The organism is bacterium, from assembly GCA_030019025.1.
GTDB lineage: Bacteria > Hydrothermota > Hydrothermia > UBA1063 > UBA1063 > UBA1063.
This window is the reverse complement of record JASEFR010000002.1, coordinates 62320-110048: the sequence shown is the minus strand read 5'-3', so window position 1 is coordinate 110048 and position 47729 is coordinate 62320. Positions and strand designations below refer to the sequence as shown.

Below are 47729 nucleotides of genomic sequence, written 5' to 3'. Positions count from 1 at the left end.
AGAACTTTTCCAGGATAGGGCTTTAAGTGCTTCAGGAGTATATAAGGGTGAAAATTTGAGGATTCTGCTAAAAAATAGAGCAATGTGAGCTCCCGTTTGGGCCATTTTTAAAGGAAGAATAATGCTCGGGCATTTTACACCTGCTGTTTTGCACCATAGTTGAGAAAGCTCAGCGACTTTCAGGTATTGCCCTGAGATAATATAAGTTCCATTTCCGTTTGTAAGTGCCCTTGAAACCGCCTCCGCTACATCTCTCGAATCAACAAAGTCAAAACCCCCATCAACTAATGCCGGGACTCGTTGCTGGGCTAAGGAAATGAGAAACCTTCCCATTAAAGAAGGTTTGTAATCGTTAGGCCCAATAAGGGCTGTGGGGCATATTATAACTGCATTTAAACCGCTCTTTCTTGCCTCTTGCACTGCTTTTACGCCTTCGGCTTTAGTTATGTCGTAAATTGAGCCATTTTTATCAACAAGAGGGGAATTTTCATCAACAGTATTGTGGTCATCTTGGAAGGCATGGATGGAACCAATGTATATCAGTTTTTCAACATTGCTTGAAAATGCTGCATCTATTACATTTCTCGTCCCTTGAACGTTTGTTTTCCATATAGCGTCTTTTTCAAAACTCGTTATGCTAATGTGGGCTGCAGAATGTATTATGGCATGGGCGTTTTTAAAGGCATTTAGAAGTTCTTCTTTGCTTAGAATATCGGCTTTTATGACTTCGCAAGGGAGACCTAAAACAGCCCTTTTATCGGTTTTAACAATGGCCCTTACTTTATATCCCTTTTCCAATAAATTCCTTACGATATTTACTCCAAGATGCCCAGAGGCACCAGTTACAACTATTAGCTTACTAATAAGACGCCTCCCTTGAAAGAAATTTTAAGGGAGTGTGTAAATTTAAACAAGTGAAAAGCTTGTTCTGTACTTGTATAGCATAGATGCTTTTTGTTGATTTTTCGATTGGCAATGTTTAAAACAATTTCAATGTTGTTATCAATTTAAGAGGAGGTAAAATATGAAGATTGAATTCACAGATGAAATCCTGACCCATGTTCCAGAGATGGATAACCAGCATAAGAAGCTCGTGGAGCTATTGAACAGAATATCTGAACTTTTAAAACTGGGTGACGTAAATACCGCCATGGAGGTTCTTTCTAAAGAGTTAAAAGAATACGTTGATACCCCACTTTGAAGCTGAGGAGAAATTTATGGAAAGTATAGGATTTCCTAAGTTAGAGTCACACAGAAAAATTCACGAAGCCTTTAAAAGGCAGGTTTATGATTATGTGCGGTCACTTAAAGAAGGTGATATAGATGCTTTCAGAGAAGCCCTTTCAGTTACTTGGTCTTGGCTTTTCAATCACATTGGTACTGTAGACAAAGATTACGGAATCTATGCCAAGAAAAAAGGTTTGATATAAAGGATATGATCTTAAACTAAAATTGTTCGGTCACTTCTTTAATATTTATGGGCTGGGGCTTAATCCCCCAGCCCAATTTTTGTTAATGGAGTATTATCTAACCCTAACTCGTAGAAGTACCCCGTGGTGAACATAAGGGTAATTGTCGGGTCTGAAGGAAGGAGCTGAAATTATACTTAATGCAAAACTGCCCCTTACAACATTTGAAGGAACCTGCACAGTAGTATAGAAATGGGAAGGATTTTGTGGATCTCTTGTCATCCTCATCCTCCTCGGGGTTCCCCATGCAGCACCTCTGTAGAAGAAAGCGAAATTTGTAGAGTCATTTGCGTAAAGGTCAAAAGTTAAATCTGTTCCACTCTTGATCGTGGGAATTTCTTCCAGTTCCATTAGATCCAGGTAGTTTGTAAATACCCTTGTAACTGTATTGTCCAGAGTATCCACATAGGTGATTTTGATAGAGTCAATATGGTTTTGCGTTACTTGAACAAAGGAATCACCGATGAGGATTGAGTCGGGAACGTCTTTTGATGTTACTTCTCCGAAAGAAACTTGTTTTAACACCCATCCACGGTGAGGGTCATTTATATCACCTTCCCTCACGAACAAGGCTTTTCTTGTGGCAAGATCGTGAAAGTTTTTGTTATGGGAGAAAACGGAATCACCGGTTTGATCATAATAAACGATGTTGAATAGGCCATATATGTGGTGATTTATGTTTACCCATGCAGTGTCATTTTCGATAAGGATCTCTTTGTTGGAGCTAACGGAGATAATTCTTCTCCACCAACCAATTACACGATGGAGTGCTTTTGCTTGGCTGATGTCGAAAGTATCTGATATAAGTCCACTATCCGCGTATTCATTTTCGAAATCCAATTCAGTCCTGTAGGTGGAATTGATAAGCTCTTCAATGGCTTCTTCGTCTTTTAACTCTTCCGTTTTTGTGCACGAAGAAGCAAACATTGCTATGACTGTAACTATTGGTATTAAGTACCTCAAGCTTTTCATGGCTCACCTCCTAAGATATTGGACGAAAAAAGGTTACTATTTTGTTCTAATCAATTTTTAAAGGCTGATTCCAGTTCGCTCCTAACACTTCTCAAGTATTCAAGAAGATTTTGGAAGTCCTCGGGGATGTCAACCTCGAACTCAACGTTCATCCCTTTGCCGGGGTGGTAGAAGGATAGCTTTTTAGCATGGAGAGCCTGTCTGTCCATGATTTCGAGGACTTTTGCTACATACTGGTTTAATTCCGAAGGCACTACGCGAAAGATTTTTCTTACATCTCGTCCGGAATATACCTCATCTCCCACAACGGGATGCCCAATATATTCCATATGAACCCTGATCTGATGAGTTCTTCCTGTCTCTAAGGAAATTTCAAGAAGGGTGGCTAAGTTTCCAAAATTTTCTAAAACTTTATAATGCGTTATTGCGCTTCTTGATTTGAAAAAGGTTACTGCCATTCTTGTCCTGTCAACGGTATGTCTCCCAATAGGTGCATCTATGGTCCCTTCTGGGCCTACAATCCTACCCCAGACGATAGCCCAATAAATTCTTTTTGCAGTTTTTTCTTCCATTTGCCTTGCCAGGCTTCTTAGGGCTTTTTCACTCTTAGCCACCACTAAAAGCCCTGTGGTATCTTTGTCAAGTCTATGGACAATTCCTGGGCGGGTTTTATCATCGATTTTAGGAAGTTCTTTATATTTTGCAACGAGCGCATTAACAAGGGTACCCGTGACATTCCCCCTCGCGGGATGAACTACCATTCCCTTTGGCTTATTAATAACTATTATGTCTTCGTCTTCGTAAATAACAGGAATTGGTAGGTCTTCAGCAATCACTGGCAACTTTTCCTGTACGGTAAATTTTGCAAAAATGTGGTCATTTGCCTTTACCTTGTAGCTGGGTTTTTGAGGTTTGTCGTTAACAAGAACTTTACCTTCTTTTATCAATTTTAATACCTGTGAGCGCGATAGCCCGATACCACTGACAACAAGATATACATCAAGACGAGTACCGTCCATCTTCTCGGAGACCACCCTTTCGAAAATTTTTTCCATTGTGAGAATTTTAAAACACCGAATGCGTTTATTCTATGAAAAAACTAATATTCCCCCCTTTCTGCTATGGCTTCAGTTTGTCCTTTAACCAATTTTGCGAGTGAGTCGTTAGGTTATTTTGATTTTTGCGCCCAATGTGCGAAGCTTTTCGCTGAAATTCTCGTATCCTCTCTCTAAGTGTTCTAACCCGAAAACCGTTGTTTCTCCCTCAGCTATCAGACCCGCGAGGGCGAGTGCGGCAGCCCCTCGGAGGTCATTTCCTGTAACTTCAGCTCCAGTTAGTTTACTTACACCTTCTATAAAGGCCATTGGTTCGACTACTTTTATACGGGCTCCGAGTCTTTGTAATTCAAAGGCGTGGGCGAATCGATTGGGGTAGATATTTTCCTTTATCATGCTGGTTCCTTTTGCCATTGTAAGCATACTCATGAACTGGGGTTGCATATCAGTAGGAAATCCCGGAAAAGGTTGAGTTTCAATTTGAAGACTTTTGATATCTTTGTTTGGCCTTTTTACTTCTATAAAGTTTTTCCCTTTGTGTATTTTTGCACCTGCTTCTCTTAGTTTCAAGATAACAGACTCAAGGTGTTCAGGTATACAACCCGAGACCCTTACATTTCCACCTGTCATGAAACCGGCCACAAGATAGGTACCCGCTTCGATGCGGTCAGGGATGATTTCAAACTCTGAAACCGGTTTCAATTTTTTAACACCTTTGATTTTTATAACATCAGTACCTGCTCCTTCTATTTTGACGCCAGACTTTGAAAGGAATTCCGCGGTTGCCACTACTTCAGGTTCTTGGGCGCAGTTGAGAATTGTTGTCTCACCCTCTATCATTGATGCAGTTGTCATTAAATGGATCGTAGTTCCTACAGATTTAAAGTTCAATGGAATTTCGCAAGGGTTTGGTTTCTTCATCATAGCTTTAATGTACCCACGTTCAATGGTGAGATCTGCACCGAGGAGTGATAACCCCTTGATATGGAAGTCCACAGGCCTTGGACCAAAAGCACATCCCCCCGGAAAAGAGACTTCCGCTCTTCCGAATTTTGCAAGAAGGGGGCCGAGAACGTAAATAGAAGCCCTCATTTTACTGACAATTTCGTATGGGGCAGTGTAATTACTAATAGTAGATGGATCAATAATAAGCTCATTATGTCCTTTCCATTCAACACTGGCTCCCAGGAGTTTTAGAAGTTCTATCATTGTAAAGACGTCCTGAACCCGTGGAACATTTTTCAATAGAACAGGCTCATCATGAAGTATGATGGCCGACATTACAGGAAGAACAGCATTTTTCGCTCCCTGAACTTTTACTTCACCTTCAAGACTAACAGGTCCATACACTTTAATGTACTTCATCACAGGATAAAGTTTAAGGCTTTAAACGTGAAATTCGACGATGTCTTTATCTTCGAGCCTATAGTCCCTTTCTACCCGCTGACCTTCAAATTTTGTTGACCCCCAAACTTTTGCGTATTTAAGCTTTTTTTCAAAGTCTTTATGAATTTCCCTTGCTGCATCGAGTACGGTACTCCCCCTTTTGAGAATCAGTGGATCTTCAAGAACTGGCTGTTTTCCAGGCTCTTTTGTGTAAACTCTTATAATGTCCAGTTCTTTAAAGATCTCTTTCTTTACTTCTTCTGTACCCGTCCCATAAAGTGCAGAGAGGGGAAAGGTAATAATTCCATACGTATCTTTGAAATGACTTTCCAAATCTTCCAGGTATTTTGTATCCTTGGTGAGGTCAAGTTTGTTCAAAATTACTATTGCTCTTTTTGTGACAGGTCCAAAGAGTTCATACTCTCCTGTACCTGTTCCCTTTAGGGTGATGTTTTTCTCCGAAAGTTTTTCTTGAATAAAAGTAAAATCGAGGATAGGGTTACTTTCAAGGCCAAGGACAATGGTCAAAAGGTCTGCGTTTCTTATCAGCTCAAAAATCCTGTAATCATTTTCCTCTTTCAGGGGAGGGGTATCAATCAGCTGTATTTTAATATCTTCAAAATCCATCATGGCAGCTTGAGGTTGCTGAGTTGTGAATGGATAGTTTGCAGTTACAAAGTTTGTATTACAAAGGGCGTTGACAAGGGTCGTCTTTCCTGAATTGGGCAGACCCAAAAGAATTACCTGACCTGCCCCTTCCTTTTTAATATACCAGTGAGGGCCTGTCCTTTTCCCTTTCTTCTGGTTTTCAAGCTCTTCTTGAAGTTTTGAAATCTTTGCTCTGATCTCTGCCTGCAGTTTGTCAGTGCCTTTATGCTTTGGCATTATTGATAGCATTTTCCTGAGTGCCTGAATTTTTTCTTCAATAGTTTTAGCGTTCCTGTATTCTTTTTCTGCTTCGAAGTATTGAGGGGGTAAATTTGCCGGCATGTAAAAATTATAATAGGGAAATAGGTATTTTTCAAGTTTTCAGTATTCCTTAAAATATCTACTTGAAAAGCTCAGGTTTCGTTGATTTTGAGGCTATGAAGGGAAGTAGGGGAGAAAGAATTCTAAATAAGTGGTCGTTTCTCAACGTTTGCTTCGGCCAGCCTTAGTCAGTCTCCCTTGAATTTTGTTACTGGTTTAGCTTGTTTTTGTTTTCCCTGATTTTACTTTTTTTCTCCTTTAAAATATTTACAGGAAAAAGGAGGTAAGATGTTTAGAACTTTTGAGGATATAATTACACTTGCTAAAAGTAAGGGAAGAAAAAGGATTGCTGTTGTGGAGGGTGTGTCGGAGGAGATCGTTGAAGGTCTTAAACTTGCAAAAGAACTGGCCTTTCCCGTTCTTATTGGTGACTCTGAGAAAATAAAGAAGTTTGCAGAATCCCATGGAATAGAGGAATATGAAGTAGTGCATTCTCATAGTCCCGTGGAGTCCGCCTTTAAGGCCTGTGAACTTGTAAAAGATGGGAGAGCAGATTTTCTTATGAAGGGTAAGATTGATACCCCGACATTTTTGAGGAGCCTTTTAGATAAAGAAAGGGGGATCAGAACCGATAAGATTTTTTCCCATATAACCCTCATGGAGGTTCCTAACTACCACAAGCTGGTATTTTTGACCGATGCTGGGATGAATATAAGGCCCGATTTAAAAATGAAGATCAGTATCCTACAAAATGCTGTTGAGATCATGAAAACTCTTGGATATGAGGAAATTAAGGTAGCCTTTCTTGCTTCCCTTGAAACTCTTCACGAGGATATGCCCGAAACCATTGAATTTGCAGCCATTTCAAAACTTCAAGATAGGAGTTTCTTTAAAGGGATTAAGGTGTATCTCGATGGACCAATGGGATTTGATATAGCAATTTCAAAAAGAGCAGCAGAGCTCAAAGGCGTTACTTCTCTCGTTAGTGGTGATGCAGATCTGTGGATGGTTCCCGATGTGGCATCAGGTAATATTCTTGCAAAGGCTTTGATATATATTGCTAAGGCAAAAGCCGGTGGACTAATTTACGGTGCAAAAGTTCCCGTTGTCTTGCTTTCCCGTGCTGATGAACCTGAATTAAAGTATTATTCAATTGCCTTTGCAGTAGCAGCCTGTGGATAGGTATTACATAAAAATTTGCAAATCTACAAATGATACCGCTAAATTTTTTCTTGAGAGTGGCGTAGAAATCCCTTTTGTGGTTATTTCTGAAGAACAGACAAAAGGCAGGGGTCAGCAGGGAAGGAAGTGGATTTCCCAAAAGGGAGGCCTTTATTCTTCCTTTGTGTTAAATAAAATTGATTCAAAAAAAGCTTTAACCCTTGGGGCTCTTGCCTCTTACAGAACACTTTTAGTTTTTTTACCAGTAAAAATCAGGTTTCCCAACGATATCTTCGCAGATAAAAAGAAAATTGGGGGTGTTCTTGTAGAACAAATCAGTGAAGCAACGATAATAGGTATTGGTATTAACGTAAATCAGGAAGAGTTTCCTGAGGAAATAAAAGGAATTGCAACCAGTTTGTTCCTCGAAACGGGCGTTAAAAGGCCTGTCCCTGAAATTGCAGACAGTCTGATTAATGAGATTGAGGATCTTGAGGGACAGGATTATGAAAAAATATTTCAGGAGTACTACAAGGTTGTGTCTCTTCATGGAAAATGCTTTTTGCATTTAAGAGGCGGTCGAGAGGTGGCGTGTGAGATAAGGGACATAGATGAGGAACTAAATTTAGATACCACTGTGGGGTGTTTTAAATTTAATGATATTGTGTGGATAGAATGGATTTATTAATTTGTGTTGATGTTGGTAATGTTAATATTCATACAGGGCTTTTTATTGGCGGGAAACTAATTAAAGCTTTTGATGGTCTGCCGGGACTGGAGGACCTGCGCCATGCCAGGGCGGTTGTTTATAGTTCGGTTTCGCAGAGGAATTTTAGGAAATTAAGCGAAAGACTGGTGGAGGCTCAATATAAGGGTGAAATTTTACGTTTATCTTCAAAAACTCAGAAATTCTTAAGGATTCACTATGAGGATCCCTTACAATTAGGTGATGACAGGCTGGCGCTGGCTTATTATATCTGGAAACGGCACGGAAAGGGTCTTGGAATAGATGCAGGTACTTTTATCAATATTGAATGGGTAAATAACGAGATTCACCATCCAATAGCAATATTTCCGGGTTTAAAAATCCTCGTGGATAGCTTTAAAAGGGGAACGAGGTTAAAAAATTATTCCTCTTTGATTGTAAACGAACTTGCTAAAAGTAGGCGGTTTTTGGATAAGAAGATTATTGAGGATTATTCCCATTTTTTTCCAGTATCTTCGGTAGATTGTATTATAAAAGGTCTTGTTGATGCAATTAAAGGTCTTGTTGAAGGTGCAGTTAAATTAACGGGTGAAGATAGGGTCATTGTAACTGGTGGAGACGGTGAAATTTTGAGGAATATAATAAATATGGGTGAATATGAAAAACATGCGGTTTTATGGGGGCTTTACTACTTTTTCGAGCTTTTTGAGAGTTCTTCAAATCTTTGAAATCTTCTTATAATCTCATTTTTCAGCTCTTCAATCCCGATTTTCATTTTGACTGAGATAAATAGGGCGTCAGGATAATTGGAACGCAGTCTTTCTATAACATTTTTCTCTATTACAAGGTCGGTTTTGTTAAAAACTTTTATAATCGGTTTGTCACCACATCCAATATCGCTTAAGACAGACTCTACCGTTTGAATTTTTTTATCTATGGGCTCATTGGTGATATCAATTACATGGATCAGGACATCTGCTTCCCTTGCAACTCCAAGCGTAGCCTTAAAGGAGGCAATAAGGTGGTGCGGAATGTCTTCAATGAATCCTACGGTGTCTGAAACTACAACGGGTTTGGAGAGAACTTCTTGATGCATAATTCTTGTCGTGGCATCAAGGGTGGAAAAGGGTTTATCTTCAACGAGAAGGTTGGATTTTGTAAGGAGGTTCATTATAGAAGATTTTCCTGAATTGGTGTATCCTACAAGGGTTACTTTGTAAATCTCCCGTCTTCTGCGGTAGTGAAGCTCTCTTGTTTTTTCAATCTCTTCCAGCTCTCTTTTCAGATGATTTATCCTATCTTTAATTTTTCTCCTGTCTACTTCCAGTTTCTTCTCACCAGGGCCTCTTGTTCCTATGCCACCACCGAGTCTTGAAAGGTCTATACCCTTACCTGCAAGTCTCGGTAATCGGTAAAGAAGTTGAGCCAGCTCAACCTGGATCTTTGCTTCTACCGTTTCTGCGTGTTGGGCGAAGATATCCAGAATCAATTCCGTTCTATCTATAATTTTGCACTTTATTATTTGCTCCAGATTTCTTACCTGTGAGGGTGATAGATCCTGGTCAAAGATTACAACGTCAATGCCAAATTGCTCGCAAATGTTTTGAATTTCAAAGGCTTTCCCCTTTCCTATAAGATACGCAGGGTCATAGGAGGGTCTAATTTGGAGGACTTTTTCAAAAACGGTTGCACCAGCTGCTTCTGCGAGCTTTTGAAGCTCTTCAAGACGATCCAGTTCATGCCAGCGTTCTTGAGAAGAAGTGCAGACTCCTACAAGAAGGGCTTTTTCAGGCTTTTTTTCAGAGGTTGAATACATCCTTTATAAGTTCGCTAACGTGTGAAATGTACCTTATTTCAAGCTTCTCGGTTATATCCTTTTTCATTTCTTCAACGTCTCTTTTGTTTTCAAGGGGAAGATAAACGGTGGTGATACCATATCTTTTAGCTGCCAGAAGTTTTTCTTCCAGACCCCCTACGGCAAGCACCTGACCTGTGATAGTTATTTCTCCCGTCATCGCGATATTACTCGGGACCTTTTTACCGGTCAGGGTGGAAACCATTGCGGTTAATATTGTAACACCAGCAGAAGGCCCGTCCTTAGGAATAGCACCTTCTGGAACATGTAAGTGAAGGTCCAACTTGTTGTAAAAATCCCTCTCCAGTCCAAATTCTTGGTAATTTGCCCTTATGTATGTAAGAGCAGCTTTTGCAGATTCTTTCATCACATCTCCCAGTTGTCCTGTTAATTCGAGTCTCCCGTTTCCTTCCATCTTGGCAACTTCAATCCTTAAAATGTCTCCACCATACTCTGTCCAGGCAAGGCCGTAAGCAACACCTTCCGGAAGAGTTTCATTCAGTTCTCTAAATCTGTAGCGAGGTGGACCTAAAAATTTTTCCAAATTCTTGGCAGTAACCGTTGTCTTTTTTCCTCTATCGGCGTAATTCTTTGCCGCTTTTCTCGTTATTTTAGCAATTTGCCTTTCCAGTTCCCTCAAACCAGCCTCTCTTGAGTATTCATTTATTATTTTGTATATTGCTGGACGCGTTATTTTTAAGGCATCTTCAGGAAGGCCAGCAGACTTTATTTGCTTGGGAATCAAAAACTTCTTTGCAATGTGATATTTTTCATTTTCCAGATATCCCCGTATGGGGATGACCTCCATCCTGTCCAAGAGTGGTTTGGGAATGGTATAGGTTGTGTTGGCGGTGGTAATAAAGAGAACGTGAGAGAGGTCAAATTCAACCTCTAAGTAGTGATCCTGAAATGATTTATTTACCTCGGGGTCGAGAACTTCCATGAGAGCTGCTTGGGGATCCCCACGCCAATCCTGACCCACTTTATCGATTTCATCTAAAAGGAATACGGGATTTGAACTTCCGGCTCTTCTTATTTGCTGAATTATTTTACCAGGCATTGCACCAACGTAAGTTCTTCTGTGTCCTTTAATTTCTGCTTCGTCCCTCAAACCTCCAAGGGAAATTCTCACAAATTTCCTATTTAGGGCCCTTGCAATGGATTTTGCGAGAGAAGTCTTTCCAACACCAGGAGGTCCAACGAAACAAATTACCTGACCCCTGATTTCGCCCTTTAACTTAAGCACTGCTAAATATTCCAGAATTCTTTCTTTCTGCTCTTCAAGACCATAGTGGTCCTCGTCAAGAATTTTTCTTGCGTTGGAAATATCCAGATTGTCCTCAGTGTAAATACCCCATGGGAGGTTGATAAGCCAGTCAAGGTAATTTCTGATTACTGCTGCATCAGGTGAGTTTGTAGGCATTCTCCTCAATTTCGCTACTTCACCCAGGGCTTTTTTCTTAACCTCTTCTGGCATTAGGGATTGCTGGATCGTCTTTTCGAGGTTTTCATATTCATCTTCTTCTGTGACGCCGAGTTCTTTTTGGATTTCTTTCATTTCCTGCTGGAGAAAGAATTGCTTCTGATATTTTTTGATTTCCTCGGAAACCCTTGTTTCTATATTAATTTTCAGGTTAATGAATTCGATTTCGCGTATTAGGATTTCTACCAGTTTCTTCAGTAGCTCTTCCAGGTTATTTATTTTAAATAATTCGATCTGCTCGCTGAACTTTAGTCTAAGTGCGGTCAGCACTCTGTATGCAATACTCCAGGGGTCTTGTGATTCGTCGAAGACGTTGAAAGCGGTTTCGGGTACGGTTTTAACGTATTCAATGTATTTTGCAAAATACTCCCTCAAAAGCCTTAAATATTTTTCTATATCTGGAGATTCAGGAACAACGGGTTCTATCTCCTCATAGTAGACATAAAATGTGTCATCTTGATAAACTAAATCGGTGATTTTAACTTTTTTCAGACCTTCAACAACAGCCCTAATTGTCCCATCAGGTGGTGCCAGATGCTGGAGAAATAGGCCAATAGTTCCATATTCGAGTATGTCGGAAATGCTTGAGGGGATTTCCTGTTCAGGGTTTAATTGGGCGACGAAAATAGCCTGCTTGTTCAAAGTAAGTGCTTCTCTTGCTGCTTTGAGGGAGAAGGGCCTTCCGATGATTACTGGAGAAACAACGGAAGGGTAAATTATCAGTTCTCTTGTTATTACTGCGGGAAGTCTATTTTCCATGACTATCAAAAACTCTCTTTTCTCTTTTTGAATTCTGAAAAGATAATTACTGGTTCTTTACCAGAGGTTATGACTTCCTTATCCACTATTACCTCTTCAATGGGTCTTTTTTGCTTAAGAGTAGGTAATTTAAACATGGTTTCAAGAAGCGCCTTTTCGATAATATTTCTTAATCCCCTTGCTCCGGTTTTTGTTTGTAACGCTATATCAGCAATGGATTCGAGGGCATCTTCTGTGAATGTCAATTTCACATTTTCCATTTCAAAAAACCTCTGATACTGCTTTATTACCGCATCTCGTGGTTCCGTTAGAATCCTCATCAGATCTTCCTTTCCAAGGGAGTGAAGTGGAACGATAACAGGTATTCTTCCAACAAATTCTGGTAGGAAGCCGTATTTTATAACATCTTCGGGCTCTACCTTTGATATTATTTCGTTGTAAGTTAATTTGTTTACGTCTCTTTGATTTGATTTAAAGCCCATCTCTGTAGACCCGAGTCTTGACCTTATTATATCTTCAATTCCAACAAAAGCGCCGCCGAGGATAAAAAGAATATTTGAAGTGTCAATCTGGTAAGCAGGCTGTTCAGACATTTTTTTGCTTGATTTCATAGGAACGTTTACTACATGCCCTTCAAGGAGTTTAAGGAGTTCTTCCTGAACGCCTTCACCCGAAACATCTCTGCCAGTTGTATGTTTGTACGCTATTTTATCGATTTCGTCCAGATAAACAATTCCGTATGAGGCCTTTTCAATATCCCCGCCAGCGTTTTGAATAAGCCTGAGAAGGATCATCTCTACATCTTCACCCACATACCCTGATTCAGTTAAAGAAGTTACATCAAAGATCGCAAAGGGAACGTCCAGGAGTTTTGCGAGAGTCTTGGCAAGAAGCGTTTTACCAGAACCGGTTGGTCCGATAAGTAATACGTTTGTCTTTTGCAATTCAATGTCTTTTTTAGGATTTAAAATCCTTTTATAGTGATTGTAAACTGCAACGGAAAGAACCTTTTTGGCAAGGTCCTGCCCTATAACGTAGTCATCAAGGTAGGCCTTGATTTCTTCAGGTGTTGGGAGTGTGAAAGTTTTAAATTCTCTCTTCGTCTTTTCTTCATCACGAATGATGTCGTAAGCAATTTTCACGCAATCTTCGCAGATATATGCATCAATACCTGCAATTAATCTCAAGTTTTCCGATTTTGGCCTTCCACAAAAGGAGCAGTGAATGTGTCTATCTTTCGTTAGTTTTTTTCTGGGCATTTTACTTCTTTTCCTCCTTACGGCTAAAGATTACCTCGTCTATAATGCCGTATTCCTTTGCTTCAAGAGCTGACATGAAGAATTCTCTATCGGTATCCCTCTCAATTTTTTCAATGGGTTGCCCCGTGTGCTTCGAAAGAATATTGTTTAATATATCTCTCATTTTCATGATCTCTTCCGCGTGAATTTTTATGTCAATAGCCTGACCTTCAACACCGCCCCATGGTTGATGGATCATTATTCTGGAGTGTGGAAGGGCATACCTCTTGCCCTTTTTACCTGCAGCAAGGAGTACAGCTCCCATAGATGCGGCCATTCCGACACAAATTGTGGCTACGTCAGGTTTTATGTATTGCATTGTGTCGTAAATTGCGAGACCTGCAGTTACTTCGCCCCCCGGCGAGTTTATATAAAGGTTGATATCCCTTTCAGGGTTTTCTGCTTCAAGGAAGAGCATTTGAGCAACTACGAGGTTGGCTACATGTCCGTTTATCGGCGAACCGAGAAAAATTATTCTGTCTTTTAAAAGCCTTGAATAAATGTCATAAACCCTTTCGCCCCTTCCAGTTACCTCAATAACGTAAGGAACGTATTGATTAATAACCTTCTTGATGTCTATACTCATTCTATAATTACCTCCACTTTAACGGCATTTTTCAAATTTTCCATGGCCTTGTTTCTTAGTATCTCGTCTACTATATCCTCCATCAAACCCCGTTTCTCCAGTTCTTTCCTATAGGTTTGAGGGTCCATACGATAGATTTTTGCCTTTTCTTCAACGGCTTTAGTTATTTCTTCCTCCGTGGCCTCCAGGCCTTCCTGTTCAATGTAGTTCTTTAAAATTATCTCTTTTTTGACGAGGTCTTCTGCAATTCGTCTAAAAGAATTCCTGACTTCCTCGTTTTTGTGGTCATATCTAAAGCTCTGAGCAATTCGTGTAATTTTCTCTTCAACTAACGAACGGGGTAGTTCGAACTGAACCCTATTATATATTTCATCTATGATTTGCCATTCCAGTTCATCTTCTGATGCTTTTTCGTTTTGTTTGATCAGGTATTCTCGTATTTCTTCCTTCATCTTTTCAAGGTTTTCGTAGCCAAGACTTTTAGCGAATTCGTCGTTCAATTCTGGGAGCTGAAGCTCTGCTACTTCTTTAATTACATAAACGAGCTTTATCGGTTTGTTTTTATCCTCGTCAACGAAATCAATTTCCACGGTATCACCATTTTTCTTGTTTAAGAATTTATCAAGCACATCCGAATTTATAGTTTCATGAGAAATCTGAAGAGTTAGATTGGGTCTGGTTTTGGTGATTTTTCCGTTTTCTATCTCTTTGTAGTCTACGATAAGGTAATCGCCTTCCTTGCTCTCTCTATTGACTGGAACCAGCTTGCCAAGTTTTTTCTGATATTTCTCAATTTCGTCCTCCACGTCAATTTCTGAGACTCGTTTAATTTTTTTCTGTACTTTTATAGAGCCGAGATTTGGGAAGAGGAAGGTTGGGATTGCCTCATATTCTACCGTCACCGTTATACCATTTTCATCATCCTTACGGTCTTTGATGTAGATTTCAGAAACCACTTCTTCTTTCCTTGTCTTAATTTCGTCGTAAATTTTGGTTTTGATGGCTTCATCCTGAGCGTCTTGTAGAATTTCCTTTTCGTACACTGTTTTTACAAGTTCCAGAGGGGCTTTTCCGGGTCGGAATCCCTGAATTTTGGCCTTCCTTTGATAGATCTGAGAAATCTTGTCAATATTGGCTTTGACCTCTTCTTCGGTAACTATAATGGTCAATTCTCTTAAAGCTTTTGGATTGACGTTTCCAATTAATTTTGCCATCCATACCTCCAAAATGTGTTCTTTGTTCGTTTTTATTATAATTTGAAAGCCTCGGAAAGTAAAGGAATATAATGGTGCTTTAATGGAGCATTAGGGTTGCTAAGGCTAAGTACACGCCTGTTCCGAGAATGTCTGCTAAGGTCGTAATTAGAGGAGTGCTCGCAGATGCAGGATCCTGCTTAAGTTTGAGGAATATGAAAGGTAGAATAAGTCCTATTAGGGATCCGAGAACTACGTTAACAAACATTGCAGTAATTACGACCTTCGCTATTTCTGTCCCGCCTCTTATGAAACCCATGAGAGAGATTCCAAGTGCCATGGTAAGGCCAAGAAGGCTTGCTACGAGAAATTCCCTCCCGAAGAGTAATAGCCAGTCCTTTGGTCTCACTGTGCCAAGGGCAAGGGCCCTTATAAGCAGTGTGGCTGCCTGAGAACCTGCGTTTCCCGCTGTATCAATGAGTACGGGGAGGAAAGAGACTAAAATCGCATATTTTGCTATGAGTTCTTGAAAACCTGCAATTATTCCACCAGTTGCTAAGTCCATTATTAAGAGAAATACCAGCCATTTAATTCTGCTTCGGTATATCTCTGAAATAGGTACGTCTTTAAGGTGGGTGAGAAATTCCGCACCAACTACTTCTGGGCTAACACCTGATATTTTTGCAAGGTCTTCTGTCTGCTCTTCGTCAAGAACGTCGATCATATCGTCAATTGTAACGATTCCGAGGAGAATGTCATCTTTATCAACCACGGGTAGAACGTTAAGGTTATACTTTTTCATTATTTTTACCGCTTCTTCTTGGTCAGTATAAGCATCCACATAGACAACTTGCCCGTCCATTAATTCTTCAATCTTTTCCGTTGGTTCGGCCAGTATTATGTCTCTTAATTTTATATCGTCTATAAGGTGCCCAATTTGATCTACTACGTAAATAACATCGATTGTCTCTGCTTCTTTCCCATATTTTCTGACGTGTTCTATTGCCTCTTGACAGGTCCAGTGAGACCACACGGCAACATAGTAAGGTGTCATCAATCTTCCAACGGTATTTTCCGGATATCCCAAAAGTTTTAAGGTAACTTTTCTTTCTTCCGGAGAAAGGAATTGAAGAAGTTTCTGAACTATTTGCCCAGGTAATTCTTCAAAGAGTCCAGCCCTATCATCTGGTTCAAGTTCTTCAATGATTGCCCTGACTTCTTCGTCGGCAAGTTTGTGAATCAATTGTTCCTGAACTTCAAAATCCAGTTCACTAAAAACTTCTACCTGTAAGTCTTTTGGGAGCAGTCTAAAAATAATTATTTTGTATTCATCTTTGAGGGATTGGATTAGATATGCAAGATCTTGGGGAGGCCACTCAGAAAGTGCGATTTTTAACTCGTGCCAATTTTTCTGTTCGATAAAATCTTCTACATCTGGAAGTATAAATTCTATAAACTCGTTCCTTTCGAGCATCCTCCATCGTCCCTTAGTGCATTCAAAATTATACTTCATTAGGTCCAAAACTTCAAATCCTACCAATTTTATAGGGCTTGAACGCATTTTCACAAAGTTGTATAATTAAAATAGTTCTATGAAGATACGAGAGATTATCGAAAAGATAGATGGTAAAATTATTTCGGGCCAAGATAAGTTGGATGTTGAAATAGAAAGGGGTTTTGCTGCTGACCTTCTTTCCGACGTTCTCGCTTTAACGGAAGAGAAAGCCTGTCTCATTACTGGAATAACAGGTCCACAAGTTATAAGGGTTGCAGAGATTTTAGACATCCCTTTAGTTATAATCGCGAGGGGTAAAAAACCCTCAAAAGCCCTTGTAGAAGCAGCGAGGGAAATAGGCATTCCGGTAGTTTTAACTAAAAAAATTGTATTTGAGGTTTGCGGTATCCTCTATACACATGGAGTAAAACCCTGTAAAATTAAAATACTGGAAAGTGATGACAATTCGGATGCATGATTAAATACAGCTTAAATGCAAAGGAGTCAATGGAAGGAGAAAAGGTGAGATTAGTTTATAGGGTGAAACCGATGGACCTTGCGAACGCAGGTTTTGTATCTTCACAAATAAAGAGTGAGCTTAAAAAATGTGGGGTCGAGGAAGATGCGGTGAAAAGGGTTGGGGTAGTTTGCTTTGAAGCGGAAATGAACATGATCCTTTATTCTGTCGGAGGAAAAATCATTGTCGAAGCTCACGAAGACGCTATTGAGATATTTGCCGAGGATAATGGACCTGGGATAGAGGATCTTGAGAAGGCCATGCAGCCAGGCTATTCCACAGCACCTCTCTGGGCGCAGGATTACGGCTTCGGTGCAGGGATGGGGTTTCCCAACATGAAGCAGAACTCCGATGTCTTCGAGGTGGAGTCCACGCCCGGTGTGGGGACAAAGATTCATGCCACAGTATACAGGAGAAAGAAAAATGAAGCTGAGTGAGGTCGTTAAGGCACTGAACTTGAAGGTATTTAATTCTGAAGTTAATGGCTGGGAGATGAGAGAAGTATCCTGGGGATATGCCTCCGATCTTCTCTCGGATGTGATTGCCGGGCTTTCCAAAGACGAACTATGGGTTACCATACAAAGACACCTCAACGTGATAGCTGTTGCAAAACTAAAGGATGCAGCTGGAATTGTTATTGCGAAAGGTATAGTTCCCGACGATACTACACTGAAAAAGGCGACGGAAGAGGGTGTAATCTTACTAAGCACAGAACTAAATACCTTCGAATTTTGCGGTAAACTTTACAATTTATTAAGATACGGTGAAGCTAAGTAGATTTATGGCGGATTTTCACATTCATTCGGCACTTTCCCCCTGCGGGAGTTTGGAGATGTCGCCAAAAAAAATAGTTGAAACCGCTTTGCAAAAGGGTATTAATTTTATAGCTATCACAGACCATAATGCTTACGAAAATTCAGCACAGCTTTCGAAATTTGTGGAAAAAAAGTTAATTTCTGCACTTTATGGTATGGAAGTCCAGACCTCTGAAGAGGTGCACCTTCTTGCCCTCTTTGATTCTGTTGAGAAATTGAAGGAATTCGGAAAAATTGTTTATGAGCATCTGCCTAATATTCCTAATAACCCTGATTATTTTGGAGATCAGGTGGTTGTTGACGAAAATGATGAAATAATAAAGTTTGAAGAGAAGCTCCTTCTAAACTCAATTACATTAAGCATGGACGAAGTGCTGAGTCTGGTTAAGGACTATGGAGGTATTTCTGTTCTTTCGCATGTCAATGCAACACATTTTAGCATTATTTCGCAACTGGGATTTATTCCCGAAAATCTCAATGTTGACGCTTTAGAAGTTATGTACAACACTGAGGTGTCGAAGATAAATGATAAGGAAATTCCAGGTGTTTCAAATTATCCAATAGTAATGTTTTCCGACGCCCACTATCCTGAGGAGATAGGTAGGGGGTATGTGGTGTTCAATGTTGAGAAACCCACTGTAGAAGAGATTAAGAAGGCATTAAAGGGATTAGAGGGAAGAAGTTATGAAGTTTATGGTGAAAAAGGGAGGATTTTATGAAACTTCACATACCTGAAGATAATCCACAATACAAGATGTTAAAAAGAGATATCGCGAGATATAAGAGAAAGCCCGGCCCACTAATTCAGGTTTTGCACAGGGCCCAGGAAATTTTTGGTTATCTTCCACCAGAAGTTCAATACTTTGTCGCAAAAGAGCTTGGCGTTCCTCTTTCACAGGTTTATGGCGTTGTTACATTCTATAATTTCTTCCGTACAGAACCTGTCGCTAAACACGTTATCAATGTATGTATGGGGACTGCCTGTCATGTAAAAGGTGCTGATGCAATTCTGAAAGCCATATCGGAAGAGCTTGGAATTAAGGTTGGTGAAACCACAAAGGATAAGTTTTTCACACTCTCAACCGCCAGATGTTTCGGTGCCTGTGGGCTTGCGCCAGTGATAATGATTAACGAGGATGTTTTTGGCAAACTAACGCCCGAAAAGGTAAAAGAAGTTCTAAGAGAATATAGAAAACAAAAAGAAGCTGAAGAAAAAGAGGGGCAAATAGGGGTTGCTGGCTGAACTTTCCATGCACATAATGGACATTGTACAAAATTCTTTAAGCGCAGGTGCAAGTTTAGTCAGGGTGAAGATCGAACAAAATGACTCTCTCGACACACTGGCAATTGAGATTGAGGATAATGGTAGAGGTATGACTGAGGAAGAGGTTAAAAGGGTTCAAGATCCATTTTTCACAACTAAATCCTACAAGAAAGTGGGGCTCGGGATTCCCCTTTTTAAGCAAATTGCGGAACATTGTGATGGTAGTTTTGAAATAAAAAGCGTACCTGGAAAAGGTACGCTAATTAGAGCAAGGTTTAGAAAGTCTCACATCGACCTTCCTCCTATTGGAAACCTCAAAGATACAATTTTGACCCTTGTTGTTGGAAAACCTGATATTGATTTTGTATTCGAGATTTATAAAGATGGAGAATCTTTTATTCTGGATACCCGGGAAATTAAAAAAGAACTTCAGGATGTGCCTGTTAATCATCCTGAAGTAATAAGATTTTTGGAAGAGTATATTGATAAAAACCTGAAAGCAATGGAGGTAGTGTCATGAAGTTAGAAGATCTTAGAAAGATCAGGGAGAAGGCAGAGAAAGAACTTAAACTTAGAGAAGGTAAGGCAAGAGTCAAGATTGTCGTGGGTATGGGGACCAGCGGTATAGCTGCTGGTGCAAGGGAAGTTTTGAAGGCTTTCATAGACGAAATTGAGAAAAGAAACTTACAGGATGTTATTGTTACTCAGAGTGGAGAAAAAGGGCTTTCCTCCCATGAGCCAGTTGCAGAGGTATGGGAAGAGGGTAAACCCATTGTGGTCTACGGAAACCTGACTCCTGAAATTGCGAGAAGAATTGTTGCAGAACATATCGTGAATGGGAATCCTGTAACGGAATACGTAATAGAGGTCAAGGAGGCATAAATGCCAAAGAGGCTAGATATACTTGTGTGTTCTGGAGCTGCCTGTATTTCAAATGATAGTACAACTATTAAAAATAGATTGCAGGCAGTTCTGAAAGAACACAATTTGGAAGACGAAGTTGCGATAGTTGAGACGGGTTGTATGGGACCGTGTGAGCTTGGTCCTGTTATGCTTGTATATCCTGATGGCGTCTTTTACATAAGGGTTAAGGAGAGCGACGTTGAGGAGATTGTTAAAGAACACATTATCAGAGGAAGACCTGTGAAGAGGCTTCAGTGGACCACTCCCGAGGCCAGGAGAATCGTTGAAGAGAAAAAACAGATACCCTTCTTTGAAAAACAGCTCAAAATAGTGCTTTCAAATTGTGGAAAAATTGATCCTGAAAATATTGAGGAATATATTGCCGTCGGCGGATATGAAGCATTGGCTAAGGTCCTCACTGAAATGACGCCCGAGCAGGTTATTGAAGAAATGATTAATTCCGGACTAAGAGGAAGAGGAGGAGCCGGTTTTCCAACTGGATTAAAATGGAAAGTAACGAGAGAATCACCCGGTGATGAGAAGTTTGTGGTTTGTAATGGTGACGAAGGTGATCCCGGTGCCTTTATGGACAGGGCGATTCTCGAGGGCGATCCCCATTCTGTAATTGAAGGTATGGCAATTGCTGCTTATGCCATTGGAGCGAAACAGGGTTATGTCTACGTGAGAGCAGAATATCCCCTTGCAATAAAGAGATTGGAAAAGGCCATTCAGCAGGCAAGGAAATACGGACTTCTTGGGAACAACATCTTTGAAACCTCCTTCAGTTTTGATATAGAGATTAGGATTGGTGCAGGAGCCTTTGTGTGCGGAGAAGAGACGGCACTCATTGCATCAATTGAGGGGAAACGTGGTCAACCGAGGCCGAAACCTCCATTTCCTGCTCAAAAGGGCTTATGGGGTAAACCTACTTTAATTAATAACGTTGAAACCTTTGCGAATGTGCGGCATATAATCCTTAATGGATCTAAATGGTTTGCCAGCATTGGAACAGAAACCAGCAAAGGTACCAAGGTATTTGCCCTTTCTGGAAAGGTTAATAATACGGGACTTGTTGAGGTTCCAATGGGAATTACTATAAAAGAACTCGTCTTTGATATAGGGGGTGGCATTCCGGATAATAAGAAGTTTAAAGCGGTTCAGATAGGCGGGCCTTCGGGAGGTTGTGTACCTGCGGATTATGCCGATACTCCTATTGATTATGAGTCGCTTAGAAAACTCGGAACGATAATGGGCTCCGGTGGTGTAATTGTTCTGGATGAGGATACCTGCATGGTAAATCTTGCCAAGTTCTTTTTAGATTTTACAGTGGAAGAGTCCTGCGGTCAGTGTGTACCTTGTAGGATTGGATTGAAGCATCTTTACGATATTCTTGACAGGATAACTAAGGGCCGTGGTAAGATGGAAGATATTGAAACCCTTGAAAAACTTGGGGAAGAGATAAAGAGAACCTCTCTCTGTGGGCTTGGTCAATCGGCACCAAACCCTGTACTTTCTACATTACGTTATTTCAGGGAAGAGTACATTGAACACATTAAAGATAAGAAATGTAGAGCAGGCGTTTGCCAGTTTGAAGAGGCAAAAGAGGAAGAGGTTTCGCTTGAGGAAAAATTAAAAGGAATAGTTTAATTTGGGGGTGCTATGACAAGGGAAGAAATTCTTAACAAGTATGGAAAGTCGAAGGACAACCTCCTTTATATTTTGCATGATATTCAGGACAATAATCCCCGGCATTATCTGACAGAAGAGGATCTAAGAGCGGTTGCTAAATGGTTAAACCTCCCTTACAGTTATGTTCATGGGGTGGCCACCTTCTACAGTATGTTCAGCCTAAAACCCCGGGGAAAATACATTATTAGGGTATGTGAATCACCGACTTGTCACCTTATGGGTTCCAGTGATTTGATTGTGGAGCTCGTTAAAACCCTTGGGGTTGGGATCGGGGAAACCACAAAAGATGAACTCTTTACTTTAGAGCTGACTTCTTGCATAGGTGTATGTGGTGTTGCGCCTGCTATGATGATCAATGAGGAGGTCTATGGTAACCTAACTCCGGAAAAAGTCAGGCAGATAATTGAGGAGAAAAGGAGGGAATCGAAATGAAGATAGCGAGAATGCATGTTCTTTTACCTGTAGATCCTGATACGATTCTTGCAGGCGTTGTGGAGTTTCAAAAGGCTCTCCTCGAGGAGCTCAAGAAAAGGAATTTGGAAGATGAGATTAAAGTTTTAGAGACTGGATCGATTGGGATTACGGGTAAAGGTATTCTGATGGTAGTTTACCCTGAAGGTATTTACTATGCTAATTTGAAGGTCAGTGATATACCAAGAATTGTTGAGGAACACTTCTTAAAGGGAAGACCGGTGAAGGATTTACTTCTTGGTGAAGTACCTGCGAGATTTGTGAAGAAAGAAAAAGTTGGCCTTACGAGGGAGCAGAAAAAGGTTGTCCTTGAAAACGTAGGTATTATAGACCCTGAAAACATTGACGATTATATTGCAGCTGGTGGTTATGAGGCATTAGAGAAAGTTCTTACTTCAATGAAACCGGAAGAAGTCGTCGAGGAAATTAAGAAATCTGGTTTGAGGGGAAGAGGTGGTGCAGGTTTTCCAACGGGAATTAAGTGGGAATCTGCCAGGAAGGCTCCAGGTGACGAGAAGTTTGTAATTTGCAACGCTGATGAAGGGGAACCCGGCACTTTTAAAGACAGGTTAATTCTTGAGGGTGATCCCCACAAGTTAATAGAGGGTATGATCATAGCAGGATACGCGATTGGTGCTGAGAAAGGATATATTTACGTAAGGGGAGAATATGACCTCTCTATAAGAAGATTACAAAAGGCGATACAGGATGCCTACAATTACAACATTCTTGGCAAAAATATTCTCGGAACGAATGTGAATTTCGACCTTGAGATAAAGAAAGGTGCTGGTGCTTACGTTTGTGGTGAAGAAACCGCTCTTATTGAATCTTTGGAAGGTAAAAGAGGACAACCTCGAAACAAGCCCCCTTATCCTGTAACTCACGGCTTGTGGATGAAGCCGACAGTGGTTAACAATGTTGAAACTCTTGCCAATGTTCCTTCTATCATTAAAAATGGAGCCGAATGGTACAGATCTATGGGCACAGAAAAATGCCCAGGGACTAAGGTTTTCACCATTCTTGGACATGTAGTTTATCCTGGCCTTATAGAAGTGGAAATGGGCACTCCTCTAAGGGATATTATCTTTAATTACGGTGGCGGAATAAAGGATGGCAAGAGATTTAAGGCTGCTCTTGTGGGTGGTGCTGCGGGTGTGTTTCTACCTGAGAGTTTGCTTTCTGTGAGGATGGATTTTGATAATCTAAAGCAATATAAGGCGGTTCTTGGTTCTGGTGCGATTCTCGTTATGAACGAAGATACCTGTATGGTAGATATGCTCTTTTCCATAATAAGGTTCTTCAAACATGAATCCTGCGGTCAATGTACCCCGTGTAGGATCGGCACGTATGAGCTTTACACAATAATTAATAAAGTCAGGGAAGGAGAAGCAAAAGAGGAGGACCTTGACAAGATGATCAGCCTCTCTGAGGCAATGTTTAAATCTTCTTTTTGCCCTCTCGGGCAGTCACTAATTATGCCAGTAAAAAGTGCAATTGAAAACTTCAGAGAGGATTTCTTAGCACACCTTGATAAAAATTATAGATGTGAAAAATGCAGGAGGTAATTTTTTATGGCAGAAATGGTTAAATTATTTATAGATGGTAAGGAAGTGGAAGTTGAACAGGGTACGACAATTTTAGAAGCTGCAAAAAAGGCAGGTATTCACATTCCTACATTGTGCTACCATCCGGATCTCCCTCCCACTGGTGCCTGCGGCGTATGTGTCGTTGAGATAGAGGGCTCTCCAACACCAAAGAGATCCTGCTGCACCCCCGTTGCTCCAGGGATGAAAGTCATAACAAACTCAAAGGCTCTCAGAGAAGTGAGAAAGACCATCGTTCAGCTCTTACTTTCTGACCACGATATTACCTGTCCAACCTGCCCAGCAAACGAGAAGTGCGAGCTTCAGTCCCTGGCAAACTACCTTGGAGTAGACATGAATGGGCTACCTGCGATTTTGGAAAGAAAACCTGTTGACGAAACAAGCATAGCTATTCTCAAGGATCCGAATAAATGTATATTGTGTGGAAGGTGTGTAACTGTATGTAATGAATTACAGACGGTTTCGGCAATAACCATTGCAAATAGAGGATTCGAGGCAGAGGTAGATACATTCTTCTCCCAGGGACTTGGGAATAGCCCCTGCGTAAATTGTGGACAGTGTACTGTTTTCTGTCCCACGGGTGCTCTCAGTGAAAGAAGTGAAATTGACCTTGTGTGGGATGCACTTCTTGACCCTGACAAAGTTGTTGTGGTTCAGGAGGCTCCTTCTATAAGAGCTACATTGGGTGAAGAATTCGGTATGGAGGTTGGAACGGTTACCGTTGGAAAGATGTATGCTGCCTTGAGAAAGTTAGGTTTTGACGTGATTTTCGATACAAACTTTGCAGCAGACCTAACCATTATGGAGGAGGCCAACGAGTTTGTGGACAGGGTTAAGAATGGAAAACCATTGCCTCTTATCACTTCCTGCTCCCCTGGCTGGATAAAGTTTATGGAGACCTTTTTCCCAGATCTTGCCAAGCACGTTTCAACATGCAAGTCTCCTCAGCAAATGTTTGGTGCTCTTGCAAAGACCTATTTTGCCAAGGAGGCAGGTATTGACCCTTCAAAAATTGTTAGTGTTTCAATAATGCCGTGCACCGCCAAAAAGTTTGAAGCAAGAAGGCCGGAGATGAGAGATTCTGGATATCAGGACGTTGATTATGTTCTTACAACAAGAGAGTTTGTAAGAATGTTGAAGTCGGCAGGTATTGACCTTAAAGAGCTTCCTGATGAAAAGCCCGATGAGCTTATGGGAATGTATTCCGGAGCCGCAACTATATTCGGAGCAACGGGTGGAGTTATGGAAGCGGCTGTGAGAACAGCATACTGGATGATTACCGGTAAGGAATTGGAAAATCTTGATATAACCGCGGTGAGAGGAATGGCGGGGATTAAAGAGGCTGAGCTTGACATTGATGGGTTAAAGGTTAAAGTTGCGGTTGCCCATGGCCTTGGAAATGCAAGGGAGCTTCTTACAAAAGTCAGGAAGCAGATAGAAGAGACCGGGAAGAGTGAATATGCATTCATAGAAATTATGGCATGCCCGGGTGGTTGTGTTGGTGGCGGTGGACAACCTAAGGGAAGCACTTTTGCGATGAGAGCAAGGAGAGGTGAGGGATTGTATAAAGAAGATAAATCATTACCGATCCGCAGAACCCATGAAAATCCGGCTATAAAGAGAGTTTATGAGAAGTTCCTTGGTAAGCCAGGCTCTGAAGTTTCACATAAACTGCTCCATACCTATTATTTCAAACGTTCGGATTATACTGGAAGCGCGATTGAGACGGTAACGGAGAAACACGTTTCACACCACTAATGGAGGAAATTATGAGCGAAAAGTGGGGAATTAATACAATAACGATTGCAATGACTGACAACTCATATGCTTTAAAGGTACAGGACATTCTCCATCGATATGCTAATTATATTTACGGTAGGTTAGGACTTCCCTCTAAGTGTGCAAGGTTCTTTATTATCACTGTAGTATTTTTAGGTGAGGAAGAGAAGGCTATTGAACTTGTTGAAACGATAAGAAAGGAAGTTCCCGAAGTCAGGGTAGGAATAAGCAGCCTGTAAAAAGACCGCTTTCCCTACTCTGAGGGGAGGGAAGTACCTGAACCAAGGAGGGGAAATATGAAAGAATCTGTAAATAATACTGATAGGCTTGGGTTAGTTGGGATATTTGTTAATGATAAAGAGGCAGTAAAGCCTCTTCAGGAGATTATATCTTCTTATTCCCATAAGATTCTTGGAAGGGCTGGTTTTAATGTTCCAGAAGCCACCGTGGTTGTTCTATTATTCAAAGGCAATACTGATGAAATTGGCGCCTTTACAGGAAAAATAGAGAAAATAAAGGGGGTTCAGGTTAGAACCCTTTTAAAAAAGGAGCTTTAAGGGGGGATCTTTATGGAAAAGGTTGAAAGCTGGGTTAAAAATCGTATAAAAGAAGATGAGGTAGAGAGATATCTTGAAAATGGCCAGGATTTTATAAACGATGATGAAATTTGGGAGAAGTTGAATAAATATAGAAAACCTGATAAAGCCTGGATCAGAGAAATCTTTGATAAAGCTTTGAGGATTGAGACTCTCACACCGGATGAAACGGCGGCTATTATCAATGTAGAAGATGAAGACCTGCTTGAGGAAATGAAGCAGGTTGCACACCAAATAAAAAGTAAGGTTTACGATAACAGGATAGTGACCTTTGCACCTCTTTACCTCGGTGATTATTGCGTTAATAATTGTCTCTATTGTGGTTTCAGGAGAGATAATCGAGTTATTAAGAGAAAGGTTCTGACAGAAGAGGAAATTGTCAGAGAAGTAGAAGTTCTTGCGGGTGAGATCGGGCATAAACGTCTAATTACCGTTTACGGCGAACACCCTTCTATGGATATTGATTACATTGAAAAAAGCCTGGAATTGATATACAATGTGAAAGTAAAGGTAAGAAATGGATATGGTCAGATACGGAGATGCAATGTTAACGCTCCTCCTCTTCAAATTGATGAGTTGAGAAGGCTTGTTGAAGTGGGAATTGGCACCTATCAGGTTTTCCAGGAAACATACCATCATGATACATACAGAAAAGTGCACCCTCAGGATACGGTGAAAGGCGACTATCGGTGGAGATTGTATTCCATGCACCGGGCATTGGAGGCAGGAGTGGACGATGTTGGGATCGGCGCTCTTTTTGGCCTTTATGATTGGAAATTCGAAGTAATGGGACTTCTTTATCATGCGAGGGAATTGGAGAGGAGATTTGGAGTGGGGCCTCATACTGTGTCCTTTCCGCGTCTTGAGCCAGCAGCCAACACTCCCTTTGTCCAGGAGACAAAGTACAAAGTTAGTGATGAGGAGTTTGAGAAGGTTATATTAGTACTCAGGCTCGCCATACCTTACGCCGGAATGATTTTAACAGCCAGGGAACCTAAAGAGATAAGAGATAAAATTGTGCATTATGGTATTACGCAGATGGATGCTTCCACTAAGATAGGTATAGGTGCATATAGCGACCGTTATACTGAACAAGAACTGGAAAGGCAGCAGTTTCTGATTGGCGATACGAGAAGCCTGGATGAACTCATTAGAGATCTCGCAAAATTTGGATATATCACTTCTTTTTGCACAGCCGGTTATAGATGTGGAAGAACCGGTGAATTGATAATGAAACTTCTAAGAACGGGTAAAGAGGGTCAATTTTGCAAACTAAACGCTGTTTTAACTTTTAAGGAATGGCTTCTGGATTTTGCATCCGAAGAGACACGCGCTGTGGGTGAAAAATTGATAGAGAAAGAGCTCCAGGAGATAAAAGAGAAATTGCCAAGAGCCTATGATAAGGTTTTAGAATATTTAAAGAGACTGGAAAATGGAGAGAGAGATCTTTTCTTCTAAAGAGGTGCTTGATTTTTTAAGAGAAATTAAGTCGAAGTATAAAACAGGTGGCATCTGGGTTTCGCGAAAGCTGGGGAGGCGCTGGTCTTTCCTTCTTGGTTTTGAACCCGAGCAGACCTCTCCGCCCTATTTTCTGGAGATTGATAGTAATTTTGCGCTCTTTTGTGAAAACGAAAAATTATTGAAGGAAGCTTGGGATTCAATAAAGGTTAGGCTTAAGGAGATGTTGCATGAGGGTAGAACGTGATCTGTTAGGAGAGAGGGTGTTGCCTGATGATGTTTATTACGGTATCCAGACTTTGAGGGCGATGGAAAACTTTCCTATTTCAGGACTCAGATGGCCTTTGATTTTCATAAAAAGTTTCGCAACTGTAAAAAAAGCCTGTGCACTGGTAAATGTAGAACTTGGATTTATAGACAGAGCCAGAGGTAGTGCAATTGTCAGAGCCTGCGATGAATTAATTGAAGGAAAGCTGCACGATCAAATAGTGGTTGATCCATTTCAGGGTGGTGCGGGTACATCTACCAATATGAATTTCAACGAAGTAATTGCTAACAGAGCCCTTGAGCTTGTGGGTAAAAAGAAGGGAGAATATGACTATATCCACCCCCTTGAGCATGTTAATAGACACCAGTCAACTAGTGACGTGTTCCCTACTGCTTCTAAGATCGCTATCCTTTTCGAACTCAGGGAGCTTGAAGAGGAGGTGGCTCGTTTACAGGACTCTTTTCAAGAAAAAGAAAAGGAGTTTAGGAATATTGTTAAACTCGGTAGAATAGAATTACAGGACGCAGTCCCCATTACCCTCGGTATGGAATTTGGAGCGTATGCAGAGGCGATCGCAAGGGATAGGTGGAGAATTTTTAAAGCGAGGGAGAGGATAAAGGTTGTAAATCTTGGTGGAACTGCTGTTGGAACGGGGCTCGGAGCACCAAGGGAGTATATCTTCAGGGTTACAGAGGTCTTGAGAGACCTTACAGGGCTTAATATTGCTCGAGCGGAAAACCTTGTAGATTCTACTCAAAACCTTGATTCCTTGGTTGAAGTTTCCGGACTCCTGAAGACTTACGCAACGAATCTTCTAAAGATTTCCAGTGATCTGAGGTTGTTAAGCAGTGGGCCGGATGGTGGAATTGGTGAGTTAAAACTTCCTTCCGTTCAACCCAATTCAACAATCATGCCTGATAAGGTTAATCCGGTAATTCCCGAGGCTGTGGGTCAGGTTGCGATAAGGGTTATAGCGAACGACGATATTGTTAGTTATGCATCAGGCCTTGGACAACTCGAACTTAACCAGTTTCATCCCCTAATTACGTATACTATGTTAGAAAGTTTACTTCTTCTTAAGAATGCTACGAAGGTTTTTAATGAGAGGTGTGTGAGGGGAATTATTCCCGACGAAATTAGATGCAGAGAATACGTAGAAAGAAGTAAGACTCTTGCCACGGTGCTGGTTCCCATTTTGGGATATAAAAAGGTAGAGGAAATTGTGGAAGAAGCCAGAAGGCGTGGGTGCAGTATCATTGATGTTTTAATCAAGGGTGGAATTATGGAAGAGGAAAAAGTTAGGGAGCTTTTGAAACCAAATAGAATGTATAAACTCGGATTCACTGAGGAAGACCTGAATGAGTTTAAGTCTTAAAGAAATAAAGGAATTGCTGTCTGGAAAAGACGATAGGTGGCTCTTTTCTGAAGCAGGCAGAATAAGGGAAGAAGTTTTCGGGAAGTCTGTATTTATGAGGGGTGTTATCGAGTTTTCTAATTATTGCCGTGATAATTGCTTTTACTGTGGGTTGAGATGTGAAAACAGGAAGTTGAAAAGATACCGGATTCCCCTTGAAAAGGTTTTACAGTTGGCTGAAATAGGCTATTTGGAAGGGCTTAGAACGATAGTTTTACAGTCTGGAAATGATTACTTTTATAAAAAGAACGAGATATCGAAATTAATCAGTGAAATACTTTCTCATGTTAATGTGGTAATAACTTTGTCCTTGGGGGAGCGAAGTTATGAAGAGCTTGCAGAGTGGAGAAAAGCGGGAGCAGAGAGGTATTTAATAAAAGTGGAGACATTCAGTCCTGAACTTTATAAAAGATACCGCCCAGAAAGGATCCTGGAGGAAAGAATTAAAATGATTTACTGGCTTAAAGAGCTCGGCTATGAGGCGGGTTCTGGAATTATTGTAGGGCTACCAGGGCAGTCAATTGAAGGTCTTGCTATGGATTTAATGAGATTGACAGAGCTTGAGTTGGATATGATTGCAGTTGGTCCGTTTATTCCGCATCCTGATACACCTCTTGGAAACTACCCGGCAGGAAGCCCTCTTATTACATTGAGGTGCATAGCTATATTGAGGATATTGAATCCATATGCAAACATACCGTCTACCAGTGCTCTGGCCTCAATTAACGATTATAGTGAGTTCTCTGAGACTTTAAAAGATTTGTTGGGTTTAACATTTTTGGACTGGCGCGCTGCCGGGCTTGTTGCTGGAGCTAATGTATTGATGCCATCTATTACGCCGACAGATGTAAGGGCGTTATACAATATCTACCCTGGCAAGAACATTAAATGCGCCTGTACAATAGAGGAGGTTAACTATTTGAGAGAGTTGGTGGAATCATGCAATTTAAAGGTTGAGATATCCAAGGGCTATTCACCCAGGAGGTTTTATGCAAAAGGCTCCTAAGGGAGAGAGGCTGATAATAGTCTTACTGGGCAGGAGGAATGTAGGTAAATCAAGTTTGATAAATGCACTGGTGGGTCAGGAGATTGCCCTTGTTTCAGATGTTCCAGGGACTACAACTGATCCTGTGGATAAACACTATGAGCTACTGCCTCTTGGTCCTGTCACTTTCTACGACACTGCCGGGCTTGATGATGTGGGTGAGTTAGGTGAAATGAGAATTAAAGCAACCAGGAAAGTTTTAATGAAAGCAGATTTGGCTCTTCTGGTGACGGATGAAAGGGGATTGGGTGATGAAGAGTTCAAAATTATAAAAGAACTTGAAGAGAAGAACATACCTTTTATAGTTGTTTTTAACAAGATGGATCTAAATGCACCTCGCCAAGAGGACATAAATTTTTGCACTTCAAAGAATATATTCTTCGTTCCCGTTTCGGCAAAAAGCGGTAAAGGTGTAAATGAACTTAAAGAATTGATTATTAGTCTCGCGCCTGATTATTTGAAAAGGGAACAGGTACTGGTTGGCGACCTTATAAAGGGAGGAGACATTGTCATTCTTGTTGTTCCAATAGATCTTGCAGCTCCCAAAGGGAGGCTTATCCTCCCACAAGTGCAGGTTTTAAGGGATATTCTCGACAATGATGCTATCGGTATCATCGTTAAAGAGCGCGAGCTGGAAGAAGCCCTGCGTTCGCTCAATAAAAAGCCAGCTCTTGTGATTACTGATTCCCAGGTAATTTTAAAAGTCGCTGGTGATGTACCTAAGGAGATCCCCCTGACTACTTTTTCCATACTTTTTGCAAGATATAAAAGCGGTGATTTGAAAACCTTAGTAGATGGAGTCAAGCAGATCGATAATTTGAAAGACGGCGATAAGGTTTTAATTTCTGAAGCCTGCTCTCACCACATACAGGCTGATGATATCGGGAGGGTTAAAATACCGCGGTGGATCACTCAGTATACCGGGAAGAATATAAAATTTGATGTGGTCTCAGGGAGCGATTTTCCAGATAACCTGGAGGAGTATAAGCTCGTTATCCATTGTGGTGGTTGTATGTTAAATCCTTCCGAAATGAGGAGTAGAATTAGGGAGTGCTTGCGTAGGGGGGTACCGATAACAAACTACGGTGTAACTATCTGTAAGGCTCAGGGAGTCCTGGAAAGAGTTTTAAAAACCTTTGAAAAAAAGCGGGGGGTTTTTAATGAGTAGATTGGTTAAAATTTTTATAGATGGTAAGGAAATAGTTGCTCCTGAAGGGGAGCCGGTATTAAAGGTAGCAAAAGAAAATGGAATCAACATCCCATCGCTGTGTTTCTTGGAGAAGCTATCTCCCAGTGGGTTGTGTAGACTTTGCATCGTTAAGGTTGAAGGTAGACCGGGAATGGTGCCCTCCTGCCTTCTAACTGTTCAGGAGGGAATGAAGATTACTGCTTTTGACGAAGAACTCGAAAACACAAGAAGAATTTTGCTTGATAACATTCTTTCTGAACACAATGATGATTGTATAAATTGTGACAAGGACGGTAATTGCGAATTGCAGGATCTGGCCTACCGGTACGGCCTTGGAAGAGATAATAGGATGTTTTCCCCGATATGGAGGGAGCTGGAAAGGAAGATCGATGACTCTTCGCCGGTACTCTTTTATGATTCTTCCAAATGTATAAAGTGTATGCGTTGCGTGAAGGCGTGTGCCGAGCTTCAAGTAAAGAATGTTTTAAGCTTTGCTGAAAGGGGCATTGAAACCCACGTGGTTGCTGGGCTTGGCAAGTGGTCCGAGTCTGAATGTGACGGGTGTGGGCAATGTGTACAGGCGTGCCCAACCGGAGCATTGGTTGAAAAGTGGGAGACCTATGGCATTAAAGTGAGGGCGAAGGATGTCGACAAGAAGGTAGTTACTACATGTCCTTACTGTGGTGTAGGGTGTCAGCTTGAGTTATGGGTTAAGGATAATAGAATTGTAAAGGTTCGCGGCGCAGATGAAATTCCTAATGAGGAAAAAACTTGTGTCAAAGGGCGCTTTGGCCTTGATTTCGTGCATAAACCAGATAGATTGACCAAACCTTTAATTAAGAAAAATGGCGAATTTGAAGAGGTTGAGTGGGACGAAGCCCTTGACTTTGTTGCCAAAAAGCTCCTGGAAATAAAGCAAAAATATGGACCCGATGCCGTTGCTGGGCTCGCATCAGCCAAGTGTACAAATGAGGAAAACTATGTTTTCCAGAAATTTATGAGGGCTGTAATTGGAACCAACAACGTGGACCACTGTGCGAGGCTCTGCCATGCATCCACAGTAGCTGGCCTTGCAAGGGCCTTTGGCTCTGGCGCAATGACTAACTCCATAAAAGAGCTGGAGTTTGCTGATGTAATTCTTGTTACAGGCTCCAATACCACAGAAACACATCCTGTTATTGCGACATATATTAAAAGAGCGGTGATTTTCCACGGAGCGAAGTTGATCGTCGTTGACCCGAGGAAGATAGACCTCGTCAAATATGCAACCCTTCATCTTCAGCAGAGAAACGGGACCGATGTGGCGTGGATCAACGGAATGCTTCACGTTATTTGGAAGGAAAAACTTTACAATGAAGAATTCGTTAAAAACAGGACGGAGGGTTTTGAGTCCATAATACCGATAATTGAGAAGTATACTCCTGAAAAAGTCGAAGAGATAACGGGAATTCCAAAAGACAAACTTATTGAGGCAGCCAGGCTTTACGCCAAAGCCCAGAAGGCGTCAATCGTTTATTCTATGGGAATTACCCAGCACACAACCGGTGTGGATAACGTACTCTCTCTTGCTAACCTGGCGATGATGACGGGTCATGTAGGAAGGGAATCAACCGGTGTGAATCCTTTGAGAGGTCAAAATAACGTGCAGGGCGCTTGCGATATGGGAGCTTTACCCGACGTTTACTCTGGTTATCAGAAAGTTGTGGATGAACAGGCAAGAAAGAAGTTTGAAGAGGCATGGGGAGTCAAACTATCGGACAAACCCGGACTCACGGTTGTGGAGATGATGAATGCAGCAGTTGAAGGTAAAATAAAGGCTTTCTACATGATGGGCGAGAACCCGATGATGTCTGATCCAAATATTCCTCACGTTAAAGAAGCTCTGGAAAAAGCCGAGTTTATTGTGTGCCAGGACATTTTCATGACGGAAACGACCCAGTATGCTGACGTGATACTCCCCGTGGCATCCTTTGCAGAAAAGGAAGGAACCTTTACCAATACGGAAAGACGTATTCTGAAACTCAATAAAGCCATAGAACCCATTCCCGGAATCAGGGCTGATTGGGAGATAGTTCAAGAAGTCGCAAGAAGAATGGGTTATGAAATGAATTACAGCTCTTGGGAGGATATCTTAAGAGAAATCAACAAGTTGACCCCGAGTTATGGTGGGATAACCCCAGAAAGAGTGAACAGAGGTGAAAAATTACAATGGCCTTGCCCAACTCCCGATCATCCCGGAACCCAATACCTTCACAAAGAGAAATTCTCCCGAGGCCTTGGTAAATTCCACCCTGTAGACTTTATTCCTCCAGCAGAACTTCCTGATGAAAATTACCCATTCATTCTATCCACTGGTAGAATGCTATATCACTATCACACTGCCACGATGACAAGAAGGAGTAATTCCCTGATCAAGTTTAGCAACGAACCTTACATGGAGATGAATCCCGATGACATGGAAAGGCTTGGTATAAAGGATGGTGAGAAGGTTAAAGTATCTTCTCGTAGAGGGTCTATTGAGATTAAAGCAGTAGCCAGTGAAAGGGTATTTTCAGGTCTTGTATTTATCCCATTCCATTATAGTGAGGCGGCAGCAAATATTTTAACAAATGATGCTTTGGATCCAATAGCAAAAATTCCAGAATACAAAGTGTGTGCATGTAAAGTTGAAAAACTAAGTTAAAAAATGGAGGTGAGATATGGAGATAGAATGCAGAGCCCCAGCCAATGTGGCAGACCAACTAACAAATGATGTATGCGTTAAAAAGGTTACTGCGAGTTTTACCAAACTTTTCGTCCTCGGTATTCTTGCTGGTGTGTATATTGGATTTGGTGCCCAGCTTGCCACCATGGTGGGCCATGACTTGGCAAAATATCTTGGAATTGGCTTCGCGAGGTTCATGCAGGGAGCGGTATTCTCCGTAGGCTTAATGCTCGTAGTAATTGCTGGTGCCGAGTTATTTACAGGAAATAACCTCATAATGCTTTCTGTACTTGATGGGAAAGCTTCGGTGGGTAAACTACTTTACAATTGGGTTGTAGTCTATTTTGCAAATCTCATAGGATCGCTTTTTCTTGTTGTTCTCATGTACTGGACTGAACTTTGGAAAACAAATGGGAATCTTGTTGGCGCTTATGCCCTTTCCATTGCAAATGCAAAGGTAAATCTTCCTTTCTTGGCCGCCTTTTCTCGTGGTATTTTGTGTAACTGGCTGGTTTGCCTCGCTGTCTGGATGGCTGTGGCATCTCGCAATGTAGTTGGAAAGATATTTGCCATTTTCTTCCCGATCATGGCATTCGTCGCATCTGGCTTTGAACACTCGATTGCCAATATGTACTTCATTCCAATGGGTATCTTTATGAAGAATGTTGAGGCTGTGGTAAATGCAGCGGGGAATCCTGTACTTACAAATCTCAACTGGTATGGCTTCTTCGTGAGGAACCTTATCCCTGTTACTCTCGGTAATATCGTTGGCGGTGCCGGTTTTGTTGCTACACTCTACTGGCTTGTTTATGTTAGAAAACCGAAAGAGCAGAAATAGAAGCCTTATAATCCTTGCCGGTGGAAAGTCCGGGAGGATGGGCGAGCCAAAGCCCATCCTCCTCATTAAACAAAAGAGGTTAGTTGATTATTCCATTGAAAATTTAAAAGGTCTTTTTGGCGAGATTTTGGTTGTGGTGAAAGAAAGAAAACAGTGTATCGAGCCTTATCCCTGTATTTTGGATAATTCCTATGAATATGCGCCAATTTTTGGTCTTTACGCCGGTTTAAAGGCGTCTAAGAGTTTAGTAAATCTGGTTGTAGCCTGTGACATGCCTTTTATAAAAAGGGAATTGGTGCAGTTTTTGCTTTCTAAAGCCGAGGAGTGTAGGGCAGACGCAGTCGTACCCGTAGTAGGGGGATATTTTGAACCGCTTTTGGCTGTTTACAACAAATCCTGTATTGATGCTATTGAAGGAGAAATTAAGAAAGGTAATTTGAAAATCACGGGATTTTATTCACGAGTTAACATAAAATCGGTTTCAGAGGAAGAGATAAGAATTTTTGATCCAGAATTTCAAAGCTTTGTCAATATAAATACCAAAGAAGATTTAAAGGCTTTTTTCCGTGATTGAGATAAGGAAAGTAATCAGGGTTTCTAATGAAAGGGCTGAATCTTTTAGTGATTACATAGCACAGGAAGAGATTGTTGAAGTTATCTATAGAGGTGAGGTACTTTTCAGGCACGCTGTTTCCCCTTTAGAGCTCTATGAGTGGGCGGTTGGTTATCTTTACACTAACAGAGTGGTAGAGGATCTTAGCAAGGTTAAAATGTGGAAAGAAGAGGGTAAAATCTTTCTGGAAGGAGAAATTAACATTAAGCCCGGGACCTTCTGGACTGGTACCTCGGGATGCGGTTCTTCCATGGAGAATTTTTGTGTGGCTGATCTCACAGGTCTTGAGGAAGAAAAAGTTTATTTTAAAGTATCAAAAATTTTTGAAATTTTTGAAGAGTTCAATAAAAAATCTGTGAATTTTAAATTAGCAGGTTCTCTCCATTCATCGGCGATTTGTGAGGAAACGGGGATTATTTATTTTTCTGAGGACATAGCAAGGCATAACTCCGTTGATAAGGTCATCGGAAAAGCCTTGCTGGAGGGGAAAAACCTTTCAAAGACCTTTTTACTCACAAGCGGTCGAATATCCAGTGAGATAGTCAGAAAAGCATTGATAGCAAGGATTCCCGTGATTGTTTCCCATTCTGCTCCTACAACTTTCGCCGTTGACTTGGCAGTTGCCTATGGCCTTACCCTTGTCGGCTTTCTCAGGGGTAAAAGGTGTAATATATACTCTAATGATTGGCGTATTTTGATTCCGTAAAGTTTCTTCTTTTACATACAAAAATCCTGAAATCGCTGGTATACTTGGCGAAAATCTCGCTGTTTAGAAAATTGACACTTGACAAAATGCACAATTTAATGTAAAATATTTAGCATTATGGATGCATTAATTCTCTTAATGTTAATATTAGGGCAGATAAGGGACTCCACAGTCCAGGTTCAGTATTATGGTTATTCTTACAGAACAGATGAGTGGTGGGTTTCAGAAGAGATCTACTTTTATGTTTACCTTAAAGATGATGATCCTCTTAGTTACCCAATTATGGTAGGGTATGATGAAGACTGGGTTAAAGAATGGGGAAGGGGTTATGCCCAGTTTGACCTTTCCTTTATTCCACCCGGTGCTACCATTCAGAGTGCGGGGATAAGATTTTATGTTGCGTATGATGGACAGTGGGAAGACGAGTGGGATGGTAGTTGGAGTTATCTTTTACTTCGCAGTATGGAACAAAATTTGGCTGACTGGTACCCAAACAGTGGAGGAGAAAGCAGTACGCTCTTTAACGATGCATACGATGGTTATCTTTTTGTCGACGATTCTTTTTATGTGCAAATGGATCCCCAGTATAATGTTTACTACCCTTCCGATTCCACATTTCTCCCCCTTAATCAGACCTTTATAGATTACCTTAATAGTCGTTTGGCTCAAGGGATCACATGGATTGGTGTTGGGATTATGAAGGATGACGAAGAGGGATCCGATGCTGGAGTCAACTTTTTTGGAGAAAAGACTTACCTTTACGTTTCCTATCTCATGCCAAATCAGCTCGTGTTGTATGATCCCACGGTCGCACCTGATACGGGTGAGGTTGGCTCCCTTTTCAGCTTTTTGATTCATTATTATGACAATTACAGCTACGCTCCTTATTATATTGACGCTGTGGTTTTGAAACCCGATGGTGTAGAGGACACCTTCAGCCTTTCCCTGCTTCAGGGTCAGGCCTATGATGGGGTTTATGGAGTCAGGGTTCCCCTCAATGATGAAGGTCAGTATTATGTTTATTTTTACGCTATCAATTCACAGGATGTATATTGCAGGATTCCTGAAAATGGTTTTTTAACTGGTCCTTTTGTAATGAGAGACACCATTTATCTTTATAATCCATTTGTGAGTGCCGATACTGGAACGAATTCCACACCCTTTACCTTTCACATTGATTACTACTCAAGATTTACATCTTGCGATAGTGTAAAGTTGTTCTACTTCCTATATGAACCCTTTGATTCTACGAAACAGGATACTTTTGAGGTATTAATGGACCTGGTTTCTGGAAGTGGACTTCAGGGAACCTATGAGAAAACCGGATCTTTGGGTATTGGACACTACAAGCATTTTTATGTTGCTTATAACTATAAGGGTGAATTTAGATATCCTGAGGTGGATGCGCTGGATGGACCAGTGGTTCTGCAGAGTGGAATTGGAGAAGCGGTTGCTCAAATAGGTTATTTTGAGGTATTTGATGTTGTTGGAAGGCTTGTAGGGAGGGTAAAATCCCCTTCGGATTTAAAGTCTTTAAAACTTCCTTCAGGGGTTTACTTCTTAAGACAAAAAGATGTTAAGAGTAAGGTTAAGAAAGTAATTTACTGGAGGTAGTTTTTATGCAGTGGTTGCTGGTGTTAACACTAATAGGGGCTCCAAGTAATGTCCCCTATAAAGCCGATACAAAGGCTTTTATCGGGGACACAATCCGGTTTAGTATCGGTAGTGTCCAAATCTCGGCGATAATCCAATCTATATCAGGGGATACAATTACGGTTGATGGAATCGTCGTATTGAACAACGTTTTCAACGTTCGCGTTGATGACATGAAGATAAGCCTTTCTTCTTTCTCGAACGGGAACATAAGTGTTTATAGCTACGGAAATATTTATGCCGATGGGGGAAACATTGAACTAAACGGCGTAATCATAAGAAACGTCTCTTTTAGTTTGGATCAAAACGGCTTTTATGGGTACGGAGATGTGGCTTTTGGCGACAGGACTTTGACACTGCTTCTTGAAATTGACTCGCTGAATAACCTCGTGGCTCATGCCACCTATTCGGAGATCACGGTTTACAACGTGGTACTTACAAACCTCTTCCTTCACTTAGAGAATGGAATGATCACTGGTGGTGCTGATGTAAATCTTCTTGGCAATCTCTTTCATCTCAACATAGGATTTAACGGTTATGAGCTATATGCGGAAAGCTACGGGAATACCTTTACTTATAATGAACTCACCATTTACGACTTTTACCTTATGATTTCAAGTTCTACCGGTTTTTACGGCAAAGGAAAGTTAATACTCTACAATTCTTATGCTGATATTGAGTTAAGTATTTCTTCAAACTCCTATCTTGTGGTAAACGATGGCTATTTTGTAATCCATGGTATCGAGATTAGTGACTTTACCGGTTATATAGGGAATGGCCTTTACGATATAAGGGGCAAGATCAATCTTTATGGATCTTCACTATATGCGGCAGTCTATTACAATGAAAACCTTCCTGAGTCTGAGTTCAGGCTCTCGGTAGTATCTACGGAATTAGTCATTGGTTCTGTAATTATCCACGATTTGACATTGACACTTTCAAAGACAGCGGGACTCTATGGTTCTGGATACGTGTACTTTAATGATGTAAATTATCCCGCTAATGGAAGGGTTAAGGTATCATTCTCTACTGATTGGAGTGGAAATGTCTTTATAGGCATTGAAGATGGTTACGTTGTTTTAAGCAACGGAGCAACAATAAACAACCTTACCGCTTATATAACAAGAGACGGATTCTTTGGCTACGGAACCTATACGGATGGAAGTAGCGATGTAACGGTGGTCTTTAACTCTCAATCTGGGACTGTATACTGGCAGATTTATGGTGATGCAATCGTGTTTGGCAACATATTGCTCAGGCATTATTATGTTGGTTCCGATGGAAGGGCGTTTGCTTGGTGGATTATTTCCGAGACCGATTCACTTTACTTTGAAATCAATTGGGGGCAGGGGTATGCGCAGGTAGTTTATCCTGGGACGTTCATGTATGGCAATGTAATGGTCTATAACTTGACCGGAACTATTTATGCAGATTCTGGATTTATAGGTCAAGGGTATGTAAGGATCGGAGATGAGAATAACTATGTGGAAATTCCAATTCAATTCAGGTCTAATCCAAATGGAAAGCTGTTTGGAACATTCCCCAATTATCTCTCGCTACAAGATGGTCAAGGGATCACCGTAAACATCTATGGAATTAATGTAACAATTACGGAAGATGGAATCACAGGTTATGGCCGTGTTGAACTGGAAAACGTGAACTTTTACATCGAATTTATTGCTCTTTACAACGGCTATATTGATGCAACGGTGAGAGACGGATATATAAATCTTGGGAGAGTTGTGATCAAAGACATTACCATGCATCTTTATCCCTTCACCGCTTCAGGATTTGTCTACATTCCTGAGTTCCAAGGAGGAATCTATGTACTCTTGAAGGCCAATGGAAGCGGTGGTTTAAGTTTTTATGTACCGGGCTTTGACTTCTACGTAAACGGTTTCCATATTTATGGTAACTTCCAGTATGTAAATGGCGCGCTATACTTCAGCGGTGGTGTTGAAATTCCCGGTGGTGGTGCGGGCAGTGTGGACTACTTGTATGCAACATCCCGCGGTATAGATAGTTGTTCAGTTACCCTGCAGGATATCTATATAAATGGTTTCCATATCGTTTATGCTAACGGAAGGTTTGCTTCTAATCCCGGCAGAATCATTCTTAGTGGAAACTTTGACCTTTCCAATCTTTCGAACTTTATAGGCGTTAATAACATTTATTTCAGCAACTTAATGATATCTTCTGATGGAAGGTTTCTCGGATGCGAGCTTGTGGGTGTTCAGAACTTCCATATAGGTGAATTCTTCGCCTTTTCAGGAGAGTTTGGATTCTTTGAGAATTATCTTGTGATCTATTATGCTGTGATCGACTTTTCTAATCTCTCGACGGTCAACGGAAGAGTCAGTTTTGAAAATATTGCAATTTCTTATGACGGCCAAATTGTTTACGCCTCTGCAATTGGACTTGAGTATTTGAATGCTGGCATTTTCCATGCCTCGGGATGGGTCTACTTCGTCAATAGCGGAGTAAGTGTAACAGGACGAGTTGAGCTTGACAATATTGGGTATGCATACGTAAGGGATCTCCTTCTTGATAGTAACGGAAATATCCTCGATCTTGCAGAAGCAGGTTGCAGTTTCACCATTGGTGGATATGGATTTACAGGAAGTTTAAGCTTTCCAGCAAACAATAGAATCTACTTTGAAGGAAGTATTCATTTGCCTGTTTTCTTGAGTGGAGATGCATCGGGGTCAATTCTTCTTGAAAGAACACCCGATGGGACGGGTGGAGTGCTCGATCTCGGCTACAACGTCCTTGCCGGTTCCCTTTCCATTCCAGAGTTTGAAATGGGAGGTTACCACTTCCTTGGTGGGGCATTTGCCTTTGATTCGATTGGCGTTGAAGGAACAGCCAGGATAAATGTACCTGAAGTGTGTGAGGTAGAACTTAGTATGTCTTTCAATTGGGATGGAACTTTCAACTATGCTTATCTCGCGGCTACTGGGATGAATATTCCAATAGGTAGTACAGGGCTCTTCATAAACGGTATAGGTGGCGGAGTATATCACTATGTTGATCCTTACGAATACTGGATGTTTGTCTTAAGTGGCCTTGTATCTGATCCTGTGAGGGCACTGGCTCTTGATGCCACTATTGAAATCACCACTGATGGTAGGGTTTCCGGCCTTGGGCACCTCATGATTGCACAATATACATGGGCTTCTGCCGGATTTGATGTTTATACAACTCAGGGATATCTTGATGCCTTCGCTTGGCTTGGTGAGGATCCGTCGGAAGGCATCTCCTTCTGGGGGTGTTACATACGTGGTCAAGATTCCGTGTATTACAACTGGATTAACGTTGATGCCTGGGGGAAAGGCGATCTGGGTGTAAGTGTGTGGTTTGTCAGTTTTAATGCATGGTTTGGATTTGCCTATGATCTCTCAGAATGGCCCTTTGTATATGGTCCTTATTGGAGGCAGAAGTTATATAACAGCGGAATTGGTGCCTCTGGCTTAGCTCTTGGATATCTGGCAGGGATTAATGTGACTTGGAACCCTGCAAGACACCGTTTTGACTACGATGTTTGGTGGGGTCCTGTGGATGAGCAAAATCCAGGGAATGCTCCCTTTGTAAGTGATTTAGTATTTGTAGGACCATATCCCGATTTAGGTCTCGATTTTGACTATGTGGGCGGAGAGCAGTATATAAGACCTTACGATACTTATGAGGTCCCTGGTGGATACATGTGGGTAAACATGGGTGCTGACAATACGGGATACTTCAACTTCAACTACTTTGGAAACTCGGGAATTGTTTATGTAGGGCTCTATATTAATTCTTCAGAGGTACAGACTGTCTATCTTAAATATGGAGTTGCTGGGGAATACAAGCTTTTTGAAGACGGAATTGTTGTGAGCTCTGGCAGTAACGGATATGCCCAGCCCGACCAGTTTACACAGGCTTTGGTTTTTTACCAGCCTGGTTGGAAATTTATAATGTTCAAGGTAAGGAAGTCATTTGACCAGTGGGGTATTTACTTGAGAGTAACCGATGCCAACGGTAATATCATTGATGGCGTTTCTTACCAGCCCAACAGGCCTGATCAGGTGGTAGATTATCATGACAGAGCACTCTCCTGGGATATCTATAGGTTTGATAGGCAAAATAATGTGACCGTTGAAGGAGGAAAGTTTGTTCTTAGGGCAGAGGGTAGGCCTCTGAGATTAACCTACATGAAAGATAAGGCACACTATCCAAGGATTGACTTCCCCTCTTTCAAAATTAACTTTATGCTGAATGGTGTCGCAAGGAACGATTCAACCCTTATTTTGATGACCGACTCTACACTTCAAAGGTATTACGGCGTCCTCTTCTACTATCCTTCCAAGGGTGACTTAATGGAGGGTGAAATCCTTGGTGCGGGCACAAAAACCGGTGTGAAAACCAGTTTTGAAGTTGGAAAGTGGTATACTCTTGAGTTTGTGTTTGAACCCGAATCCCTCTACCTCTACACCTATGAGTTCAGCAGATCCAGGCCTATAAGGCCTTTATTCTCCTTTAAACTCAATGATGATTGGGACCCGGCTTTCTATGCAAGCGTTGGAGGCGATGACAACGTCCTCTATCTGGACAACTATGCAGTAAGACACGATTGGAAAACTACGATGATAAATATTGAAACACCTCATCCTTACCCGAATAATGCCAGGTTGACCTGGACCATAGAGGATACCTCAGCCTCCTTTATGAGACTTCACTTTGAAAACTTTAGCACGGACTACTGGGATTCGCTTTATATAAAGGACCATCTCGGTAGAGTCTGGTATACATATAATGGCCCTGCGCTTGGTAGTTTCTCCACGCCGCCTATACCTTCCAAGAAGGTTATTCTTGAACTCCATTCGGATAATGTCACAAACGATTATGGCTTTAAGGTAGATTATGTGAGGTTGAGGAAGGATGTTCCTTACTTCTATAGTGCAGAGTGGTATATCTCCACTCCTTCTCCCGTTCCTAACAACTGGGATTCTACATACATGATAAGCATTCCTGATGCCAAGGCAATTAAGGTTTGCTTTAAGAATTTCAATATGAGCATAACCGATTCGTTAAGTGCCGATTCGGTAATTCTCTACGATGGCAATGGAAATAGGTATGGTTCTTACACGGGTAACCTCGGTACTTTCTTCGCAATAGCCATTCCTGGTAATACGGTAAATATAAGAGTAAAGACCGATAACGTTCTCCAATCCCAGGGATTTACGGTTCCATATGCGGCTTACATAACGGATGACTATACCGGTGTATACGATAAGCCTGTGGCAAAAGCTACAGAGGAAGGAACTATAATCAAAGGAAACATATTAAAACTCTCAATTTATTCCACTGGTGGCAACGTAAAGGCTGTAATCTACGATGTCCTTGGTCGTTCAGTAATATCTGGTAACTACTTTGTGAATAAGGAAACGAGATCTCTTGATGTGGATGTTTCAAAACTCTCTTCTGGTGTGTTCTTCTTGAGGGTTTATGACGAAGATGGTAAAGAGATTGCTTCAAAGAAGTTTTTAAAGGTTAGATAAAGGAGGCAGGCTATGAAAAAATACATTTTAATATCAATATTCTTGCTTTCAGGTTTTGTCTTTGGTTTTGACCTCAGGTCCCTTCTTGTTTTTCCAAAGACTAAGGATGCCACTTTGGAAGTCAATTACCATTACACGAGAAACTCAAAGTACATTTCTGAAGAGAGGGATCTGAAAGTAGTCTACAGTCTGGGTAATCCAGCTACTTTGGCGATTTTTGACGGTGAAAAAGCGCTTGGCACGATTTACTATGACAACAGTGGTAAGGTTGTGAAGCAGGAATTCCAGGGTCAAGTTTACGAAGGAGTTAATCTGGAGCTTAAAGGCACGATGCCGGATTATAAGGAGATTGGGAAGAAGTTTGAAAGCTACAAGGGTAAAAGTGTACTTGTAGTAACCTCTGTGAGGGAACATTCTCAGGAGGATACTAAAGGCCATCTAATTATGCGAACGGTTGTTAACTCTACTAAAAAAGATTATTACGACGAAGAGACGGGGCTCCTTGTAAGACAGGAAATTACTACTGATGTGGTTCAGAGGACTTTCACGGTCTTTGACAAAGAGAAGCCGTTGAATGAGAGGTCAAACCGAATTACCGAATTGTTGGAGATGAAGTAGGGGTAAATTGGGCGGGTCCCCCTTTGGGGGACCCGCCTAAAGACTGCTAAACTACAAAGTTATTTTAAAATGTGGTTTAAGACAATAGAAGTTGACATTTTAAACTGGTTAATTTATATTTAGATTATGCAAAAGTGGTCTTTGAAGTTAAAAATCTTTTTCCCAACAACAAAGCGCAGGGAAATCGAAATTACATTCCGACCGTGGGCGTTGAAATTGTTTTCTGCTTTTTTAATTCTTGGGGTTTGCGCCTTTGGCTTTGCCCTTTACAGGTATTTGAGTCTTGAGATTGATTACCACAAAAGTTTAATCTTAGAAAAGGAAAATACCACTTTGAAAAAAGAGATAAAAGCACTTAGAAATAAAACAGTACGTCTTGATAAGATGCTTGCCGAGCTTTTACAGCAAAATAACAGGCTCAGGGCTGCCGTAGGACTTGACCCTGTGCCCAAAGAGATTGCCCTTATGGGTATGGGTGGAAACATTGAAGAATTGCCTGTTGTAGAGAAAGACGAGAAAAAGTATGTAGAACAGGAGATTGAAAGACTTCTTAATTTAGCTAATTTTCAACTTCAAAGTTTTTCTGAAATAGCAAAGAAATTTGAAGAAGATCAGAGGATCAGGGATCATACGCCAACGATTATCCCAGCTGCTGGATATTTTACTTCTGGCTTTGGTATGAGAAGGGATCCCTTTACAGGCCTTCCCGCTTTCCATGAGGGTATTGATATCTCTGCTCCGCCGGGGACTCCTGTGGTTGCACCTGCTTCGGGAGTTGTCACCACTGTAAGGTGGGATCGGGGATATGGTCTTTGGGTGGAAATTGACCATGGCCTCGGGGTAAAAACAAGGTATGCACACCTCTTAAGGGCAAGGGTTTCCCCCGGGCAATATGTTAAGAGGGGGGACGTCATTGCCTATGTGGGTAATAGTGGAAGGTCAACTGCTCCCCACCTGCATTACGAAGTTAGAGTAAATGATAAGCCGGTGAATCCTGTAAACTATATCATACCTGCAGGCGTTTATTACGATTAAAATTCAAAAAATCTCTGTTTTATAATCCCATAAGTTTAGTTTAGAATTAACACATGAAGAAGGGAGTGATTTGCATTTTTTTGCTATGGGGTAACTTATTTGCCTATTCTTTTGGCAAAAACAAGTTCCAGACAAGAACATATGAATTTCGAATTTACGAAACTCAGAACTTCAAAATATTCTCCTACTCAAAGGATGATTTTATTGTGAAATTTGCGGGGGTAGTACTGGAAGAAGCCTATAGTGAATACGTTTCGACCTTGGGAATTTCAATAGAGTCAAAGATCCCCGTTATTATATACAATTCCCCAAAACACTTCTCAGAGACCAACGTCATACCCGATGTAATAGAAGAGGGTATCGGCGGATTTACAGAAATATTTAAAACACGGGTTGTAGTTCCCTTTAACGGTTCATATGTAGATTTTAAACATGTTTTAAGACACGAGCTTGTTCACGTGTTTCAATATGCAATGTTAAGGAGGGGGAAACGCTCTACTCTCGAAGGAATACTGACTTCTCAAGTTCCGCTTTGGGCTACAGAAGGAATGGCAGAGTTCCTTTCCATAGGCTGGTCTCCTGATGCAGAAAGGTATGTTAGGAACCTCATACTTTCCGATAAGTTGCCTTCTCTTGTTGAGTTAAACTATTACGGGGGTTATATTGTATACAAATTGGGACAGCTTTTTTACAAATATTTGCAGGAAACTTACGGTACAGAGAAAATAGCGGAGTTCTATTCCCTTCTTGTTTATACCAACTCTGTAGACCGGGCTTTTAAAAAATCCTTCGGAATTTCTCAAAAAGAGTTTGACTTGCGCTTCAAGGATTATATTCGAAGGAATTTCTATCCGATATTCGGGGTTACCACAACTCCCGTTAATTTGAAAAAATATTCTGATCACGAAAAACTCGGTAATTTTTACAATGTTGCTCCTCTCGTAAGCCCTGATGGAGGGGGTCTATACTTTATACAAGAAAAGATGGGTGATTTTTATATAGTAAAGCACTCCGTCGCTACAGGGGAGAGATTAAAGGTTGTATTTAAGAGCTCCAAAATACCTGATTTTGAAAACATACATATTCTCAGGCCTTCCCTTTCTATAAGTGGTGATGGTAGGTTCATAGTCTTTTCTGCCCAATCAGGAGAGGGTGATAAGATTTACATCTTTGATACACGCAGAAACAAAGTCATAAAGAGCATAGGTTTTGACGTAGATGCCATTTACACCCCTTTTATATCGGAGGATGGACGGAAGATTGTTTTTGTGGGACTTAATGATGGCCGTTCTGATATTTATTTGTATGAGTGGAAGAAGGGTGAACTTTCAAAATTAACTGATGACCCTTGGGATGATAGAGACCCCTGCTTTGATGGTAAAGGAGATGTGCTCTTTGTTTCTGATAGATTTTCTGAAGATTCTGTGAACTCTTTTAAGTATGGTGCATATTCAGTTTATAGACTGAATCTGGAAACACAAGAAATTGTACGGATCACTGATTACTATGGTGAGCTATCACAGCCCCTATGTCATGAGGATACTTTGCTCTACTTTATTGCCCGAGATGGTTTTTCTGCGTTGAATCTCTTTGTTAAAAATTTAAATAGCGGAGATGTTCACAGGATTACAGATTTTCCAACGGAGCTTAAATGGTACACTGTATCGAAGACGGGGAAAATTATTGCATCAGTTCTCTTTGGCAACGGATACGATGTGTATGAAGTGAGGAACCTTGTGAAAATAGAAGATTCAACTTCTTATGTTTTTTACACTTTTGTAGATACTTTAAAAGTTGCATTAAAGGCTTATACGCCAAAATTTTCCTTGGACTGGATCTATGGAAGTGCAGCCTATGCGACAATTACTGGTTTCCAGGGGACCGTTGCCTTTGGCATCTCTGATGAACTGGGCGACCATCAAATTCAGTTTGCTACAGATCTTTCTGGTGATATCTTAAACTCCAACTTTGAACTGGATTATTTTAATCTCAAAGGGAGGAGTGATAGGGGCTTTTCCTTTTACCAGTTGTGGGACGCTGGATACATTTCGTATGATACAGTTCTGGTGTCGAGAACCCTGGGGTTGATGTTGATGCAAATTTATCCTCTTTCGAGGAATCGTCGTTTTGAGTTTGGCTTAAGTTTTGAAAGTCAGACCAATTACTACTTTTGGGAAACTCCCCTTGGGAACTTCATAGAATTAGCTGATTTACAGAAGAACAGATTACTTACCGGTCTTTACAGTGCCCATGTATTTGACAACGTTTATTACAATTACATTCAAGACCCTATTAATGGTGTGCGTTATTATGTAGGAATTTTCAGAACGATACCCTTTGATGTGGATCTTGGAATTTTGGTGACAGATTTAAGGCATTATTTTGCTTTTTCTGAAGATTACTTGATTGCCACCAGGCTAAAAGTTATGAGTTCTTTCGGAAAGGATAGATATTATTTCACCTTTGATGGAATAACCGACCTTAGGGGTACGGAGTTTGCCGAATATATAGGCAACAAATATCTTATATTTAACACAGAGTTTCGATTTCCCTTTGTTAAGAGATTGAGCCTTGGCTTTCCCCTACCTATTGATATTTCAGGAATAGGTGGGGTCTTGTTTTTTGA

Annotated in this window: 43 protein-coding genes; 32 read left to right on the top strand and 11 right to left on the bottom strand. The window is 41.0% G+C overall.

What is annotated here, in order from left to right:
* Positions 1-852, bottom strand: an 852-nt coding sequence (locus tag QMD82_01175; protein ID MDI6850538.1) for an NAD-dependent epimerase/dehydratase family protein, incomplete at its 3' end; no start/stop codon positions are given.
* A 172-nt stretch (positions 853-1024) separates the two neighbouring features.
* Between QMD82_01175 and QMD82_01170 the strand changes: the two genes are divergently transcribed.
* Positions 1025-1201 (top strand): hypothetical protein, encoded by a 177-nt coding sequence (locus QMD82_01170; GenBank protein ID MDI6850537.1) that lies wholly within the window; start codon positions 1025-1027, stop codon positions 1199-1201.
* Positions 1202-1217: 16 nt separating this feature from the next.
* On the top strand, positions 1218-1430 hold the full coding sequence (locus QMD82_01165; GenBank protein ID MDI6850536.1) for a hemerythrin family protein: 213 nt from the start codon (positions 1218-1220) through the stop codon (positions 1428-1430).
* 93 nt (positions 1431-1523) lie between these two features.
* Here the strand turns inward: QMD82_01165 and QMD82_01160 are convergent, their stop codons facing one another.
* The 4 genes from QMD82_01160 to QMD82_01145 all read right to left on the bottom strand — a co-directional run bounded on the left by QMD82_01160 (position 1524) and on the right by QMD82_01145 (position 5872).
* Positions 1524-2441 (bottom strand): hypothetical protein, encoded by a 918-nt coding sequence (locus QMD82_01160; GenBank protein MDI6850535.1) that lies wholly within the window; start codon positions 2439-2441, stop codon positions 1524-1526.
* Positions 2442-2491: 50 nt separating this feature from the next.
* Entirely contained in the window at positions 2492-3496 is a 1005-nt protein-coding gene (locus QMD82_01155; GenBank protein ID MDI6850534.1) for an RluA family pseudouridine synthase, read from the bottom strand.
* 108 nt (positions 3497-3604) lie between these two features.
* Positions 3605-4861: a UDP-N-acetylglucosamine 1-carboxyvinyltransferase gene (murA, locus tag QMD82_01150; protein MDI6850533.1), complete on the bottom strand. Its 1257-nt coding sequence runs from the start codon at positions 4859-4861 to the stop codon at positions 3605-3607.
* A 21-nt stretch (positions 4862-4882) separates the two neighbouring features.
* A complete protein-coding gene (locus QMD82_01145) occupies positions 4883-5872 on the bottom strand; it encodes a TGS domain-containing protein (GenBank protein MDI6850532.1) in 990 nt (329 codons plus the stop codon).
* A gap of 267 nt (positions 5873-6139) precedes the next feature.
* Here QMD82_01145 and QMD82_01140 point away from each other — a divergent pair, with 267 nt between their 5' ends.
* Genes QMD82_01140 through QMD82_01130 form a run of 3 tightly spaced genes read left to right on the top strand, consistent with a single transcriptional unit; the run spans position 6140 to position 8446 of the window.
* Positions 6140-7033, top strand: coding sequence for a bifunctional enoyl-CoA hydratase/phosphate acetyltransferase (locus tag QMD82_01140; GenBank protein ID MDI6850531.1), 894 nt, complete (start codon positions 6140-6142; stop codon positions 7031-7033).
* The gene (locus QMD82_01135) at positions 7026-7700 is read left to right on the top strand and encodes a biotin--[acetyl-CoA-carboxylase] ligase (protein ID MDI6850530.1); all 675 of its coding nucleotides are present in this window, start codon (positions 7026-7028) and stop codon (positions 7698-7700) included. Before QMD82_01140 ends, QMD82_01135 begins: the two co-directional genes overlap by 8 nt.
* Positions 7688-8446, top strand: a complete 759-nt coding sequence (locus tag QMD82_01130) for a type III pantothenate kinase (protein ID MDI6850529.1) — start codon at positions 7688-7690, stop codon at positions 8444-8446. Before QMD82_01135 ends, QMD82_01130 begins: the two co-directional genes overlap by 13 nt.
* On the opposite strand, the gene hflX is transcribed toward QMD82_01130, so the two are convergent.
* The 6 genes from hflX to mgtE all read right to left on the bottom strand — a co-directional run bounded on the left by hflX (position 8407) and on the right by mgtE (position 16366).
* Positions 8407-9534 carry a GTPase HflX gene (hflX, locus tag QMD82_01125; protein ID MDI6850528.1) on the bottom strand — a complete coding sequence of 376 codons (1128 nt, stop codon included), beginning with the start codon at positions 9532-9534 and terminating at the stop codon, positions 8407-8409. The two genes, QMD82_01130 and hflX, sit on opposite strands and share 40 nt — an antisense overlap.
* On the bottom strand, positions 9518-11815 hold the full coding sequence (gene lon, locus QMD82_01120) for an endopeptidase La (GenBank protein MDI6850527.1): 2298 nt from the start codon (positions 11813-11815) through the stop codon (positions 9518-9520). Before lon ends, hflX begins: the two co-directional genes overlap by 17 nt.
* Positions 11816-11820: 5 nt before the next feature.
* Positions 11821-13074 (bottom strand): ATP-dependent Clp protease ATP-binding subunit ClpX, encoded by a 1254-nt coding sequence (clpX, locus tag QMD82_01115; protein MDI6850526.1) that lies wholly within the window; start codon positions 13072-13074, stop codon positions 11821-11823.
* A 1-nt stretch (position 13075) separates the two neighbouring features.
* The gene (gene clpP, locus QMD82_01110) at positions 13076-13699 is read right to left on the bottom strand and encodes an ATP-dependent Clp endopeptidase proteolytic subunit ClpP (GenBank protein MDI6850525.1); all 624 of its coding nucleotides are present in this window, start codon (positions 13697-13699) and stop codon (positions 13076-13078) included.
* On the bottom strand, positions 13696-14913 hold the full coding sequence (gene tig / locus QMD82_01105; GenBank protein ID MDI6850524.1) for a trigger factor: 1218 nt from the start codon (positions 14911-14913) through the stop codon (positions 13696-13698). The genes clpP and tig overlap by 4 nt, the downstream gene beginning before the upstream one ends.
* Before the next feature lie 79 nt (positions 14914-14992).
* Positions 14993-16366 (bottom strand): magnesium transporter, encoded by a 1374-nt coding sequence (gene mgtE / locus QMD82_01100; protein MDI6850523.1) that lies wholly within the window; start codon positions 16364-16366, stop codon positions 14993-14995.
* Between the two features lie 118 nt (positions 16367-16484).
* Here mgtE and QMD82_01095 point away from each other — a divergent pair, with 118 nt between their 5' ends.
* From QMD82_01095 to QMD82_00965, 27 genes are all read left to right on the top strand, one after another.
* Positions 16485-16865, top strand: a complete 381-nt coding sequence (locus tag QMD82_01095) for a DRTGG domain-containing protein (protein MDI6850522.1) — start codon at positions 16485-16487, stop codon at positions 16863-16865.
* On the top strand, positions 16862-17341 hold the full coding sequence (locus tag QMD82_01090) for an anti-sigma regulatory factor (GenBank protein MDI6850521.1): 480 nt from the start codon (positions 16862-16864) through the stop codon (positions 17339-17341). Before QMD82_01095 ends, QMD82_01090 begins: the two co-directional genes overlap by 4 nt.
* A complete protein-coding gene (locus QMD82_01085) occupies positions 17328-17681 on the top strand; it encodes a serine kinase (GenBank protein ID MDI6850520.1) in 354 nt (117 codons plus the stop codon). Before QMD82_01090 ends, QMD82_01085 begins: the two co-directional genes overlap by 14 nt.
* A 4-nt stretch (positions 17682-17685) precedes the next feature.
* The gene (locus tag QMD82_01080) at positions 17686-18438 is read left to right on the top strand and encodes a PHP domain-containing protein (GenBank protein MDI6850519.1); all 753 of its coding nucleotides are present in this window, start codon (positions 17686-17688) and stop codon (positions 18436-18438) included.
* Positions 18435-18962 carry an NADH-quinone oxidoreductase subunit NuoE gene (nuoE, locus tag QMD82_01075; protein MDI6850518.1) on the top strand — a complete coding sequence of 176 codons (528 nt, stop codon included), beginning with the start codon at positions 18435-18437 and terminating at the stop codon, positions 18960-18962. The genes QMD82_01080 and nuoE (QMD82_01075) overlap by 4 nt, the downstream gene beginning before the upstream one ends.
* Positions 18952-19503, top strand: coding sequence for an ATP-binding protein (locus QMD82_01070; GenBank protein MDI6850517.1), 552 nt, complete (start codon positions 18952-18954; stop codon positions 19501-19503). The genes nuoE (QMD82_01075) and QMD82_01070 overlap by 11 nt, the downstream gene beginning before the upstream one ends.
* Complete coding sequence (locus QMD82_01065; GenBank protein ID MDI6850516.1) at positions 19500-19865, top strand: (2Fe-2S) ferredoxin domain-containing protein; 366 nt, start codon at positions 19500-19502, stop codon at positions 19863-19865. Before QMD82_01070 ends, QMD82_01065 begins: the two co-directional genes overlap by 4 nt.
* Positions 19866-21533: an NADH-quinone oxidoreductase subunit NuoF gene (nuoF, locus tag QMD82_01060; GenBank protein MDI6850515.1), complete on the top strand. Its 1668-nt coding sequence runs from the start codon at positions 19866-19868 to the stop codon at positions 21531-21533.
* Positions 21534-21545: 12 nt separating this feature from the next.
* Positions 21546-22007: an NADH-quinone oxidoreductase subunit NuoE gene (gene nuoE / locus QMD82_01055; GenBank protein MDI6850514.1), complete on the top strand. Its 462-nt coding sequence runs from the start codon at positions 21546-21548 to the stop codon at positions 22005-22007.
* Positions 22004-23611 (top strand): NADH-quinone oxidoreductase subunit NuoF, encoded by a 1608-nt coding sequence (nuoF, locus tag QMD82_01050; protein MDI6850513.1) that lies wholly within the window; start codon positions 22004-22006, stop codon positions 23609-23611. Before nuoE (QMD82_01055) ends, nuoF (QMD82_01050) begins: the two co-directional genes overlap by 4 nt.
* Before the next feature lie 6 nt (positions 23612-23617).
* Entirely contained in the window at positions 23618-25408 is a 1791-nt protein-coding gene (locus QMD82_01045; protein ID MDI6850512.1) for an NADH-dependent [FeFe] hydrogenase, group A6, read from the top strand.
* 11 nt (positions 25409-25419) lie between these two features.
* Positions 25420-25668 (top strand): hypothetical protein, encoded by a 249-nt coding sequence (locus QMD82_01040; GenBank protein MDI6850511.1) that lies wholly within the window; start codon positions 25420-25422, stop codon positions 25666-25668.
* 57 nt (positions 25669-25725) lie between these two features.
* A complete protein-coding gene (locus QMD82_01035; protein MDI6850510.1) occupies positions 25726-25986 on the top strand; it encodes a CopG family transcriptional regulator in 261 nt (86 codons plus the stop codon).
* Positions 25987-25998: 12 nt separating this feature from the next.
* A complete protein-coding gene (hydG, locus tag QMD82_01030) occupies positions 25999-27483 on the top strand; it encodes a [FeFe] hydrogenase H-cluster radical SAM maturase HydG (GenBank protein MDI6850509.1) in 1485 nt (494 codons plus the stop codon).
* Positions 27458-27730: a hypothetical protein gene (locus tag QMD82_01025; GenBank protein MDI6850508.1), complete on the top strand. Its 273-nt coding sequence runs from the start codon at positions 27458-27460 to the stop codon at positions 27728-27730. The genes hydG and QMD82_01025 overlap by 26 nt, the downstream gene beginning before the upstream one ends.
* Positions 27714-29126 carry an aspartate ammonia-lyase gene (locus tag QMD82_01020; protein ID MDI6850507.1) on the top strand — a complete coding sequence of 471 codons (1413 nt, stop codon included), beginning with the start codon at positions 27714-27716 and terminating at the stop codon, positions 29124-29126. The genes QMD82_01025 and QMD82_01020 overlap by 17 nt, the downstream gene beginning before the upstream one ends.
* Positions 29110-30171, top strand: coding sequence for a [FeFe] hydrogenase H-cluster radical SAM maturase HydE (hydE, locus tag QMD82_01015; GenBank protein ID MDI6850506.1), 1062 nt, complete (start codon positions 29110-29112; stop codon positions 30169-30171). Before QMD82_01020 ends, hydE begins: the two co-directional genes overlap by 17 nt.
* The gene (gene hydF, locus QMD82_01010; GenBank protein ID MDI6850505.1) at positions 30155-31378 is read left to right on the top strand and encodes a [FeFe] hydrogenase H-cluster maturation GTPase HydF; all 1224 of its coding nucleotides are present in this window, start codon (positions 30155-30157) and stop codon (positions 31376-31378) included. Before hydE ends, hydF begins: the two co-directional genes overlap by 17 nt.
* Entirely contained in the window at positions 31371-34082 is a 2712-nt protein-coding gene (fdhF, locus tag QMD82_01005; protein ID MDI6850504.1) for a formate dehydrogenase subunit alpha, read from the top strand. Before hydF ends, fdhF begins: the two co-directional genes overlap by 8 nt.
* Positions 34083-34098: 16 nt before the next feature.
* Positions 34099-34941, top strand: coding sequence for a formate/nitrite transporter family protein (locus QMD82_01000; protein MDI6850503.1), 843 nt, complete (start codon positions 34099-34101; stop codon positions 34939-34941).
* The gene (locus QMD82_00995) at positions 34913-35515 is read left to right on the top strand and encodes a molybdenum cofactor guanylyltransferase (GenBank protein ID MDI6850502.1); all 603 of its coding nucleotides are present in this window, start codon (positions 34913-34915) and stop codon (positions 35513-35515) included. The genes QMD82_01000 and QMD82_00995 overlap by 29 nt, the downstream gene beginning before the upstream one ends.
* Positions 35508-36260, top strand: coding sequence for a formate dehydrogenase accessory sulfurtransferase FdhD (gene fdhD, locus QMD82_00990; GenBank protein MDI6850501.1), 753 nt, complete (start codon positions 35508-35510; stop codon positions 36258-36260). Before QMD82_00995 ends, fdhD begins: the two co-directional genes overlap by 8 nt.
* A 117-nt stretch (positions 36261-36377) precedes the next feature.
* On the top strand, positions 36378-37874 hold the full coding sequence (locus QMD82_00985) for a hypothetical protein (protein MDI6850500.1): 1497 nt from the start codon (positions 36378-36380) through the stop codon (positions 37872-37874).
* 5 nt (positions 37875-37879) lie between these two features.
* Positions 37880-43450 carry a T9SS type A sorting domain-containing protein gene (locus tag QMD82_00980; protein MDI6850499.1) on the top strand — a complete coding sequence of 1857 codons (5571 nt, stop codon included), beginning with the start codon at positions 37880-37882 and terminating at the stop codon, positions 43448-43450.
* A 12-nt stretch (positions 43451-43462) separates the two neighbouring features.
* The gene (locus QMD82_00975; GenBank protein ID MDI6850498.1) at positions 43463-44068 is read left to right on the top strand and encodes a hypothetical protein; all 606 of its coding nucleotides are present in this window, start codon (positions 43463-43465) and stop codon (positions 44066-44068) included.
* A 126-nt stretch (positions 44069-44194) separates the two neighbouring features.
* Positions 44195-45103, top strand: coding sequence for a peptidoglycan DD-metalloendopeptidase family protein (locus tag QMD82_00970; protein ID MDI6850497.1), 909 nt, complete (start codon positions 44195-44197; stop codon positions 45101-45103).
* Between the two features lie 53 nt (positions 45104-45156).
* A partial coding sequence (locus QMD82_00965; GenBank protein MDI6850496.1) for a hypothetical protein occupies positions 45157-47729 on the top strand: 2573 nt, incomplete at its 3' end.

Coding starts and splice junctions, on each gene's coding strand:
- clpX (MDI6850526.1), bottom strand. CDS start 13,074: ATGCCCAGAAAAAAACTAACGAAAGATAGACACATTCACTGCTCCTTT.
- nuoF (MDI6850515.1), top strand. CDS start 19,866: ATGCCAAAGAGGCTAGATATACTTGTGTGTTCTGGAGCTGCCTGTATT.
- QMD82_00975 (MDI6850498.1), top strand. CDS start 43,463: ATGAAAAAATACATTTTAATATCAATATTCTTGCTTTCAGGTTTTGTC.
- QMD82_00985 (MDI6850500.1), top strand. CDS start 36,378: ATGGATGCATTAATTCTCTTAATGTTAATATTAGGGCAGATAAGGGAC.
- QMD82_01090 (MDI6850521.1), top strand. CDS start 16,862: ATGATTAAATACAGCTTAAATGCAAAGGAGTCAATGGAAGGAGAAAAG.
- QMD82_01025 (MDI6850508.1), top strand. CDS start 27,458: ATGGAGAGAGAGATCTTTTCTTCTAAAGAGGTGCTTGATTTTTTAAGA.
- hflX (MDI6850528.1), bottom strand. CDS start 9,534: ATGTATTCAACCTCTGAAAAAAAGCCTGAAAAAGCCCTTCTTGTAGGA.
- QMD82_01155 (MDI6850534.1), bottom strand. CDS start 3,496: ATGGAAAAAATTTTCGAAAGGGTGGTCTCCGAGAAGATGGACGGTACT.
- QMD82_01020 (MDI6850507.1), top strand. CDS start 27,714: ATGAGGGTAGAACGTGATCTGTTAGGAGAGAGGGTGTTGCCTGATGAT.
- QMD82_01165 (MDI6850536.1), top strand. CDS start 1,218: ATGGAAAGTATAGGATTTCCTAAGTTAGAGTCACACAGAAAAATTCAC.
- QMD82_01130 (MDI6850529.1), top strand. CDS start 7,688: ATGGATTTATTAATTTGTGTTGATGTTGGTAATGTTAATATTCATACA.
- nuoE (MDI6850514.1), top strand. CDS start 21,546: ATGACAAGGGAAGAAATTCTTAACAAGTATGGAAAGTCGAAGGACAAC.
- QMD82_01040 (MDI6850511.1), top strand. CDS start 25,420: ATGAGCGAAAAGTGGGGAATTAATACAATAACGATTGCAATGACTGAC.
- lon (MDI6850527.1), bottom strand. CDS start 11,815: ATGGAAAATAGACTTCCCGCAGTAATAACAAGAGAACTGATAATTTAC.
- QMD82_01160 (MDI6850535.1), bottom strand. CDS start 2,441: ATGAAAAGCTTGAGGTACTTAATACCAATAGTTACAGTCATAGCAATG.
- QMD82_01000 (MDI6850503.1), top strand. CDS start 34,099: ATGGAGATAGAATGCAGAGCCCCAGCCAATGTGGCAGACCAACTAACA.
- hydF (MDI6850505.1), top strand. CDS start 30,155: ATGCAAAAGGCTCCTAAGGGAGAGAGGCTGATAATAGTCTTACTGGGC.
- QMD82_00995 (MDI6850502.1), top strand. CDS start 34,913: ATGTTAGAAAACCGAAAGAGCAGAAATAGAAGCCTTATAATCCTTGCC.
- QMD82_01045 (MDI6850512.1), top strand. CDS start 23,618: ATGGCAGAAATGGTTAAATTATTTATAGATGGTAAGGAAGTGGAAGTT.
- QMD82_01170 (MDI6850537.1), top strand. CDS start 1,025: ATGAAGATTGAATTCACAGATGAAATCCTGACCCATGTTCCAGAGATG.
- QMD82_01035 (MDI6850510.1), top strand. CDS start 25,726: ATGAAAGAATCTGTAAATAATACTGATAGGCTTGGGTTAGTTGGGATA.
- clpP (MDI6850525.1), bottom strand. CDS start 13,699: ATGAGTATAGACATCAAGAAGGTTATTAATCAATACGTTCCTTACGTT.
- fdhF (MDI6850504.1), top strand. CDS start 31,371: ATGAGTAGATTGGTTAAAATTTTTATAGATGGTAAGGAAATAGTTGCT.
- QMD82_01095 (MDI6850522.1), top strand. CDS start 16,485: ATGAAGATACGAGAGATTATCGAAAAGATAGATGGTAAAATTATTTCG.
- QMD82_00980 (MDI6850499.1), top strand. CDS start 37,880: ATGCAGTGGTTGCTGGTGTTAACACTAATAGGGGCTCCAAGTAATGTC.
- QMD82_01080 (MDI6850519.1), top strand. CDS start 17,686: ATGGCGGATTTTCACATTCATTCGGCACTTTCCCCCTGCGGGAGTTTG.
- QMD82_01145 (MDI6850532.1), bottom strand. CDS start 5,872: ATGCCGGCAAATTTACCCCCTCAATACTTCGAAGCAGAAAAAGAATAC.
- mgtE (MDI6850523.1), bottom strand. CDS start 16,366: ATGCTCGAAAGGAACGAGTTTATAGAATTTATACTTCCAGATGTAGAA.
- QMD82_00970 (MDI6850497.1), top strand. CDS start 44,195: ATGCAAAAGTGGTCTTTGAAGTTAAAAATCTTTTTCCCAACAACAAAG.
- hydG (MDI6850509.1), top strand. CDS start 25,999: ATGGAAAAGGTTGAAAGCTGGGTTAAAAATCGTATAAAAGAAGATGAG.
- nuoF (MDI6850513.1), top strand. CDS start 22,004: ATGAAGATAGCGAGAATGCATGTTCTTTTACCTGTAGATCCTGATACG.
- nuoE (MDI6850518.1), top strand. CDS start 18,435: ATGAAACTTCACATACCTGAAGATAATCCACAATACAAGATGTTAAAA.
- QMD82_01065 (MDI6850516.1), top strand. CDS start 19,500: ATGAAGTTAGAAGATCTTAGAAAGATCAGGGAGAAGGCAGAGAAAGAA.
- QMD82_01140 (MDI6850531.1), top strand. CDS start 6,140: ATGTTTAGAACTTTTGAGGATATAATTACACTTGCTAAAAGTAAGGGA.
- tig (MDI6850524.1), bottom strand. CDS start 14,913: ATGGCAAAATTAATTGGAAACGTCAATCCAAAAGCTTTAAGAGAATTG.
- QMD82_01085 (MDI6850520.1), top strand. CDS start 17,328: ATGAAGCTGAGTGAGGTCGTTAAGGCACTGAACTTGAAGGTATTTAAT.
- murA (MDI6850533.1), bottom strand. CDS start 4,861: ATGAAGTACATTAAAGTGTATGGACCTGTTAGTCTTGAAGGTGAAGTA.
- hydE (MDI6850506.1), top strand. CDS start 29,110: ATGAGTTTAAGTCTTAAAGAAATAAAGGAATTGCTGTCTGGAAAAGAC.